Annotated in this window: 53 protein-coding genes and 1 tRNA gene (2 of these 54 running past the window's edge); 26 read left to right on the top strand and 28 right to left on the bottom strand. The window is 61.3% G+C overall.

Translation table 11 applies throughout. From position 1 onward, the window contains the following. Positions 1-1,231: the 3' portion of a polyhydroxyalkanoate depolymerase gene (locus NCS03_RS04995; protein WP_008350671.1), read on the top strand. 41 nt of this gene lie to the left of the window's left edge; the window shows 1,231 of its 1,272 coding nt (coding positions 42-1,272); its start codon lies off the left edge, out of view; its stop codon occupies positions 1,229-1,231. A 109-nt stretch (positions 1,232-1,340) separates the two neighbouring features. On the opposite strand, the gene NCS03_RS04990 is transcribed toward NCS03_RS04995, so the two are convergent. Next, positions 1,341-1,973 (bottom strand): TetR/AcrR family transcriptional regulator, encoded by a 633-nt coding sequence (locus NCS03_RS04990; protein ID WP_008350673.1) that lies wholly within the window; start codon positions 1,971-1,973, stop codon positions 1,341-1,343. Between the two features lie 379 nt (positions 1,974-2,352). On the opposite strand from NCS03_RS04990, the gene rsxB reads away from it, so the two are divergent. From rsxB to NCS03_RS04975, 3 genes are all read left to right on the top strand, one after another. Continuing rightward, positions 2,353-3,189, top strand: coding sequence for an electron transport complex subunit RsxB (gene rsxB / locus NCS03_RS04985; RefSeq protein ID WP_250456502.1), 837 nt, complete (start codon positions 2,353-2,355; stop codon positions 3,187-3,189). Positions 3,190-3,205: 16 nt separating this feature from the next. After that, positions 3,206-3,850 (top strand): endonuclease III, encoded by a 645-nt coding sequence (nth, locus tag NCS03_RS04980; protein WP_250528871.1) that lies wholly within the window; start codon positions 3,206-3,208, stop codon positions 3,848-3,850. 75 nt (positions 3,851-3,925) lie between these two features. Beyond that, positions 3,926-4,357: a DUF1841 family protein gene (locus NCS03_RS04975; RefSeq protein ID WP_008350683.1), complete on the top strand. Its 432-nt coding sequence runs from the start codon at positions 3,926-3,928 to the stop codon at positions 4,355-4,357. Between the two features lie 81 nt (positions 4,358-4,438). On the opposite strand, the gene NCS03_RS04970 is transcribed toward NCS03_RS04975, so the two are convergent. Both NCS03_RS04970 and NCS03_RS04965 read right to left on the bottom strand, forming a co-directional pair. Further along, entirely contained in the window at positions 4,439-4,819 is a 381-nt protein-coding gene (locus NCS03_RS04970; RefSeq protein WP_008350685.1) for a c-type cytochrome, read from the bottom strand. Between the two features lie 40 nt (positions 4,820-4,859). Continuing rightward, on the bottom strand, positions 4,860-5,225 hold the full coding sequence (locus NCS03_RS04965; protein WP_008350687.1) for a c-type cytochrome: 366 nt from the start codon (positions 5,223-5,225) through the stop codon (positions 4,860-4,862). A gap of 398 nt (positions 5,226-5,623) precedes the next feature. Between NCS03_RS04965 and NCS03_RS04960 the strand changes: the two genes are divergently transcribed. From NCS03_RS04960 to NCS03_RS04930, 7 genes are all read left to right on the top strand, one after another. Continuing rightward, positions 5,624-6,466, top strand: coding sequence for an AAA family ATPase (locus tag NCS03_RS04960; protein ID WP_008350690.1), 843 nt, complete (start codon positions 5,624-5,626; stop codon positions 6,464-6,466). A gap of 7 nt (positions 6,467-6,473) precedes the next feature. Then, on the top strand, positions 6,474-7,064 hold the full coding sequence (locus NCS03_RS04955; RefSeq protein ID WP_250528870.1) for a GNAT family N-acetyltransferase: 591 nt from the start codon (positions 6,474-6,476) through the stop codon (positions 7,062-7,064). 19 nt (positions 7,065-7,083) lie between these two features. Further along, complete coding sequence (locus NCS03_RS04950) at positions 7,084-8,259, top strand: vWA domain-containing protein (protein ID WP_250528869.1); 1,176 nt, start codon at positions 7,084-7,086, stop codon at positions 8,257-8,259. A gap of 13 nt (positions 8,260-8,272) precedes the next feature. Beyond that, positions 8,273-9,469, top strand: a complete 1,197-nt coding sequence (locus tag NCS03_RS04945) for a benzoate/H(+) symporter BenE family transporter (protein WP_175981862.1) — start codon at positions 8,273-8,275, stop codon at positions 9,467-9,469. A gap of 72 nt (positions 9,470-9,541) precedes the next feature. Further along, positions 9,542-9,790 carry an energy transducer TonB family protein gene (locus NCS03_RS04940; RefSeq protein ID WP_250480411.1) on the top strand — a complete coding sequence of 83 codons (249 nt, stop codon included), beginning with the start codon at positions 9,542-9,544 and terminating at the stop codon, positions 9,788-9,790. A gap of 238 nt (positions 9,791-10,028) precedes the next feature. Further along, positions 10,029-10,982, top strand: coding sequence for a transaldolase (gene tal, locus NCS03_RS04935; protein WP_008350701.1), 954 nt, complete (start codon positions 10,029-10,031; stop codon positions 10,980-10,982). A gap of 176 nt (positions 10,983-11,158) precedes the next feature. Then, positions 11,159-11,587 (top strand): VOC family protein, encoded by a 429-nt coding sequence (locus tag NCS03_RS04930; RefSeq protein ID WP_008350703.1) that lies wholly within the window; start codon positions 11,159-11,161, stop codon positions 11,585-11,587. A 12-nt stretch (positions 11,588-11,599) separates the two neighbouring features. On the opposite strand, the gene NCS03_RS04925 is transcribed toward NCS03_RS04930, so the two are convergent. The 6 genes from NCS03_RS04925 to NCS03_RS04900 all read right to left on the bottom strand — a co-directional run bounded on the left by NCS03_RS04925 (position 11,600) and on the right by NCS03_RS04900 (position 16,857). Beyond that, on the bottom strand, positions 11,600-12,706 hold the full coding sequence (locus NCS03_RS04925) for an FUSC family protein (RefSeq protein WP_250528868.1): 1,107 nt from the start codon (positions 12,704-12,706) through the stop codon (positions 11,600-11,602). Between the two features lie 113 nt (positions 12,707-12,819). Continuing rightward, positions 12,820-14,370 (bottom strand): monocarboxylate uptake permease MctP, encoded by a 1,551-nt coding sequence (mctP, locus tag NCS03_RS04920; RefSeq protein WP_008350706.1) that lies wholly within the window; start codon positions 14,368-14,370, stop codon positions 12,820-12,822. Further along, positions 14,370-14,618: a DUF3311 domain-containing protein gene (locus tag NCS03_RS04915; RefSeq protein WP_008350708.1), complete on the bottom strand. Its 249-nt coding sequence runs from the start codon at positions 14,616-14,618 to the stop codon at positions 14,370-14,372. Before NCS03_RS04915 ends, mctP begins: the two co-directional genes overlap by 1 nt. A gap of 228 nt (positions 14,619-14,846) precedes the next feature. Further along, positions 14,847-15,740 (bottom strand): class I SAM-dependent methyltransferase, encoded by an 894-nt coding sequence (locus tag NCS03_RS04910; RefSeq protein WP_250528867.1) that lies wholly within the window; start codon positions 15,738-15,740, stop codon positions 14,847-14,849. After that, on the bottom strand, positions 15,737-16,219 hold the full coding sequence (locus NCS03_RS04905; protein WP_244807838.1) for a DNA-deoxyinosine glycosylase: 483 nt from the start codon (positions 16,217-16,219) through the stop codon (positions 15,737-15,739). The genes NCS03_RS04910 and NCS03_RS04905 overlap by 4 nt, the downstream gene beginning before the upstream one ends. Beyond that, complete coding sequence (locus NCS03_RS04900) at positions 16,216-16,857, bottom strand: chorismate--pyruvate lyase family protein (RefSeq protein ID WP_034471268.1); 642 nt, start codon at positions 16,855-16,857, stop codon at positions 16,216-16,218. The genes NCS03_RS04905 and NCS03_RS04900 overlap by 4 nt, the downstream gene beginning before the upstream one ends. 137 nt (positions 16,858-16,994) lie before the next feature. Here NCS03_RS04900 and NCS03_RS04895 point away from each other — a divergent pair, with 137 nt between their 5' ends. Continuing rightward, positions 16,995-17,252, top strand: coding sequence for a hypothetical protein (locus NCS03_RS04895; protein ID WP_008350714.1), 258 nt, complete (start codon positions 16,995-16,997; stop codon positions 17,250-17,252). A gap of 54 nt (positions 17,253-17,306) precedes the next feature. On the opposite strand, the gene htpG is transcribed toward NCS03_RS04895, so the two are convergent. Beyond that, positions 17,307-19,211 (bottom strand): molecular chaperone HtpG, encoded by a 1,905-nt coding sequence (htpG, locus tag NCS03_RS04890; protein WP_250528866.1) that lies wholly within the window; start codon positions 19,209-19,211, stop codon positions 17,307-17,309. A gap of 118 nt (positions 19,212-19,329) precedes the next feature. Here htpG and NCS03_RS04885 point away from each other — a divergent pair, with 118 nt between their 5' ends. Beyond that, positions 19,330-19,875 carry a hypothetical protein gene (locus NCS03_RS04885; protein WP_034471272.1) on the top strand — a complete coding sequence of 182 codons (546 nt, stop codon included), beginning with the start codon at positions 19,330-19,332 and terminating at the stop codon, positions 19,873-19,875. Here NCS03_RS04885 and NCS03_RS04880 read toward each other — a convergent pair. Continuing rightward, the gene (locus NCS03_RS04880; protein WP_034471274.1) at positions 19,872-21,338 is read right to left on the bottom strand and encodes an aminotransferase-like domain-containing protein; all 1,467 of its coding nucleotides are present in this window, start codon (positions 21,336-21,338) and stop codon (positions 19,872-19,874) included. The genes NCS03_RS04885 and NCS03_RS04880 overlap by 4 nt on opposite strands. 177 nt (positions 21,339-21,515) lie before the next feature. Here NCS03_RS04880 and NCS03_RS04875 point away from each other — a divergent pair, with 177 nt between their 5' ends. From NCS03_RS04875 to NCS03_RS04850, 6 genes are all read left to right on the top strand, one after another. Continuing rightward, complete coding sequence (locus tag NCS03_RS04875; RefSeq protein ID WP_250528865.1) at positions 21,516-22,298, top strand: VOC family protein; 783 nt, start codon at positions 21,516-21,518, stop codon at positions 22,296-22,298. Continuing rightward, positions 22,295-23,236 carry a DMT family transporter gene (locus tag NCS03_RS04870; protein ID WP_008350719.1) on the top strand — a complete coding sequence of 314 codons (942 nt, stop codon included), beginning with the start codon at positions 22,295-22,297 and terminating at the stop codon, positions 23,234-23,236. Before NCS03_RS04875 ends, NCS03_RS04870 begins: the two co-directional genes overlap by 4 nt. A gap of 75 nt (positions 23,237-23,311) precedes the next feature. Then, a complete protein-coding gene (locus NCS03_RS04865; RefSeq protein WP_008350720.1) occupies positions 23,312-24,508 on the top strand; it encodes an aminotransferase-like domain-containing protein in 1,197 nt (398 codons plus the stop codon). 24 nt (positions 24,509-24,532) lie between these two features. Continuing rightward, complete coding sequence (locus NCS03_RS04860; RefSeq protein ID WP_008350722.1) at positions 24,533-24,994, top strand: RidA family protein; 462 nt, start codon at positions 24,533-24,535, stop codon at positions 24,992-24,994. A gap of 427 nt (positions 24,995-25,421) precedes the next feature. After that, a complete protein-coding gene (locus tag NCS03_RS04855; RefSeq protein ID WP_250528864.1) occupies positions 25,422-26,333 on the top strand; it encodes a PhzF family phenazine biosynthesis protein in 912 nt (303 codons plus the stop codon). Between the two features lie 453 nt (positions 26,334-26,786). Next, positions 26,787-29,228 (top strand): bifunctional diguanylate cyclase/phosphodiesterase, encoded by a 2,442-nt coding sequence (locus NCS03_RS04850; RefSeq protein WP_034471280.1) that lies wholly within the window; start codon positions 26,787-26,789, stop codon positions 29,226-29,228. 13 nt (positions 29,229-29,241) lie between these two features. On the opposite strand, the gene NCS03_RS04845 is transcribed toward NCS03_RS04850, so the two are convergent. From NCS03_RS04845 to NCS03_RS04820, 6 genes are all read right to left on the bottom strand, one after another. Further along, on the bottom strand, positions 29,242-29,700 hold the full coding sequence (locus NCS03_RS04845) for a CopD family protein (protein ID WP_008350729.1): 459 nt from the start codon (positions 29,698-29,700) through the stop codon (positions 29,242-29,244). Positions 29,701-29,904: 204 nt separating this feature from the next. Further along, positions 29,905-30,099, bottom strand: coding sequence for a helix-turn-helix domain-containing protein (locus tag NCS03_RS31135; RefSeq protein WP_277621788.1), 195 nt, complete (start codon positions 30,097-30,099; stop codon positions 29,905-29,907). A 97-nt stretch (positions 30,100-30,196) separates the two neighbouring features. Then, positions 30,197-32,515: a DNA topoisomerase IV subunit A gene (parC, locus tag NCS03_RS04835; RefSeq protein ID WP_250439413.1), complete on the bottom strand. Its 2,319-nt coding sequence runs from the start codon at positions 32,513-32,515 to the stop codon at positions 30,197-30,199. Positions 32,516-32,540: 25 nt separating this feature from the next. Further along, complete coding sequence (locus NCS03_RS04830) at positions 32,541-34,520, bottom strand: DNA topoisomerase IV subunit B (RefSeq protein ID WP_250528863.1); 1,980 nt, start codon at positions 34,518-34,520, stop codon at positions 32,541-32,543. Positions 34,521-34,821: 301 nt separating this feature from the next. Continuing rightward, the gene (locus NCS03_RS04825) at positions 34,822-36,756 is read right to left on the bottom strand and encodes an ATP-binding cassette domain-containing protein (RefSeq protein WP_250528862.1); all 1,935 of its coding nucleotides are present in this window, start codon (positions 36,754-36,756) and stop codon (positions 34,822-34,824) included. A gap of 202 nt (positions 36,757-36,958) precedes the next feature. Continuing rightward, a complete protein-coding gene (locus NCS03_RS04820; RefSeq protein WP_033536673.1) occupies positions 36,959-37,366 on the bottom strand; it encodes a DUF4399 domain-containing protein in 408 nt (135 codons plus the stop codon). A 217-nt stretch (positions 37,367-37,583) separates the two neighbouring features. On the opposite strand from NCS03_RS04820, the gene NCS03_RS04815 reads away from it, so the two are divergent. Beyond that, a complete protein-coding gene (locus NCS03_RS04815) occupies positions 37,584-37,766 on the top strand; it encodes a rubredoxin (RefSeq protein WP_008350739.1) in 183 nt (60 codons plus the stop codon). A gap of 464 nt (positions 37,767-38,230) precedes the next feature. On the opposite strand, the gene NCS03_RS04810 is transcribed toward NCS03_RS04815, so the two are convergent. The 4 genes from NCS03_RS04810 to NCS03_RS04795 all read right to left on the bottom strand — a co-directional run bounded on the left by NCS03_RS04810 (position 38,231) and on the right by NCS03_RS04795 (position 41,289). Continuing rightward, positions 38,231-38,707, bottom strand: coding sequence for a hypothetical protein (locus NCS03_RS04810; RefSeq protein WP_250528861.1), 477 nt, complete (start codon positions 38,705-38,707; stop codon positions 38,231-38,233). An 840-nt stretch (positions 38,708-39,547) separates the two neighbouring features. Then, complete coding sequence (locus NCS03_RS04805; RefSeq protein WP_250528860.1) at positions 39,548-40,294, bottom strand: class I SAM-dependent methyltransferase; 747 nt, start codon at positions 40,292-40,294, stop codon at positions 39,548-39,550. After that, the gene (locus NCS03_RS04800; RefSeq protein ID WP_008350748.1) at positions 40,294-41,091 is read right to left on the bottom strand and encodes a bestrophin-like domain; all 798 of its coding nucleotides are present in this window, start codon (positions 41,089-41,091) and stop codon (positions 40,294-40,296) included. The genes NCS03_RS04805 and NCS03_RS04800 overlap by 1 nt, the downstream gene beginning before the upstream one ends. A 123-nt stretch (positions 41,092-41,214) precedes the next feature. Continuing rightward, positions 41,215-41,289: transfer RNA gene (locus NCS03_RS04795), tRNA-Arg, on the bottom strand. A gap of 214 nt (positions 41,290-41,503) precedes the next feature. On the opposite strand from NCS03_RS04795, the gene NCS03_RS04790 reads away from it, so the two are divergent. Continuing rightward, on the top strand, positions 41,504-42,601 hold the full coding sequence (locus NCS03_RS04790; RefSeq protein ID WP_250528859.1) for a site-specific integrase: 1,098 nt from the start codon (positions 41,504-41,506) through the stop codon (positions 42,599-42,601). Between the two features lie 53 nt (positions 42,602-42,654). Here NCS03_RS04790 and NCS03_RS04785 read toward each other — a convergent pair whose 3' ends face one another. Both NCS03_RS04785 and NCS03_RS04780 read right to left on the bottom strand, forming a co-directional pair. Next, the gene (locus NCS03_RS04785; protein ID WP_250528858.1) at positions 42,655-43,092 is read right to left on the bottom strand and encodes a hypothetical protein; all 438 of its coding nucleotides are present in this window, start codon (positions 43,090-43,092) and stop codon (positions 42,655-42,657) included. 67 nt (positions 43,093-43,159) lie between these two features. Continuing rightward, positions 43,160-43,837 (bottom strand): LuxR C-terminal-related transcriptional regulator, encoded by a 678-nt coding sequence (locus NCS03_RS04780; protein ID WP_250528857.1) that lies wholly within the window; start codon positions 43,835-43,837, stop codon positions 43,160-43,162. 235 nt (positions 43,838-44,072) lie between these two features. Here NCS03_RS04780 and NCS03_RS31250 point away from each other — a divergent pair, with 235 nt between their 5' ends. The 5 genes from NCS03_RS31250 to NCS03_RS04765 all read left to right on the top strand — a co-directional run bounded on the left by NCS03_RS31250 (position 44,073) and on the right by NCS03_RS04765 (position 51,104). Then, a complete protein-coding gene (locus NCS03_RS31250; RefSeq protein ID WP_350029353.1) occupies positions 44,073-44,948 on the top strand; it encodes a fimbria/pilus periplasmic chaperone in 876 nt (291 codons plus the stop codon). A 393-nt stretch (positions 44,949-45,341) separates the two neighbouring features. After that, on the top strand, positions 45,342-45,647 hold the full coding sequence (locus NCS03_RS31245) for a helix-turn-helix domain-containing protein (RefSeq protein WP_350029352.1): 306 nt from the start codon (positions 45,342-45,344) through the stop codon (positions 45,645-45,647). Positions 45,648-46,800: 1,153 nt separating this feature from the next. After that, positions 46,801-47,712 carry a DMT family transporter gene (locus NCS03_RS04775; protein ID WP_350029351.1) on the top strand — a complete coding sequence of 304 codons (912 nt, stop codon included), beginning with the start codon at positions 46,801-46,803 and terminating at the stop codon, positions 47,710-47,712. Positions 47,713-48,274: 562 nt separating this feature from the next. Further along, on the top strand, positions 48,275-48,640 hold the full coding sequence (locus NCS03_RS04770) for a hypothetical protein (RefSeq protein WP_250528855.1): 366 nt from the start codon (positions 48,275-48,277) through the stop codon (positions 48,638-48,640). A 337-nt stretch (positions 48,641-48,977) separates the two neighbouring features. Beyond that, complete coding sequence (locus NCS03_RS04765) at positions 48,978-51,104, top strand: prolyl oligopeptidase family serine peptidase (RefSeq protein WP_250528854.1); 2,127 nt, start codon at positions 48,978-48,980, stop codon at positions 51,102-51,104. Positions 51,105-52,654: 1,550 nt separating this feature from the next. On the opposite strand, the gene NCS03_RS04760 is transcribed toward NCS03_RS04765, so the two are convergent. The 5 genes from NCS03_RS04760 to NCS03_RS04740 all read right to left on the bottom strand — a co-directional run. Further along, positions 52,655-53,224 carry a lysis system i-spanin subunit Rz gene (locus NCS03_RS04760; RefSeq protein ID WP_250528853.1) on the bottom strand — a complete coding sequence of 190 codons (570 nt, stop codon included), beginning with the start codon at positions 53,222-53,224 and terminating at the stop codon, positions 52,655-52,657. Next, the gene (locus NCS03_RS04755) at positions 53,221-53,718 is read right to left on the bottom strand and encodes a lysozyme (protein WP_250528852.1); all 498 of its coding nucleotides are present in this window, start codon (positions 53,716-53,718) and stop codon (positions 53,221-53,223) included. The genes NCS03_RS04760 and NCS03_RS04755 overlap by 4 nt, the downstream gene beginning before the upstream one ends. Before the next feature lie 70 nt (positions 53,719-53,788). Beyond that, the gene (locus tag NCS03_RS04750) at positions 53,789-53,989 is read right to left on the bottom strand and encodes a hypothetical protein (RefSeq protein WP_250528851.1); all 201 of its coding nucleotides are present in this window, start codon (positions 53,987-53,989) and stop codon (positions 53,789-53,791) included. A gap of 302 nt (positions 53,990-54,291) precedes the next feature. Then, positions 54,292-55,299: a pentapeptide repeat-containing protein gene (locus NCS03_RS04745; protein ID WP_250528850.1), complete on the bottom strand. Its 1,008-nt coding sequence runs from the start codon at positions 55,297-55,299 to the stop codon at positions 54,292-54,294. Continuing rightward, on the bottom strand, positions 55,296-56,574 hold the end of the coding sequence (locus NCS03_RS04740) for a phage tail protein (protein WP_250528849.1). The gene runs 1,844 nt beyond the window's last position; the window shows 1,279 of its 3,123 coding nt (coding positions 1,845-3,123); the start codon falls outside the window, past its right edge; the stop codon is at positions 55,296-55,298. Before NCS03_RS04740 ends, NCS03_RS04745 begins: the two co-directional genes overlap by 4 nt.

The following is a 56,574-nucleotide window of genomic DNA, read 5'->3' as shown; positions in this document are numbered from 1 at the left end:
TCCCCTCACAGCATGGGCCCAGGCAGCATCGAAATCCTTCGTCAACCCGGCCAGTCCGCTCGCCTATGTGCCGGGTTCGAGCCGTCTCGCCGCAGGCTACGAACTGCTCTACCGGCTGGGCAAGGACTATGAGAAGCCGGAGTTCAATCTTCATCAGATCGTCAAGGACGGTCACAACATTCCGATCGTCGAGCAGACGGTGATCGAGAAGCCGTTCTGCCGCCTGCTGCGCTTCAAGCGCTTCGCGGACGACAGCGCAACCGTCACCAAGCTGAAGAACGAGCCGATCGTGCTCGTGTGCGCACCGCTCTCGGGCCACCATTCGACGCTTTTGCGTGATACGGTCAAAACGCTCTTGCAGGACCACAAGGTGTACATCACCGACTGGATCGACGCGCGCATGGTCCCGACCGAGAACGGCCCGTTCCATCTGGACGATTATGTCGAGTACATCCAGGAGTTCATCCGTCATATCGGCGCGAAGGACCTGCACGTCATTTCGGTGTGCCAGCCGACCGTGCCGGTGCTCGCCGCCATTTCGCTGATGGCGAGCCGCGGCGAAGACACGCCGCGCACGATGACGATGATGGGCGGCCCGATCGACGCGCGCCGCAGCCCGACCTCCGTCAATTCGCTCGCGAACGAGCACTCGTATGAGTGGTTCGAGAACAACGTCATCTACACGGTGCCGGCGAACTATCCCGGCGTCGGGCGCAAGGTCTATCCGGGCTTCCTGCAGCACGCGGGCTTCGTCGCGATGAATCCCGAGCGCCATCTCACGGCCCATTGGGACTTCTATCAAAATCTGCTGCGCGGCGACGATGAGGACGCCGAGCAACATCGCCGTTTCTACGACGAATACAACGCCGTGCTCGACATGGCCGCCGAGTACTACCTCGAAACGATCCGCATCGTGTTCCAGGAATTCCGGCTCGCCGAAGGCACATGGGAAGTCAACGACGAGCTCGTGCGTCCGCAGGACATCAAGCACACGGCGCTTTTCACGATCGAAGGCGAACTCGACGACATCTCCGGCAGCGGCCAGACGCGCGCCGCCCACGATCTGTGCACCGGCATTCCGGAGAAGCACAAGCGCCATTTCACGGCGGAAAAGGCCGGCCACTACGGCATTTTTTCGGGCCGCCGCTGGCGCACGATGGTGTATCCGCAATTGCGCGAGTTCATTCTCGAGCACGACAAGACGCCGAAGACCGAAGCCGTGCCGGCCTAAGGTACGAGCGGTACGAACGCACGAACGCGCCGGTACCGATTCCATCGCGGCAAACAAAAACGTCGCGCCTTGCAAAAGGCGCGACGTTTTTTCTTCCGACCGCGTCGATTCAGCGGCGCGTCAAAAAGGCCAGCAGCAACTCGGTATTCATCCGCACGATCTGCTCGCGCTGCGCCTGCTCGCTGAAATCGAGCCCGAAAGTCGCTTCCAGCGTGAAGCGATTCGAAACGATGTAATAACCGAGTCCCGACAGGATGATGTAGAACTTGAGCGGATCGACGTCGGTGCGAAACAGTCCGGCTTTCTGACCGCGATCGAGAATGGCCGTGAGCGTCGCGACGATCGGCGAAATGAGCTCGCGTATTCGATTCGATCCTTTGATATATCTCGCCTCGTGCAAATTCTCGTTGTTGATGAGGCGCAGCAACTCCGGATGATCCCGGTAGTAATCCCAGACGAAATGCGCGAGACGCGTCATCGCTTCGATAGGCGCAATGCCGTCGAGTTCGAGCGTGCGTTCCGCTTCGACGAGCGCCGATAGCGCATGTTCGAGCACGGCGGTGAATAACTGCTCTTTGCTACCGAAGTAGTAATAGAGCATGCGCTCATTGGTCTCCGCCCGACGCGCAATCTGATCGACACGGGCGCCGAACAAGCCACCGGCCGCGAACTCTTCTGCGGCGGCAAGCAAAATACGGCGCCGGGTGCCTTCAGGATCTCTTTTGATTTTCGGCTGATTCATGGTGGCATGACTCGGGAGCCGCGTTGCCGGATTAGCGTCACGCGGCCCGCATTGGGTACATGACGTGAACGGGCGCTGCCCAGGGTTATTGGGAAACACCGTCCTGCGGTCAAACGGAAAAGCGCTTCGATTATGCGCACATCGAAAGGACGTTGGCAATTGGGAGTAGAAGCCATTCGGCACGACTGTTGACGACTTCGGCGATAATGTCGATCAAAGCCGAGCGTGCGCCCGCGAAACGGGACGCGCGCCGAACAGGCAGCGTGCCCGTCGTCGTGGACGCCGAAGCGTTCTCTTCGCATCCGAAGCGCACCGCGCGATTCCCAACGCGATCTTCGCCCACGCTGCGCCAGTCCCCAAGGCATCATCGCAATTCCTCGTGACCGCAACCTTTTCCAAGACGCTCGCCGAGCGCATCGAAGACCTGCTGCCGCAGACGCAATGCACCAAGTGCGGCTACCCGGCCTGCCGGCCCTACGCCGACGCCATCGCCGCGGGCGAGGCGAGCTATAACCGGTGCCCGCCGGGTGGCGCCGAAGGTGTCGCTCGTCTCGCCGCGCTGCTGGGCGCGCCCGATATACCGCTCGATACGACGCATGGCGTCGAGCGCGCACGGCCCGTCGCGGTGATCGACGAGAACGTGTGCATCGGCTGCACGCTGTGCATGCAGGCGTGTCCGGTCGATGCGATCGTCGGCGCCGCGAAGCAGATGCACACGGTCATCGCCGAACTGTGCACGGGTTGCGATCTGTGCGTGCCGCCCTGCCCCGTCGATTGCATCGCGATGGTGCCCGTGACCGGCGATCGCACCGGCTGGGACGCGTGGAGTCAGGAACAAGCCGATGCCGCGCGCGCCCGGCACGACCGCCGCGTGGCACGTCTGGAGCGCGAGCGCGCCGAGGCGCAGGCACGCGTGAGCGCGCGTCAGGCCGCGCGGGCGGCGCAAACAGCGCAAGCGACGCAGGCCACGCACGAAGCGCAGCCCGCGAGCGACGATCCGGAAGCGAAGAAACGCGCGATCATCCAGGCCGCGCTGGAGCGCGCGCGCAAGAAGAAAGAAGAGATGGCGAAGCTCGGCGCCGGTCCCAAGAACACGGCTCACGTGAGCGCGGCCGTGCAGGCGCAGATCGACGAAGCGGAAGCGCGCCGCCGCCGTCTTGGCATTACGGACGACGCAAACGCGTCCCATCCCGATAAAGGCGATAAACCCGCGTAAGAACGGACATCGAATCATGAACGCCACGAAGCGCCGCGCGATCTACGAGACCTTGCAGAGCCTGAATCCGCACCCGGTGACCGAGCTCGAATACACGACGCCGTTCGAACTGCTGATCGCCGTAATGCTCTCCGCGCAGGCCACCGACGTCTCCGTGAACAAGGCGATGCGCAAGATGTTTCCCGTCGCCAACACGCCGGCAACGGTGCTCGCGCTCGGCGAGGAAGGCGTAGCGGAATACATCCGCACGATCGGGCTGTATCGCACGAAGGCGAAGAACGTGATCGCGACGTGCCGCATGCTCGTCGAGCAGCACGGCGGCGAGGTGCCGGACAATCGCGAGGCGCTGGAAGCGCTGCCGGGCGTCGGCCGCAAGACCGCGAACGTCGTGCTGAACATCGCGTTCGGGCAGCCGTCTATCGCCGTCGATACGCACATCTTTCGCGTCGCGAATCGCACCGGGCTCGCGCCGGGCAAGGACGTGCGCGCCGTCGAAACCGCGCTCGAGAAATTCACGCCGAAGGAATTTCTGCACGACGCGCATCACTGGCTGATCCTGCATGGACGCTATGTCTGCAAGGCGCGCGTGCCGGAATGCTGGCATTGCGCGATCGAGCCGCTCTGCGAGTATCGGCCGAAGACGCCCGCGCTCGTCGAATGAAGAGGGCTTGGGCAGAACCTGCGCATCGCGGTCTACAATAGCGGATTCAGAAACCCGCAATCGAATCAATACGTTATGTTCAACCCCAGCCGCGACGAAGTTCGCCAGTTCTTCACCGAAACGTGGCGCAAGGAGCGCGCCGGCGAGATTCTGACGCCGCTCGAAAGCATGGCCGCCGACTGGATCGGCGAGCATCCGGAATATCACGACGCGCTCGTGAACCCCGAATCGCGCGAAGCCGATTACTCGCCCGATCGCGGTCAGACGAACCCGTTCCTGCATCTGTCGATGCATCTCGCGATCAGCGAGCAGCTTTCGATCGATCAGCCGCCGGGCATCCGCCGCGCGCACGACAGGCTCGTCGCACGCCTCGGCTCGCCGCACGACGCGCAGCACGCGATCATGGATTGCCTCGGCCAGATCATCTGGGAAGCGCAGCGCTCCGGCACCCCGCCCGACACCGACGCCTATCTCGCGCTGATCGAGCGCCGTGCTTCGCGCGACTAAGCATCGAAACCGGACGCATCAAGCAAAACACCCCGCTTCGAGCGGGGTGTTTCGTTGTGCGGATTGCGGGAGAAATCGCGCTTACTTCTTCAGCACGAGACTGCCATCGAGCGATTCGATGTATGCCGCGAGATCCTTCAGATCGCTCTGCGACAGGTTCTGCACCTGCGCCGCCATGATGGCGTTGTTGCGTCCGAAGTTCGGGTTGTTGCCGCCGATCTGATACTGCCGCAGCGCCCAGTAGATGTACGTCGCGTGCTGACCCGCGAGACGCGGATACTCGCCGCTCACCGGCTTGTTCAGACCGGGACCGTGACAGGCCGCGCAGTTGTGGCTGTCGGAAAGCGCCTTGCCGTTCGCGACATCGGCTGCGTGCGCGCTGCCGAACGCCGTCATGCCGATGAGCGCCGCTGCGGCGCTCGCTGCCTTGAAGCTTGAGTGAAGTGCCTTGGACGGCTTCATGAATTCTCCTTCCCGTTGTCGCTTTGCGTTCACGCGCGGATCACTTGTCGGGATTGTTCTTCGATTGGGGAGTCTGCGCAGCGTAGTACGCGGCGATATCGGCGATATCCTGATCCGACAGCGTCGTCGCGATGGCGCGCATCGTGTCGAAATGACGGTCGCCCTTCTTGTAGGCATGCAGCGCATTGGCGATGTACTGCGCGTTCTGGCCGCCCAGCATCGGCACTTCGTACACCTCGGGGTACGCGGTGCGATAGCCGGGGATGCCGTGGCAGCCGATGCACATCGCAACCTTGCCCTCTGCGGCCTTCGCGTTGCCGACGACGTCGGCCGACGCCTCACTCGCGAAGCCGGCGAGACCGGACAGCGCTGCAATCACGGCACATTTGCCGACGAAATTGTTCATAGCTCTTCTAACCTGGCTTGAGGGGAAATCCGGCGCTCACAAGGCCGCGGCCCGCGCCGAGCGCAATACAACCTTCTCGGGACTGTTTGCTGTTGCAGGGTCTGTCGCCACGCAGGCCAAAAAAATCGCGCTAATTGTACCGCGCGACCTACCCTCCGTCCACACGCGAACCGCGCCGAAGCCCTGCTGACAAGGGGAATCGGCTGAAAAGCAGCCGTTTGCCCTGCGACAATTCGTCCCTGTACACGCGATGAACCCGCTTGCGCGCTCGCTTCACCCGCGCGCGGGCATGCAGCGTCGACCTGCCGATAAAGCGGCTCAAACGATACCGGGCGCGCCTCAATGCGGAAAGGTCTTCTGACTTATACTGGGATTTTTTTGCCAACCGGATCTTCGTCATGCGTTTCGAAGGCTCATCGCAATACGTCGCAACCGACGATCTCAAGCTCGCGGTGAACGCCGCGATGACGCTGCAACGGCCGCTGCTCATCAAGGGCGAACCGGGAACCGGCAAGACCATGCTCGCCGAGGAAGTTGCGGGAGCACTCGGCATGCCGCTTCTGCAGTGGCACATCAAATCGACGACGAAAGCCCAGCAAGGCCTGTACGAATACGACGCCGTCTCGCGCCTGCGCGATTCGCAGCTCGGCGACGAGCGCGTGAAGGACATCCGCAATTACATCGTCAAGGGCGTGCTGTGGCAGGCGTTCGAGTCGGACCAGCAGAGCGTGCTGCTCATCGACGAGATCGACAAGGCGGACATCGAATTTCCGAACGACTTGCTGCGCGAACTCGACCGCATGGAGTTCTACGTCTACGAGACGCGCGAGCTCGTGAAAGCGAAGCACAGGCCGCTCGTCATCATCACGTCGAATAACGAGAAGGAGTTGCCCGACGCGTTCCTGCGCCGCTGCTTCTTCCACTACATCAAGTTCCCGGACGCGGAGACGATGAAGGCCATCGTCGAGGTGCATTTTCCGAACATCAAGCAGGATCTGCTCGCCGCGGCGATGCAGAGCTTCTTCGAGCTGCGCCAGGTCTCGGGCCTGAAGAAGAAGCCGTCGACGTCCGAACTGCTCGACTGGCTCAAGCTGCTCCTGGCCGAAGACATTCCGCCCGAGGCGCTGCGCTCGTCGGATCAGAAACAGATCGTGCCGCCGCTGCACGGCGCGTTGCTCAAGAACGAACAGGACGTCGCGCTCTTCGAGCGGCTGCTGTTCATGAACCGCAACCATCGCTGATAACGACATGAGCCGCTGGATCGAACCCGTCACGCTGCAAGGCGAACACGTCAGGCTCGTGCCGCTCACGCCCGAGCACGAGCAGGCCCTCACGGCCGCCGCGAGCGATGGCCAATTGTGGAAGCTCTGGTACACCTTCGTGCCGCCGCCCGACAAGACGCGCGCCTATATCGACACCGCGCTCGACATGCGCGACCGCTCGGGCGCGCATCCGTTCGCGGTGATCGATGCGAAGAGCGGCGACATCGTCCGATCGACGCGTTACTTCAACGTCGACGAAGCGAATCGTCGGCTGGAGATCGGGCATACGTGGTATGCGAAGCGCGTGCAGAAGACCGCGCTCAACACCGAAGCCAAACTGCTGCTGCTCGCGCACGCCTTCGACAGGCTCGATGCCATCGCCGTCGAATTCCGGACGCATTTCATGAACCACGCGTCGCGCACGGCGATCGCGCGGCTCGGCGCGAAGCAGGACGGCATTCTGCGCAATCATCAGGTCGGCAAGGACGGCGTGTTGCGCGACACCGTCGTGTTTTCGATCATCCGCTCGGAATGGCCGGCGGTGCGCGCCAATCTGAATTTCCGGCTCGAACGTTAAGCACGATGGAGCGCGCGCCATGCTGATCGACTTCTTCTACTCGCTGCGCGACGCGAAGCTGCCCGTTTCGGTGAAGGAATATCTGACCTTGCTCGAAGGGCTGAAGGCGCAGGTCATTTCGCCGTCGCTCGACGAGTTCTATTTCCTCGCCCGCATGACGCTCGTGAAGGACGAGAAGTACTTCGACAAGTTCGATCGCGCGTTCGGCGCGTATTTCCACGGCCTGACGCAGCTTCCCGACGAAGTCTTCGACATTCCGCTCGACTGGCTCAGGAAGCGGCTCGAACGCGAATTCACGGCGGAAGAAAAGAAGCGCATCGAGGCGCTGGGCGGCCTCGACAAGCTCATGGAACGCCTGAAGGAACTGATGGACGAGCAGAAGGAGCGTCACGAAGGCGGCAACAAATGGATCGGCACGGGCGGCACGTCGCCCTTCGGGCATGGCGGCTACAACCCGGAAGGCATTCGCATCGGCGGGGAATCGGCGGGGAACCGCACCGCCGTGAAAGTGTGGGACGAGCGCGCGTACAAGGATTACGACGATCAGGTCGAAATCGGCACGCGCAACATCAAGGTCGCGCTGCGGCGCTTGCGGCGCTTCGCGCGCGAAGGCGCGAACGAAGAGCTCGATCTGCCCGGCACAATCCGCAGCACCGCCGCCAACGCCGGCTGGCTCGATCTCAAGATGGTGCCCGAGCGCCACAACAACGTGAAAGTGCTGATGCTGCTCGACGTCGGCGGCTCGATGGACGATCACATCAAGCGCGTCGAAGAGTTGTTCTCGGCGGCGAAGGCCGAGTTCAAGCATCTCGAGTTCTACTACTTCCACAACTGCGTGTACGACTATCTGTGGAAGAACAACCGCCGCCGTCACACCGAGCGCACGCCGACCTTCGACGTGCTGCACAAGTTCACGCCGGACTACAAGCTGATCTTCGTCGGCGACGCCACCATGAGTCCCTACGAAGTGCTGCAGCCGGGCGGCTCCGTCGAATACAACAATGCCGAGGCCGGCGCGGTGTGGTTGCGCCGTCTCGCGGATCAATTCCCGCATCACGCATGGCTCAATCCCGAGCCCGAGCGGCTATGGGAATATCGCCAGTCGATCTCCGCGATCCGCAACGTGCTCGGCAATCGCATGTATCCGCTGACGATGGCCGGCCTCGAAACCGCCATGCGCGCCCTGTCGAAGTAATCGAGACACCCGAATGAAAGCTTCCGCTCCGGCGCCCGCCGCGCCGCGTTTCCTCTTTGATACGTCGCTCTCCACGATCGTCGCCGGTTTCGTCGCGATGATGACCGGCTACACCAGTTCACTCGTCCTGATGTTCCAGGCGGGCCAGGCCGCGCATTTGTCCGATGCGCAGATTTCCTCGTGGATCTGGGCGCTCTCGATGGGCATGGCGGTCTGCACGATCGGCCTGTCGCTGCGCTATCGCGCGCCGATCGTCGTCGCATGGTCGACGCCGGGCGCGGCGCTGCTCGTCTCGTCGCTGCCGAACGTCGCCTACGCCGATGCGATCGGCGCGTTCATCGTCTGCGCGGTGCTCTTGACCGCCGTCGGCCTGACCGGCTGGTTCGACACGCTGATGAAGCGCATTCCGTCGGGCATCGCCGCCGCGCTGCTCGCGGGCATCCTGTTCGAGATCGGCATCGAGATTTTTCGCGCCGCCGAGCATCGCACCTCGCTCGTCATCGTGATGTTTTTCACGTATCTCACCGGCAAGCGCTTCCTGCCGCGCTACGCGATCCCGGCGACGCTCGTCGTCGGCATCGCGGTCGCGGGCGCGCTCGGGCTGCTCGACTTTTCGCGCTTTCATGTGGCGCTCGCGCATCCCGTCTTCACGATGCCCGCGTTCTCGATCGCCTCGGCGATCAGCATCGGCATTCCGCTTTTCGTCGTCGCGATGGCCTCGCAAAACGTGCCAGGCATCGCCGTGTTGCGCGCCGATGGCTACACGACGCCTTCCGCCCCGCTCATCTCGACGACCGGCCTCGCGTCGCTCGTGCTCGCGCCGTTCGGCTCGCACGGCGTGAATCTCGCCGCCATCACCGCCGCGATCTGCACCGGCCGCGAGGCGCACGAGAATCGCGACAAGCGCTACACGGCGGCCGTCTGGTGCGGCGTGTTCTATCTGCTCGCGGGCACGTTCGGCGCGACCATCGCGGCGCTGTTCGCGGCGTTTCCGAAGGAGCTCGTCGTGTCGGTGGCGGCGCTCGCCCTCTTCGGCTCGATCATGAGCGGCCTCGCCAACGCGATGCAGGACGCGCGTCAACGCGAGCCCGCGCTCGTCACGTTCATGGTGACGGCGTCGGGCCTCACGCTGCTGTCGATCGGCTCCGCGTTCTGGGGCTTGATCGCGGGCGTTGTGACGCATGTCGTGCTCAATGCCAGACGCGCCTGACGCAGCCTACAATGGCGGAATCGGCCCCGATTTCCGGCCGATGCTTCCGCAATCGTTTTTGGCATTTCCGTCATGGCTTTGATCGACAGACTGTTGGCGCGCTCCACGCCGCCTGGCACCGCACCGAAGCGCAAGACGATCGTGCGCGTGCTGCTCGACGACGCCGGGCACGTCCAGGACGTCGTCATGAAGATGAGCTGCGGCGATCCGGCGAAAGACGCGCACGCGCTCGACGAAGTCCGCAAGATGCGCTTCGCGCGCGGCCAGTTGGACTCGGGCACGGTGCGGCGCTGGCACGAGCTCGCTTACGCGGCCGATTGAACGCGACTGAACGCGCTTGAACGCGATTGAACGCGCGAGGCGGCGCGCCGGTCGAATTCCGGCACGCCGCGTGCGTGCGCGCACGGTATCAGCGCGTTCGCCGCGCTCGGGACTAGAATGGGAAAATGAATTCAGGGGCGCGCCGCGCGAACGAAGTCGCCGCGCGGCGTCGCAATCATGGGCAATCCGCGGGTTGTTTTCCGCAATTTGACAAGACGCCACGCGTCTGAGACTCGACATGACATCCGCTCTCGACCAGCTCAAGCAATACACGACCGTCGTCGCCGACACGGGCGACTTCCAGCAATTCATCGCATTCAAGCCGCAGGACGCGACGACCAATCCGTCGCTGATCCTGAAGGCCGTCCAGAAGGACGACTACAAGCCGCTGCTCGAAAAGACCGTCAAGGAGCACGCGAAGAAGCCGATGCCGCAGATCATCGACAATCTGCTCGTCGCGTTCGGCACCGAGATTCTCAAGATCATTCCGGGCCGCGTGTCCACCGAAGTCGACGCGCGCCTGTCGTTCGACACGAAAGCGTCCATCGACAAGGCGCACGACATCATCAAGCTGTACGAGAACGCGGGCATCAGTCGCGATCGCGTGCTGATCAAGCTGGCGTCGACGTGGGAAGGCATCCGCGCGGCAGAAGTGCTGCAGAAGGAAGGCATTCACTGCAACATGACGCTGCTCTTCTCGCTCGCGCAAGCGGTCGCGTGCGCCGAAGCGGGCGCGCAGCTTATTTCGCCGTTCGTCGGCCGCATCTACGACTGGTACAAGAAGTCGGCCGGCGCGGAATGGGACGAAGTGAAAAACGGCGGCGCGAACGATCCGGGCGTGCAGTCGGTGCGCCGCATCTACTCGTACTACAAGAAGTTCGGCTACAAGACGGAAGTCATGGGCGCGAGCTTCCGCACGGTGAGTCAGATCACCGAACTGGCGGGCTGCGACCTGCTCACGATCAGCCCCGATCTGCTGAAGAAACTCGCCGACAGCAACGAAAAGGTCGAGCGCAAGCTCTCGCCGGAGAGCGTGAAGAACGAGAACGTGGAGAAGATCGCCGTCGACGAGCCGACGTTCCGCTTCCTCGTCAACGACGACGCAATGGCGACCGAAAAGCTCGCGGAAGGCATCCGCGCTTTCGCCGCCGATGCGATCAAGCTCGAAAAGCTGATCACCGCGCTGCAATAAGCGCGCTGAAAACAGAACCGCGAATCGCGCCGGATCACTGGTGCGATTTGCGGTTTTTTCCATTTCGCTGCTTCTTGACGTAATTTGACCGTTTCCGAGTCGACGTAGGACGCCGTTGCAATAGACTTTCGGGCTCTGGCGGCATGTCCGCTTTATATGCACGGAGTCATTCGGTCATGCAACTGGATACCTATATCTTCTACAACGGCGACTGCGCCGAGGCGCTCGAACTCTATCAGGCCGCGTTCGGCGCGCAGATCGCCGCGCTGGTGCGCTTCCGCGATGCGCCGGACGGCGGCAACGCCCCGCCCGACTGGGCAGACAAGATCATGCATGCGGTATTCTGCGTCGGCCCGAACGCGATTCTGGTGTCCGACGGCCGCTATGGTCAGCCGCGCAAGGACTATTCGGGCTTCACGCTGTCGATCGCCGCGGACGACGCGCAATCCGGCGAGCGCATCTTCAACATGCTCGCCGAAGGCGGCAACGTGCTCACGCCGTGGCAATCCACGTTCTGGACACAAGGCTTCGGCATGCTGACGGATCGTTTCGGCGTGCCCTGGCTCATCAACGTGGTGCACGAAGCCGAAGTGCAGGCAGCCTGAGCATTCACTGCTTCATGGATTGAGCGGCCGCGCCCCTTCGATATTCCACTGCCGCTCGATTTCCGACAGCCGCATCCGCAAGCGATCCACCTGCTCGACGAAACGCATCGCGAGCCAGTGCATGCCCTGCGTCGTCGCGTTCTCGTCGTCGGCGGCGATCGATTGCGGCGCGCCCGACGCATCCATCGCGCGATACAGCAAACCGACGCGCCCGAAGCGCAGCGCGCGCGCCATCTGCAGGAGCTGTCCGCGCACCGCGTGTTCGCCCGGCGAGCACGCAATCGCAAAACGGCTGGGCGTTGCGCCCGAGACTTCCGGCATCGACGTCACGAGCATTTCCAGCGCCGCGAGAATCGAGCGATGCAGGCGCTGGATCTCTTCCAGCCGCGCCATCGGCACATCGGTTTCCTTCGCGACCGACTCCATCAGCGCGCGCGCCTGCACGAGCCGCTGGCTCATCGCATACATGCGGCGCGCCGTGTCCTCGGCGACGAGCGGCGTGCCATCCAATAAAGCGCCGTAGATCCTCGCGCATTCGCGCAGATTGTCCGCGAGACGGTAGCGCCACGAATACGTCGCGTATTGCGGCAGCACGAACGAGAACGCGAGCGCGATCACGACGCCGATCATCACATTGGCCGTGCGCCACAAACCCGTGGAAAGCGGCAAGTCGCCGTGCCCGGAAACGATGACCATCGTGATCGCCGTGAGCAGCGCGACATAGCCCGGCTTGCCGATGGCGTAATACGCGCAGCCGCCCGCGACCAGGCACATCAGCACGAAGAACACCATCTGCGAGCCGGTCAGCGTCTCCGCGAGAATCAGCACGAGGCCGAAGCCCGCGCCGAGCGTCGTGCCGATGGCGCGTTCGGCGGCCTTCTTGCGGATGTTGCCGTAGTGCTGCAGCCCGCCGATCACGACGAGCACCGACACCGTCGCCCAGATGCCGTGCGGCACGTCGACGCCCGTCGTGACGGCGATCGACATCGCCACGGCAAGGCCGACGCGCAGCCCGTGGATCAGGTTCGCGTGCCGGTATCGGAAGTACGGCGACGTGACCCAGTGAACGAGGCGTGAGAGACGGCCGCGCCTGATTGACGCCGATGTCGGAGAAAGCATGGTTCGCTCACACGAAGGCTGTCCAAAAAAACGCCCGCAAAGGCGAGAAGCCTGTTACGGGCGTTTTACCAGCTTTTCGCGCGCCGCGCCGGGCAGGTGCGCGACGGCCGGAATCAGCCTTCCACGATGTCCAGATAATCTTCCGGACGCGTGCGGTCGTCGGAGCGCTTGAGGCCGAGAACGCGCACGAGCACGCTCACGACGATCGAAACGATGAGGTTCGCGATCAGCGCCCACACCGCCGCGTAGCCCGGCACGACGTAGCCGAACAGATGCAGCGGATAGATCGAGCCCTTCAGTTGCAGCGACACGGCCATCCACGTACCGACGCCGATGCCCGTCGCCCAGCCGATCAGCAAGCCGCGATGATCGAGCACGCGCGTATAGAGGCCGAGCACGAGCGCGGGCAGCGTCTGGATGATCCAGATGCCGCCGAGCAGTTGCAGCTGGATCGCGTACGTGAGCGGCAGCGCGAGAATGAACACCACCGCGCCGACCTTCACGATCAGCGACACGAGCTTGGCGACGTTGGTCTCCTGCTCCGGCGTCATGTTCGTGTTGACGAACTCGCGATGCACGTTGCGTGTGTACAGGTTCGCCGCCGCGATCGACATGATCGCCGCCGGCACCAGCGCGCCGATGCCGATCGCCGCGAACGCCACGCCCACGAACCACGACGGGAAGTAGTGCAGGAACAGCGCCGGCACGGCGAAGTTCGCGCCGTAGGCCTTGAAGTACTGCGCGTATTCCGGCATGTCCTTCACGCCCGAGGCGAGCGCCATGTAGCCGAGCAGCGCGAGCAGGCCGAGCACGAGCGAGTACGCCGGCAGCAGCGACATGTTGCGGCGGATCGTGTTGCCCGAATTCGACGACAGAATCGCCGTCACCGAGTGCGGGTACAGGAAGAGCGCGAGCGCCGAGCCGACCGCGAGCGTCGCGTACGCGCTGTAGCCGTTCAGGCTCGCGGCATCGGGCGCTTTCAGCAGCAGCTTTTCAGGCGGCACGGTGCTGAAAATATGGCCGAAGCCGCCGAGCTGCGCCGGAATCACGATCATCGCGGCGATGATGGTGACGTAGATCAGCACGTCCTTCACCACGGCGATCATCGCGGGTGCGCGCAGGCCCGACGTGTACGTGTACGCGGCGAGAATCGCGAACGCAATGATGAGCGGCAGATCGCCGACGAAGCCCTGCGTCGAGAAGCCGAGCGCGCCGATCACCACTTCGATGCCGACGAGTTGCAGCGCGATGTACGGCATCGTCGCGACGATGCCCGTCAGCGCGACGGCGAGCGCGAGCATGCGGCTGTTGTAGCGCGCGTGCACGAAGTCGGCGGCGGTCACATAGCCGTGACGCTTCGCGATGCTCCAGAGCTTCGGAAACACGACGAACGCGAATGGATAAATGAGGATCGTGTACGGCAGCGCGAAGAAGCCCGTCGCGCCCGCGCCGAACACGAGCGCCGGCACCGCGACGAACGTGTAGGCGGTATAGAGATCGCCGCCGAGCAGGAACCACGTGACGATGGTGCCGAAGCGGCGTCCGCCGAGGCCCCATTCGTCGAGCTGGGCGAGATCGCCCTTGCGCCAGTGCGCGGCGATGAAGCCGAGAATCGTGACGCCGACGAAGAAGAGGACGAAGACGAAGGTTGCGGTGGTGTTCATCATCGCGCGCCTCCGTTCTTTCGTCCCGAGGGCAGCGCCTTCGTCTTCTTATAGACGACGGCGGTGATGACGGCGCTGATCAGCACCCACAGCAGCTGATACCAGTAGAAGTACGGAAAGCCCCACAGAACGGGCTCGATCTTGTTGTAGAAAGGCACCCAGACCACACCGATCCACGGAAGGATCAGAAGCCACAGCCAATGCTTGTTGCGCGGTTGTCCGGTGCCGGTCGTAGCTTCGTGAGCCATGAACGGTCTCCTCTTGTTTTGTCGTTATTGCGAGCCCGGCGGGATGCCGGTCGTCGGGTAGACATGCCGCTTGAAGCGCCCCGAAATAACAGAGGGAGTATATGGACCGATAAATAGCGCTCAAATCAGGGAGAATCCCGACTATTCAGATTCCGCTGATTTCTCTGCTTGCTTCTGTGATGGCCGCGAAAGGGCCAGAACGCACGTTCCGGCCCGATGCATGTTCGGTCAGATGGAGAACGAACCCGTCGTCGGGATGCCCGCGCTTTCGGCGAGACCCTTCACCCACTTGCGCGCGGGCAGGCCGAGTTGGGCTTCGATGAGCTTCGCGCGCGTTTCGAGCGCGGCGAATGGCACGTCGAGCGCGGGACCGGCGAAGGCGAGCGCGACGCGATTGCCGTCGTGCACTTCGGGCAGCGCGATCACGCGATGATCGAACGCTTCGTTCAGATGCCGCATGTTGCGCACGAAGCTCGGATGATCGCCGAACAGATTGATCGTGACGACGCCCGCCTCGGGCGTGAGACACGCGCGGCACGCACGATAGAACGACACGCTGTCGAGGACGGGGCCGCGCGCGGTGGCGTCGTAGAGATCGATCTGCAATGCGCCGATCGTGCCGTGGTTCGCGCGATCGTTGATGAACTCCCACGCGTCGCGCTCGGTGACGGTGAGGCGCGCGTCGTCATAGGGCAGTTCGAACATCGCGCGCGCGGCGATCACGACCGCGGGGTTCAGTTCGACGGCTTCGACCTTCGCGCGCTTGAGAAAACGGTAACAGAACTTCGTGAGCGCGGCCGCGCCGAGCCCGAGCTGCACAATGCGCTCGGGAGTTTCGATGAAGAGCAGCCACGCCATCATCTGCTGCGCGTATTCGAGCTCGATGTGATCGGGCTTCTTCAAACGCATCGCGCCTTGCACCCATTCGGTGCCGAAATGCAGATAGCGCACGCCGCCCTCTTCCGAGAACGTCACGGGCGCGAAGCGCGGCTTGCGCGGCGCCTCGATGCGCGGGGCGTTCGCGAGCTCGTCATCGTCGCGATTGCGCTTCGATTTGGCGTTGTCTTTCTTGCGGCCGAACGCGCGGGCTTCGGCCGACGCGCGCTTGATGAGATTCGTCATTGTGTGGTGAGGATGTCGCGCCAGATGCGCAATTTTCGATCGAACGAGAGGATAGCATTGGCCGCGCTCGACGACGGCAGCACGAGCGTCGCGTAGCCTGCCGCTGCAAGGACGGGCGCGAACTTGCCCGAGGTCTTGCCGTTGAAGCAGACCTTGCGCAAGTTCGGGAAGCGCGTGCGGAACACGGCAAAGTCGTTGGGCGATGCGTTGCGGATCGCGGCATCGAGACTGCCTTCGCGTTCGCACGCGGCGAGCACGTCCCATAAACCGATGCCGTGCTGCTTCAGGCGCGCCAGACGTTCGTCGTAGCTCAGTTCGTGCAGCGATTCCCCGATCGCCGCGCCGACGAGCCGCCAGAACTGATTGCGCGGATGCGCGTAATACTGCGTCGCCGCCAGCGATGCGACGCCCGGAAAGCTGCCGAGGATGAGGGTGTGCGTGGCGTCATCGCCGACCGGTTCGAATCCCGCGAGCTTCATTTCGCCTCGCCGTGCGCGACGCGCTTCGCATGCGAGCTCAGATGTTCGAGCGAACGCGCGTGTTCCCAATGGTGCTTTTTCGCGGCTGATACGTCGAGGCGCGTCCAGAGCGCATCGAGCATGCATTCGGTGACCATCAGCGGCGCGCCGTGACGCTTGAACACGGATCGCCTCGCGACGAGCGCATGCGCGCTTTCCCTATGCGCCGATGCCAGCCGATGCAGCGGATGCCGCGCGGTGATCCTTCTGCTGACGAGCGCCGAGCGCGACACGCTGCTATCGCTATAAAGCAGTTCGGCGAGCGGACGCGTGCGCAGACGGCGCATCGATTGCCAGATGCCCGTGCTGTGCGAAAGCGGCACGACGCTATGCGCGACGACGAACGGCGCGCCATCGACCTTGAGCGTGACTTCGCGCGTCCAGACGGGCGTGCGCGGCGTGACATCGAGCGCGCGCCATTCGTCGCGCCACGGCATAGCGACGGCTTCGCGCGTCACTTCGACCGTCACCGCGCCGAGCGTGCGCAGATGCGCGGTCAGCGAGCCGCCGCGCGTGAGCCAGTCCTTTTGAGCGTCGGTGAGCGAGGCAAGCGGGACGACGCGCCAGTGTGCGTCGATGGGATCGTTGGGCGTGAGCATGCGGCGGATTATAGAGGCACCCGCTATTCGGACGTTTCGGCTGGAATTGCTCGCCATCCACGGATATAAGGGGATTGGCCGCGAACACTGCATCACCGAGGCGCGGCGTCCAGACGAAGAATCAATGAAACAAGACTATGACAATCAACAAGAAACAGTCGTCGAAAGCAGTCACCGAGATCGCCGAAAAGACATTGCATGATCCGCACGCATCGAAGATTGCGAAGAGCTTCGCGGGATCGGTTCTCGCGCAGCGCCACACGAACAAACAGACCGGCGCGGCAATGGAACACAAGGCATCGGAAGCATTGAGAAGCCCGAAGTATTCGGAAGAGACCCGAAGGATGGCGGCATCGCTCATCGCTCAGTCGAACAAGGAACGCAAGAGCAAGTAAAAAACGCGCCGCCGGTTCCCCGGCGGCGCGTTCATTCAAATCACCTGCAAAGACTTACCGCGCAAGCAACAACGCGTTCGTGCGCTTCACGAAGCTCGCCGGGTCCTCCAGCGCGCCGCCTTCGGCCAGCAACGCCTGATCGAACAGCAGATGACACCAGTCGACGAAATTGGCGTTATCCGCATTCAACGACTTCACCAGCGGATGATCAGGATTCACTTCGAGAATCGGTTCCGCTTGCGGCGCGTTCTGCCCCGCTGCCTTCAGCATGCGTTGCAGATAACCGCTCATATCGCCTTCATCCGCGACGAGACAGCTCGGCGAATCGGTGAGACGGAACGTGAGGCGCACGTCCTTCGCCTTGCCTTCGAGCGCTTCCTTCATCTTCTCGACGAGCGGCTTCATTTCCTCGCCGACCTTCTCTTGCTGCTGCTTTTCCTCGTCGTCGAGCGCGCCGAGATCGAGGTCGCCGCGCGCGACGCTCTGCAGCGGCTTGCCATCGAACTCATTGAGGAACGACAGCATCCACTCGTCGACGCGGTCCGTCAGCAGCAGCACTTCGACGCCCTTCTTGCGGAACACTTCGAGATGCGGGCTGTTCTTCGCGGCCTGCCAGCTATCGGCGGTGACGTAATAGATCTTCGTCTGCTCGGGCTTCATGCGCGCAACGTAGTCCGCGAGCGACACGTTCTGCTCGTTGCTGTCGTTGTGCGTCGATGCGAAACGCACCAGCTTCGCGATGCGCTCGCGATTGCTGAAGTCCTCGCCGATGCCTTCCTTCAGCACTTGCCCGAACTCGTTCCAGAACGTGGCGTACTTCTGCTTGTCGGCGCCTTCGGTGGCTTCGGCCGAAGACGTCGCGAGCTCTTCGAGCATCGACAGCACGCGCTTGGTCACGCCTTCGCGAATCGCCCTCACGTCGCGGCTTTCCTGCAGGATTTCGCGCGATACGTTGAGCGGCAGATCGGCGGAATCGACGACGCCCTTCACGAAACGCAGATACGCGGGCAGCAGTTGCTCGGCGTCATCCATGATGAACACGCGCTTCACGTAGAGCTTCAGTCCGCCGCGATGCTCGCGGTTCCACAGATCGAACGGCGCGTGCTTCGGTACGTACAGCAGTTGCGTGTACTCGCTGCGGCCTTCGACGCGGTTATGCGTCCACGCGAGCGGCTCGTCGTGATCGTGCGAAACGTGCTGATAAAACTGCTTGTACTGCTCGTCCGTGATGTCGTTCTTCGGACGCGTCCAGAGCGCGCTCGCCTGGTTGACGGTCTCGTCCTCGTCCTTCGTGACCATCTCGCTCTTTTCGGCGTCCCACTCTTCCTTCTTCATCAGGATGGGCAGCGCGACGTGATCCGAATACTTCTGGATGATCGACTTCAGACGATGCGTCGACAGGAACTCGTCCTCGTCCGCGCGCAGATGCAGCGTGATGGTCGTGCCGCGTTGCGCGCGCTCGATGTCCTCGACTTCGAAATCGCCCTCGCCCGCGCTCGTCCAGCGTACGCCTTCGTTCGCCGCGAGACCGGCGCGGCGCGTCTCGACCGTGATCTTGTCCGCGACGATGAAACCCGAATAGAAGCCGACGCCGAACTGCCCGATGAGCGCCGCGTCCTTCTGCTGGTCGCCGGAGAGCTTCGAGAAGAATTCCTTGGTGCCCGAACGTGCGATCGTGCCGAGGTGCGAAATCGCTTCGTCGCGGCTCATGCCGATGCCGTTGTCGTCGATGGTGACCGTGCGCGCGGCTTTATCGAACGACACGCGGATGCGCAGATCCGGATCGTTCTCGTAGAGCGCGCTGTTCTCGATGGCTTCGAAGCGCAGCTTGTCCGCGGCATCGGATGCGTTGGAAATCAGCTCGCGCAGGAAAATTTCCTTGTTGCTGTAGAGCGAATGGATCATCAGATGCAGAAGCTGCTTCACTTCTGCCTGAAAGCTCATGGTTTCTTGCGCCATGTCGGTTCCTCTTTGATTTCGTTGATGCGGATGCGTTGGCCGTGTTGGCCGAATTCGTCCGATATAAGGGCGCGCCGCTCGATTTCAAGAGCGACGTGCACGCCGTTATGATGCCTGCATGCACCGCACCGCCCGCGCACTCACACCCGGCGAGATCGACATCGCCCGTTCGATCTTCCGCGACGCCATCGACTATTCGCGGGTGCGCGTGCACGCGCGCGCCTATCTGCCGTTCGGCCTGCAGCCGCGCCGCACGGCGATGGCGCCGAACGGCAACCTCTATTTTCCGCGCGGATGTTTTCAGGACGACTTCTCCGCCTGCGACATCGCCGACCGCATGTGGTTCATCCACGAGATGACGCATGTCTGGCAATTCCAGCTCGGCTATCCGGTGCGGCTGCGCGGCGCGATTCGCATCGGCCTGCGGTATGCGTACACGCTCGCCGATGACAAGCGCCTCTGCGATTACAACATGGAAGCGCAAGGCAACCTGCTCGCGGATTATTTCGCGCTCAAGTTCTGCGACGGGCAAAACCGCCTTTACGAGCATCGCTACCGGCATACGCCCGGCGCGCTCGCGCTCTATGAGACCGTGCTCGCGGAGTTCATCCGCGCGCCCGCCGCGCGCCGCAATCTGCCAAGGCTTGCCGGACGGCGCCGCTAGGCGCTGCGCCGCGCGGCCTTTTCCAGATAGTTCGACAGCAAGGCGGGCAAGGCCGGATCGCCGCAATTGGCGATGTTGAAGCGCATCCACGTCGTCGGAGACTGATGCGGCGAAAACAGGCTGCCGGGCGTCAGCAGAAAGCCGGCTTCGTGTCCGGCTGCCGCGAGTCCATCGGAATCGATGCCCGCGTCCGCCCACAGGAACATGCCCGCCGCAGCGGGCGGCGCGAAAAGTCTGAGGCCGGTTTTTTCCAGCATGCGCGCGGTCTTGTCGCGCACGCCGTCGAGCCGGGCCCGCAGCCGCTCGACGTGACGCCGGTAATGCCCTTCCGTCAACACCTTGTAGACGACGCGCTCGTTGAGCTCGGGACTCGTCATGCCGACGAGCATCTTCTGATCCGCGAGCGCTTTCGCGACTTCCGGCGCCGCCGCGATATACCCGACGCGCAGATTCGCCGCGAGCGTCTTCGAAAAGCTGCCGAGGAAGATCACGCGCTTCAACTGATCGAGCGATGCGAGGCGCGTCGCGGGAAAGCCAGCGGGACACAGATCGCCGTAGACATCGTCCTCGACGACGATGAAGTCGTATTCCTGCGCGAGTTGCAGGATGCGGTACGCCTGCGCCGCCGTCAGCGACGTGCCGGTCGGATTCTGCAGCACCGAATTGATGATGAGCATCTTGGGCCGCCAGGTCGCGACAAGCGTCTCCAGCGCATCGAGATCGGGGCCGTCGGGCGTGTACGGCATGCCGACGAGCCGCGCGCCTTGCGAAGCGAAGCGGCCGAACATCTGAAACCACGCCGGATCGCCGACGATCACGGCATCGCCCGGCTTCACATAAAGACGAGAAATGAGATCGATCGCCTGCGTGATGCCCGACACGAGCACGATCTGCCGCGCCGCCGACGCGCCGATCTCCAGTTCCTCGAGCCGCGTCTGCAACTGCTGGCGCAGCGGCAAAAAGCCTTGCGGCGTGCCGAAGCCCAGCATCTGCGCCCCGCTCTGGCGCGACAGCGAGCGCAGCGCGTTGGTGATCAATTCGCCGTCGAGCCAGCGGCCCGGCAAATAGCCGAGCCCCGGCCCTTTTTCAGGACTGGACGTATGCAGCATGTTGCGCAGCAGCCAGACCACGTCGATGGTGTTCTGCACCGGCTCGCGATCCGCCGCGACGGCGGGCGTCTCGCCCTTCGCGACGAGCGTCGGCGCGATGCGCTCGCGCACGTAAAAACCGGAGCCGCGCCGCGAATCGAGATAGCCGTGCGCGACGAGCCGCTCGTACGCCTCGACCACGGTAAAGCGCGACACGCCTTTATCCAGCGCGAGTTTGCGGATCGACGGCATCCGCATGCCCGGACGAAATACGCGCTCGTCGATGCGCCTGCGCCCCCATTGCACCAGTTGATCGACGAGCGTGAGCTGCGCGGCGTCGTGCGGGGCGGGAATCTGATCGAGCGGAACGGACATGCGGGCCTCCGGTCTGCGGCGCGCAGCGTGACTGGGCCGTCAAAAAGTGTACCGAATAGTATGGGGCCGATTGTACCGTTACTGTTCCAGTGCAAGCGGCTACATTTTGCTTTCGGGCTGCGCGTCGCGTGCGAACGAAGCGCTATGCTATCGGCCCTTTTTATCGCTTTGCCCGTCATGACCGACCATCGACTGAAACTCGATCACCTCGTGATCGCCGCACGCACGCTGGAAGAAGGCGCGCAGTTCGTCGCCGCAAAATTCGGCGTGGAAACCGCGCCCGGCGGCGCACATCCGCTGATGGGCACGCATAACCGGCTGCTGAATCTGTGGGGCGGCGCGTATCTCGAAGTGATCGCGATCGATCCGGCGGCGAATGCGGAAGCAGCGCGGCCACGCCTTTTCGCACTCGACGATCCGTCGATGCAGCGCCGCCTCGACGAGCACGGACCGCAGCTCGTGCACTGGGTCGCGCGCGTGGACCGGCCGAAGTCGCTCGCGCGCTGGCGCGAGCAGTATCCGGAGCGCATCGCGCCCGTCGCGGCGATGTCGCGCGCAGGCAATACCTGGGGCCTGACCGTACCCGACGACGGCGCGTTCCCCGCCTGGCAGGGCGCCGGCGATGGCGTGCTGCCGTCCCTGATTCAGTGGGACACGCCGCGTCATCCGAGCGGCGCGCTGCCGGAAACCGGCATCGCGCTGCGTTCGCTGACGGGGCTTCATCCGCGCGCGCGGGCCGTGGCGGAGCAGCTCGCGTGGCTCGGCGCGGCGCATCTGATGCGCGTCGAGGAGACGGCGGGCGCGCCGGTGCTCGTCGCGCAGTTCGATCTGCCCGATGGCACGACGCTCACGCTCGGCGAATCGGCGGAACAGGCCGAGGCGCGGGCGGCATCGAAGCCACGTCGCCCGAAGAAAACGGAATCACCCGACATGACCGACCACGGAGACACCGCACAATGAAGACCCGCGAAACCGAAGGCATGCTGCTCGGCCTGATCGGCGTCGTCATTTTCAGCCTGACGCTGCCGATGACGCGCATCGTCGTCGCGGAAGTCAATCCGATCCTGAACGGCCTCGGACGCGCGCTCGTCGCGGCCATTCCCGCCGCCGCGCTGCTTTTGTGGCGTCGCGAAAAGCTGCCGACGTGGCCGCAGGTCAAGAGCCTCGCGGTGGTCGCGCTGGGCGTCATCATCGCGTTTCCGGTGTTTTCCGCGTGGGCGATGAAAACCGTGCCCGCGTCGCACGGCGCGGTCGTGAACGGCCTGCAGCCGCTGTGCGTCGCCATCTATGCCGCGTGGCTCTCGCACGAGCGGCCGTCGAAGGCGTTCTGGGCGAGCGCGATCGCGGGCAGCGGGATCGTCGTCGCGTTCGCGTTGCAGGCGGGCGGCGGCGGGCTGCAGGCCGGCGACCTGCTGATGCTCGTCGCGGTCGGCATCGGCGCGCTCGGTTATGCGGAAGGCGCGCGGCTCGCGCGTCAGATGGGCGGCTGGCAGGTCATCTGCTGGGCGCTCGTGCTCTCGGCGCCGTTCCTGCTGCTGCCGGTCGGCTGGCTCGCGTGGGCGCAACTGTTCGGCAGCCACGCGACGCATCCCGAACCGCTCGCTCTCAAGACCTGGCTCGCGTTCGGCTACGTGACGCTGTTCTCGCAGTTCATCGGCTTCTTCGCGTGGTACGCCGGACTCGCGATGGGCGGCATCGCGCGCGTCGGGCAAGTGCAACTGCTGCAGATCTTCTTCACGATGGCGTTTTCCGCGCTCTTCTTCGGCGAGCACGTAAGCGGGTCGACGTGGCTGTACGCGGCCGCCGTCATCGTGACGGTCGTGCTCGGGCGCAAGTCCGCCGTGCGCGCCGCGCCGCAGCCGGCCGTGGTCGCTGCCGGCACGACGCACGCAAGATGACGCCTTCGCGCGATAATCGACGTTTGCGGTACGTTCCGCGATAAGAAATCACCCCAGAGACAATCGAGGCATTTCATGAATCAAGCCGATCTCCGCGCCACGCCGTGGCAACTCTCCGAACGTGCTCGCAAGCTCACCAGTTCGGCGATTCGCGAAATCCTGAAGGTCACGGAGCGGCCGGAAGTCATTTCGTTCGCGGGCGGCCTGCCCTCGCCGGCGACGTTCCCCGTCGAGGAAATGCGACACGCCTCCGAACGCATCCTGCGCGACCAGCCCGCCGCCGCGCTCCAGTACAGCGCGACCGAAGGCTACATGCCGCTGCGCGAGTGGATCGCGAAGCGGTATTCGGTGAACGGCGCGCATATCCGTCCGACGCAGGTGCTCATCACGACGGGCTCGCAGCAGGCGCTCGACCTGCTCGGCAAGACGCTCGTCGATCCGGGCAGCCGCGTGCTCGTCGAGACGCCGACGTATCTCGGCGCGCTGCAGTCGTTCTCGCTATTCGAGCCGCACTACGTGCAGGTGCCGACCGATGAATCGGGCCTGATCCCCGAAGCGCTTGACGCCACGCTCACCGCGAACGCGCGCCTGCTCTACGCGCAGCCGAATTTCCAGAACCCGACCGGCCGCCGCCTGCCGCTCGAACGCCGCCGCGCGCTCGCCGCGCTGGCTCAAAAAGCGTCGTTCCCGGTGATCGAGGACGATCCCTACGGCGCGCTGGACTACGCGGGCGCGCCGCTGCCCACGATGCTGTCGATGGCGCCCGATCACATCGTGCATCTCGGCTCGTTCTCGAAAGTGCTGGCGCCGGGCCTGCGCGTGGGCTACATCATCGCGCCCGAGGAGTTGCACTTCAAACTCGTGCAGGCCAAGCAGGCGACCGACCTGCACACGCCGAGCCTCACGCAGCGCATCGTTTATGAAGTGGTGAAAGACGGCTTCCTCGACACGCACGTTCCCAAGATCCGCGCGCTCTATCGCGATCAATGCAACGCGATGCTCGACGCACTGGAACGCCACATGCCCGCGGGCGTCGAATGGAACCGGCCGGAAGGCGGCATGTTCGTGTGGGTGAAGCTGCCGCAACACATCGATTCGATGAAGCTGCTCGAACAGGCGATCGCGCAGAATGTGGCCTTCGTGCCGGGCGGCCCGTTCTTCGCCAACGAAGCCGAACACAACACCATGCGTCTTTCGTTCGTGACGGTGCCGCCCGCCACGATCGACGAAGGCGTCGCGAAGCTCGGCGCGCTGATCCGCGCGAGCATCTGATTTCAACGTTTAGAGGAGCAACCGATGGCATCGAACGTGTACGACAAGCTGAAGGAACTCGGCATCGACCTGCCCGTCGCGGGCGCGCCCGCCGCCGCTTACGTGATGAGCGCGCAGAGCGGCAACACGGTGTATCTCTCCGGACACATCGCGAAGAAGGACGGCAAGGTCCACGTCGGCAAGCTCGGCGACAACATCACGACGGAAGAAGGCAAGGCGGCGGCGCGCAGCGTCGCCATCGACCTGATCGCGACGCTGCACGCGCACGTCGGCGATCTGAACAAGGTCAAGCGCATCGTCAAGGTGATGAGCCTCGTCAACTCGACCTTCGATTTCACCGAGCAGCACATCGTCACGAACGGCGCGTCCGAGCTGATCGCGGAAATCTTCGGCGATGCCGGCAAGCACGCGCGCTCGGCGTTCGGCGTCGCGCAGATTCCGCTCGGCGCGTGCGTCGAGATCGAGCTGATCGCGGAAGTCGCGTAAGGCGCGCTTTCGCTTCTGCATGGAGGCGAACCAAACACCTGCTCCAATGACAACGCCCCGTCCTCAGACCGCGAGAACGGGGCGTGCGTCACGTCACTTCATGTGAGTCTTACTTTGCCGGACGGCCGAAGCTCTGGAACTCGAGGTCCAGCCCCATCGGGCGCACCACGGCGACGCGGAAGGTCAGCGAATCGTATGCCGCGGCGGAGACGCCCTTCAGATCGGTGATAGTCGATCGCCAGCGAGATCGCGTACTTCGCATTGTCGACCGTCGAAGGTGAAACGCCGACGAAGCGGCTTGCCGCCGCATTGGTCGCTCGCGCCCGGCGCCAGACCGCAACGTGAAGCGCGGACCGCGGCCTTTCACAGACCGCGCCGGAGTGTATTGGGGGCAGAATGGCCCTTCCATCGAACTCATTCGAAAATCATGTCCTCACGCACCGTCCAGTTCAAGCAGGTCGATGTCTTCACAGCCGTTCCATTCAAGGGCAATCCGCTCGCGGTGATCTTCGACGCCGAAGGCCTCACGGCCGAGCGCATGCAGGAAATCGCCCGCTGGACGAATTTGTCGGAGACGGCGTTTCTCCTGCCGCCGACCGATCCGCGCGCCGACTACCGCGTACGCATCTTCACGACGGCAGTCGAACTGCCGTTCGCCGGACATCCGACGCTCGGCAGCGCTCACGCGCTCATCGATGCCGGTTACACGCCGAAGACGCCCGGCCGGCTCGTGCAGGAATGCGGCGTCGGACTCGTGGAGCTCGCGCAGCGCGGCGATACCAATGGCGATGCCGATGGCGGCGAGTGGGCGTTCGCCGCGCCGCCCGCCACCATCGCGCCGCTTTCAGATGCGCAGTGCGAGCGCCTCGCCGCCGCACTCGCGCCCGCCGTAATCGATTTCAGTTCGTCGCCCGCCGCCTTGGACAACGGCGTGCCGTGGCTCGTCGTGCGCGTGAAGGACGCGGCGCAGTGTTTCGCGACGTCGCTGCAAGGCGCGGCGCGCGAATCGCTCGCGGCGCTCGTCGCCGAGGTCGGCACACACGGCATCGCCATGTATGGGCCGCACGAAGCCGGCGGACCCGCGACGTTCGAATTGCGCGTGATTCTGCTCGGCGCGGAGAACATCGAAGATCCGGTGACGGGCAGCGCGAACGCGGCACTCGCGACGCTGCTGCGCGCGCGGGACCAGCGGCCCGGCCAGCGTTTCACGGTGAGACAGGGCACGGCGCTCGGCCGCGATGGCCGCGTCAGCATCGAATACGACGATGCGGCGGACGGCGCACCGATCTGGATCGGCGGCGCCTCGGTAACTGTGATCGACGGCACATTCCGCATCTGAAACAATGACCTACGCGCTGCCCGACGCCGCGCGTATACCCCCAAGCGCGGCCCCTTTCTTAATCCCGGCGGCTTCGTTAATATCTGAACAATCGGGGATCGGAACGCAATGGCGGTTCACATCGGCGGGCGACAGGCGTCGTGAGGGTGAGCCGCTCGCGCCGCAGCGCAAACGTATGCACGCGACGACACCGGATGCTCGCCGTCTCGCTCATGCCGGGCTTCGGGCGCTGCAGCGGCAAACGGCTCGCCGAACGGCCGTCGCGCGCGGACCTGAGGTGGATCGAGATGTGGATCGGGTCTCGGAGAAAATATCCGCCGATCATCCGCTGCGCGCCGCGCGCGGTATATTCACTCGTTTCGGTCGAACGCCTCAGAACATGCATCGCTTCATCCACCTCGCGCAGTCCGCAGCACGCAAGGCGCCACGCGACAGAGCGCCGACGGACACCCCATGAAGCGCACGCGCTCCCACGCCTTTTCCGACACCGTCCTCGGCGCGCCGTCGGCGCGGCGTCGGCGCGCGCTTCTCGCGATTCCCGTGCTCGGCACCTTCGTGCTCGTGCTGCTGTGGGCGGTGATCTTCGCCCGGCTGTCGGTCGAGCGCGAAGCGACCACGCATGAGTCGATGTCGTCCGCCGCCATTCTTTCGTCGGCGCTCGAACAGCACACCATCAAGGCGATTCACCAGGTCGACCAGATCACGCGCTTCGTCAAATACGAGTACGAGAAGTCGCCCGACAACTTCGATCTGATCGCCACCGTCGAAAAAGGCGTCGTGCAAAGCGACACGCTCGTGCAGGTTTCGCTGATCGACGAATACGGGACGCTGATCGCCAATACATCCGATCCGCATCCGAAACCGATCGATCTCTCCGACCGCGAACACTTCAAGGTCCACGCGCATTCGAACGACGATCTGCTCTACATCAGCCGCCCGGTGCGCGGGCGGGTATCCGGGCTCTGGACGCTGCAGATCACGCGGCGGCTCAATCATCCGGACGGCTCGTTCGCGGGCGTCGTGGTCGTGTCGGAAGACCCGGCGTATTTCACGAACGACTTCTACAACGTCGCGTCGATCGGGCACGAAGGCGTGATCGCGGTCGTGTCGGACAACGGCTCCGTGCTCGCGCGCAGCACGGGCGGCAGCCTGGCCGAGAGCGCCGCCGCGAATGCCGCCGCGAGCGCCCCGGCGAAAGGCAGCGCGCGCAGCGGCCCGGCCGATCGCTCGCACGCCGCGTTCAGCGCGACCGGCGTGTATCCGACGACCGATCACGCGTCGGGCATCTACGTCGATCCGATCGATCACGTGAAGCGCATCGTGTCGTACCGGCATATCGACGGCTATCCGCTCGGCGTGCTCGTCGGCCTGTCCGAGCGCGAGGAGATGGTCGACTACAACCACACGCGCAATGTCTATCTGCTGATGGCGAGCTTCATTTCGCTCGCGATGCTCGGCTTCTTCGCGGTCGCGACGGGCCTCATCGGCAAGCTGCTCGGGCGCGAGCGCGAGATGACGCATCTCGTCGAATACGACCTGCTCACCGGCCTGCGCAACCGGTATTCGACGCTGCGCGCGCTCAGGCTCGACGTGGCGCAGCCGGAAAACATCGGGCGCCTGGCGCTGCTCTTCATCGATCTCGACAACTTCAAGACCGTCAACGACACGCTCGGCCACAACGCCGGCGACATCGTCCTGCAGATGACCGCGTCGCGGCTCGCCGAAACGGTCGGGCAAAGCGGCACGCTGTCGCGCATCGGCGGCGACGAGTTCGTGGTCGTCGTGAAGGGCGACGACGTCGAGCAACGCGCCGTCACGCTCGCCGACGACATCTCGACGATGTTCGCCACGCCCTTCGACGTGCGCGGCAGCGCGTTCGTGCTGCATGCGAGCATCGGCATCGCGCTCTTTTCCGTGTCGAACGAGAGCGAAATCGATCTGCTGAAGAAGGCCGATCTCGCGATGTACAGCGCGAAGGACGCGGGCCGGAACTGCTATCAGTTCTATTCGCCGCAGTTGTCGCATCGCGCGGACCATTTGATGAAGTGGGAACAGCAACTGCGCGTCGCGTTGACGGAGCAGCAGCTTTTCCTCGTCTATCAGCCGAAGATCGATCTGACGCGCCGCTGCATCACCGGTTTCGAGGCGCTCGTGCGCTGGAATCATCCGCAGCACGGGCTCATTCCGGCGAACGAGTTCATTCCGGTGGCGGAATCGACAGGACTGATCGTCGCGGTCGGCGATTTCGTGATTCACACCGCGTGCATGGAGCTCGCGCAATGGCAGCGCGACGGCTATACGGGACTGTCGCTCGCCGTGAACATTTCGGCCGTGCAGTTCTGGCGCGGCGATTTGCTGGAGACGGTCGCGCGCGCGATCGAGGCGAGCGGCATTCCGCCCGACAAGCTGGAGCTCGAAATCACCGAGACCGTGATGGTCGAGTATCCGGAGCTCGTGCAGGAGAAGATCGTCGCGCTGAAGCGGCTGGGCGTGCGTATCGCGCTCGACGACTTCGGCACGGGATATTCGTCGCTGTCGTATCTGAACCGCTTTTCGGTCGATACGCTGAAGGTGGATCGCTCGTTCATCCAGGCGATTCCGGAAGATCGCAGCGTCTGCGTGATGGTGTCGGCGATCGTCAATCTGGCGCGCTCGCTCGGGTTGACGGTGATTGTCGAAGGCACGGAGCGCGAGGAGCAGATTGCGTGGCTCGCCGCGCTCGGGCCGGTGGAAGCGCAAGGCTTCCTGTTCTCTCGCCCGGTGCCGGCGGATGGCGTGCAGGCGCTGCTCGACCGTTTCGGCGTATGCGGATGGCCGCGCGGACACGCCCCGCGATCGCGCAAGGACGCCGGCCACGAATCGAGCACCGCGCTCAGCGACGAGCGCGGCGTTTAAGCGACGGGTCGAATCAGAAGCCGCGCGAAAGAACCGCCGTGCCGATCGTCACGACGCCCAGCACGAGATTGATCACGACGAGCCTTCTCACGGTGCCGACCGCCCTCGCGCCATCGGGCCAGTTCTGCGCCTGCACCGCGCGGCGGATGCGCGGAAAAACGGCGAAGCGGATGTGACCGAAGATCAGCATCATTACGATGCCGAGACCGGCCATCGCGTGCAGCGGCCACGCCGCATGACCGCCGCCGAATTGCATGAGCAGGAAACCGCCGGTGAGCAGGATGACGATCACCGAGGCGCCCACCCAGTTGAAGAAGCGCGCGAATACCGACTCCCAAAGCGGAAGACGCAGTTGCGGCGTGAGATCGCCGAGCGCGGGACGCAGGCAGAAATGCGCGAAGATCATTCCGCCTATCCAAACGGCGACGCCGAGCAAATGCAGAAAGAGCGCCGCTTCGATGGCTTTGTTCATTGTGAATTCCGGGGCTGATTTGAGTTGTTGAGTACGTGCAGGCACAAGGCATAGGAATACGCGCGGAGTGTGGAGTTCCCCGCCCGGCCGATTTTGTTCGACGATGACAGCGTGGCACGCGAAAGAACCGGATTATTCGTGACCCTAAGGATCGCGCGAATGGGATATGTTTTGCCGATGCCCCATGCCAGTCCGAGGCTTGCCTTAGTGACGGATATCGGCCGCCGGGCAGCTTTCCCGCCCCGGCTTCGCCGAGCGCCGCGGTGGACCGACGACGATCTGCACATTGCGACCAAGGCGCGCGAGCAGTTCGAGCATCTTCGCCTCGCCGAGCCCGCGAAACTGGCCACGCATCAGCTGCGAGAGCTTGGGTTGACTGATGCCAAGAAGCGTTGAAATGATTGATGTCTGAATCTCGCGAACGACAGACGATAAAAAGCCCGCACTGAGCGGGCTTCATGCTGTCATGGAGCGCGCGCGGCGCCCCATTGAAACATCACCCCTCGAACACCGGCCGCAGCTCCGTCACCTTCAACGACGAATCCGGCGCCCTTCCCTTTCTCGATCGCTTGCCGAGATGCAGTTGCAACTGCGATCCGCTGAGCTTCTCGTCCCTCACCTTCCCGCCGCGCCCGGTGCCGATCATCATCACGCCGCGCGCATCGATGGCGAGCGCCTGGCGCAGCGTTTCCTTCGGATCGAGGCCCATCAGAATGACGCCGCGACCGCCGCCCGACAACGTCTTCATCTCGTCCATGCCGAAGACGAGCAGTTTGCCCGCGCTCGACAAGCACGCGACATAGATCGCGCCCGGAATGACGGGCATCGGCGCGAGCGGTGCCGCGCCTTCGTCGATCGTCATGAACGCCTTGCCGGCCTTCTGGCGGCTCACCATGTCGCCGAGCTTCGCGATGAAGCCGAAGCCGTTACTCGATGCCAGCAGCAGTTGTTGTTCAGCATTCGCCGCGAAGTAATGCAGCAGATGCGTGCCCGATTCGAGCTCGATCAGCGACGTCACCGGCACGCCATCGCCGCGTCCGCCCGGCAACGCCGAAACCGGCACCGAATACACGCGACCCTTGCTGCCCCACGCGACGAGCGAATCCGGCGTGCGCGCCTGGAACGCGGCGTACAGCCCGTCGCCCTGCTTGAACGTGAAGCCCGCCGGATCGAGCCCGTGGCCCTTCAGCGCGCGCACCCAGCCCTTCTGCGACACGACCACCGTCACCGGTTCGTCGACGACACGCGCCTCGAACGTCGCGCGCTTCTCCTGCTGAATCAGCGTGCGGCGCTCGTCGCCGTACTGCTTCGCGTCCGCTTCGATTTCCTTGATCAGCACGCGCTTCATCGCGGCGTCGCTGTTGAGCAGTTCTTCGAGCTTCGTCTTTTCGTCGCGCAAGTCGGACAACTCTTGTTCGATCTTGATCGCCTCCAGCCGCGCCAACTGACGCAGACGAATCTCGAGAATGTCTTCGGCCTGCCGGTCGGAGAGATTGAAGCGCGCGATCAGCGCCTGCTTCGGTTCCTCCGACTCGCGGATGATGCGGATGACTTCATCGATGTTCAGGAAGACGATCATTCGTCCTTCGAGAATATGGATGCGGTCGTTGACCTTGCCCAAACGATGCTGCGTGCGCCGCGTCACCGTGACGAAGCGAAAGCCGATCCACTCGTGCAGGATCTCAACGATGCCCTTCTGACGCGGCCGGCCATCCGAGCCGATCATCACGAGGTTGATCGACGCGTTCGATTCGAGGCTCGTGTACGCGAGCAGCGTGTTGACGAACTCGGTCTGATCGATACGGCTCGACTTCGGCTCGAACACGAGCCGCACGGGCGCGTCCTTGCCCGACTCGTCGCGCACGGCGTCGAGCAGCGCGAGCATCGACTGCTTGGTCTGCACCTGCTCGGGCGTGAGCGTCTTCTTGCCGAGCTTGATCTTCGGATTCGTGAGTTCCTCGATTTCCTCGAGCACTTTCTGGCTCGACACGCCCGGCGGCAATTCCGTGATGACGACCTGCCACTGGCCGCGCGCGAGATCCTCGATCTTCCAGCGCGCACGCACCTTCAGGCTGCCGCGTCCGGTTTCGTAGGCCGTCGAGATTTCCGTCGGCGATGAAATGATTTGCCCGCCGCCGGGGAAATCCGGTCCGGGCAGTTTCTCCATCAAGCCCGCGTGGCCGATCTTCGGATCGCGGATCATCGCGACAGCGGCTTGCGCGACTTCGCGCAGATTGTGCGACGGAATTTCCGTCGCCAGCCCGACCGCGATGCCCGATGCGCCGTTCAGCAACAGGAACGGCAAGCGCGCGGGCAATAGCTTCGGCTCTTCGAACGAGCCGTCGTAGTTCGGCATGAAATCGACCGTGCCCTGATCGATTTCATCGAGCAGCAAGCGCGCGATCGGCGTCAGACGCGCTTCGGTGTATCGCATGGCCGCCGCGCCGTCGCCGTCGCGCGAGCCGAAATTGCCCTGGCCGTCGATGAGCGGATAGCGCATCGAAAAGTCCTGCGCGAGACGCACGAGCGCGTCGTACGCCGATTGATCGCCGTGCGGGTGATATTTACCCAGCACGTCGCCGACCACGCGCGCCGACTTCACCGGCTTGGCGTTGGCCGCGAGGCCCATCTCGCTCATCGCGTAGAGAATGCGGCGCTGCACGGGCTTCTGTCCATCGCACACGTCGGGCAGCGCGCGGCCCTTCACCACGCTCACCGCGTAGTCGAGATAAGCACGTTCGGCGTAATCGCCGAGCGTCAGTTGTTCGCCGTCCGGTGCAGTCTGTTCGGCGAAGAGATCGTCTGTGATTCCCATCGAATGTCCGTGTTAATGCGTTCCGTCAGATGTCCGCTTCGACTTCGTTGCCCTTTTCTTCGAGCCAGCTTCGGCGCGAGGCCGCTTCGCCCTTGCCCATCAGCATCGTCATGCGCGAAACGGTGAGATCGAAGCCGAGATCGCCGAGCGCGACCGGCAGAAGACGGCGCGTGTCCGGGTTCATCGTCGTGTCCCAGAGCTGTTCGGCGCTCATTTCGCCGAGGCCCTTGAAGCGGCTGATGGTCCACGCCGTTTCGCGCACGCCGTCCTTGCGCAGCTTGTCGAGGATCGCTTCGAGTTCGCCTTCGTCGAGCGCGTAGAGCTTCTGCGCGGGCTTCTTGCCGCGCGCGGGCGCATCGACGCGGAACAACGGCGGACGCGCGACGCACACATGGCCGCGCTCGATCAGTTGCGGGAAATGCTTGAAGAAGAGCGTGAGCAGCAGAACCTGAATGTGCGCGCCGTCGACGTCCGCATCGGAGAGAATGCAGATCTTGCCGTAGCGCAGATTCGACAGATCGATCTGATCGTCGGGACCGTGCGGATCGACGCCGATCGCCACCGCGATGTCATGCACTTCGTTGTTCGCGAAGAGCCGGTCGCGTTCCGTTTCCCACGTATTCAGCACCTTGCCGCGCAACGGGAGAATCGCCTGGAACTCCTTGTCGCGGCCCATTTTCGCGGAGCCGCCCGCCGAATCGCCCTCGACGAGAAAGAGTTCGTTGCGGGAGATATCCGTCGATTCGCAATCGGTGAGCTTGCCCGGCAACACGGCGACGCCCGAACTCTTCTTCTTCTCGATCTTCTGGCCCGCGCGCGTGCGCGCCTGCGCCTGGCGAATCACGAGCTCCGCGAGCTTCTTGCCGTATTCGACGTGCTGATTGAGCCACAACTCCAGCGCCGGCCGCGAGAACGACGACACGAGCTTCACGGCATCGCGGCTATTGAGGCGTTCCTTGATCTGCCCCTGGAACTGCGGATCGAGCACCTTCGCCGACAGCACGAACGACACGCGCGCGAACACGTCTTCCGCGAGCAGCTTGACGCCCTTCGGCTGGAGATTGTGAATCTCGACGAAGTTCTTCACCGCCTGAAAGAGACCGTCGCGCAGACCGGATTCATGCGTGCCGCCCGCGGGCGTCGGAATGAGGTTGACATACGATTCGCGCAGCAGCGGCCCTTCCTCGGTCCACGCGACGACCCACGACGCGCCCTCGCCTTCCGCGAACGTTTCCTCGGTGTTCTTCGAGCTTTCCGCGTAGCGTTCGCCTTCGAACAACGGAATCAGCAGTTCGCTGCCGCCCATGCCTTCGAGCAGATAACCGCGCAGACCGTCTTCGTATTTCCACGTCTGACGCTCGCCCGTTTTCTCGATGACGAGCACCACTTCGACACCCGGCAACAGCACGGCTTTCGAACGCAGGAGGCGCTGCAATTCGCCGAGCGGCAGATTCGGCGAGTCGAAATACTTCGGATTCGGCCATGTACGCACGCGCGTGCCGCTCTTCTTCGCGCCGCGTTCGGCTGGGCGCGTCGTCAGTTCTTCGATGACGTCGCCATTGGAAAACGCAAGCTGCGCGACCTTGTTGTCGCGCCAGACGGTGACTTCGAGACGGGTTGCGAGCGCGTTCGTCACCGAGACGCCGACGCCGTGCAGACCGCCCGAGAACGTATAGGCGCCGCCCGCGGCCTTATCGAACTTGCCGCCCGCATGCAGCCGCGTATAGACGATCTCGACTACCGGCACGCCTTCTTCCGGATGCAGGCCGAAAGGAATGCCGCGGCCGTCGTCCTCGACGGTCACGGAGTTGTCCTGATGCACGGTGACGGTGATTTGCTTGCCGAAGCCGCCGAGCGCTTCGTCGGAGGCGTTGTCGATCACCTCCTGAATGATGTGCAGCGGATTCTCGGTCCGCGTGTACATGCCGGGCCGCTGCTTGACCGGCTCCAGGCCCTTGAGCACCTTGATCGATGCTTCGCTGTAGCCGGCTGCCTTGGCGTTCATGACCTGGCGCTTGCCTCGTTCAGTGCCTGTCGCCATTGCGCTGGATTTTTTCGTGGACATAGTTGAACGTTGATCCGGCTCTCGAACGCCTGACGGAATGTCACGACATGACGCCCGATCTGCCGGCAAATGCTTGATGTTGTGCCTGGCCGGATGCGTTGAAAGCGAGGCAAAAAAACGCCCGCCGATCCGAGCCGCGCTAGGAGAATAGCGGTTTTCGCCCGCCGCGCCCACCTCGGCGCGATAAAACGCGCTTCGTTCGCGTACATGCGTTCGGCACACGCACAGCGGGCGCGAGCCGCTATTTGCGCTTCGCTTCGAGCTCTTCCCAGCGCTCGAGGGCGACGAGCAACTCCTCTTCGATCGCCGCGTGTCGCTCGGAAAGACGCGCGCCTTCCTTCGCGTCCTTCGCGAAGATCGAGCCGTCTTCGAGTTGCGCGCCGATAACCTTCTGCTCGTCTTCGAGTTCGGCGATGCGCCCCGGCAGCGCTTCGAGTTCGCGCTGTTCCTTGAACGACAGCTTCACCGTGCGCTGCGCATTGCGGCCGGCGGCGCTGTCTTTCGGCGCATCGTCTTTCGGCGTGTCCTTCGCGGTCTGACGCGCCGCTTCTTCAGCAATGCGCTCCGAACGTTCGCGCTGAACCTGCCAGTCGGAGAAACCGCCGACATATTCGCGCCACTTGCCGCCGCCTTCCGCGGCGAACACCGACGTCACGACGTTGTCGAGGAACGCGCGGTCGTGGCTCACGAGCAACACGGTGCCGTCGTAATCCGCCAGCAGTTCTTCGAGCAGTTCGAGCGTCGGGATGTCGAGATCGTTGGTCGGCTCGTCGAGCACCAGCACGTTCGCCGGCCGCGCGAAAAGGCGCGCGAGCAGCAGGCGATTGCGCTCGCCGCCGGACAGCGACTGCACCGGCGAGCGCGCGCGTTCGGGCGCGAACAGGAAGTCGCCGAGATAGCTCATGACATGCTTCTTCACGCCGTTCACTTCGACCCATTCGCTGCCGGGACTGATGGTGTCGGCAAGCGATTTGTCGAGATCGAGCTGCGCGCGCATCTGATCGAAATACGCGACCTGAATGTTGGTGCCGGTCCGCACGCGGCCTTCGTCGGGCTGCAGTTCGCCGAGGATGAGCTTGAGCAGCGTGGTCTTGCCCGCGCCGTTCGGGCCGACGAGACCGATCTTGTCGCCGCGCATGACAGTTGCCGTGAACCGGTCGACGATCGTGCGTTCGCCGTAGCGCTTGGTCACATCGGTCAGTTCGGCGACGATCTTGCCGGACTTCTCGCCCTGCCCGACATCGAGCCTGACATTGCCCTGCACGTTGCGGCGCTCGGCGCGTTCCTTGCGCATTTCGACGAGCCGCGCGATGCGTCCGACGCTGCGCGTGCGCCGCGCCTCGACGCCTTTGCGGATCCACACTTCTTCCTGCGCGAGCAGCTTGTCGAACTTCGCCTGTTCGATCTGCTCGACTTCGAGCTGTTGCGCCTTCCTCGTCTGATACGCGCTGAAATTGCCGGGATACGACAGCAACCGACCGCGATCCAGTTCGACGATGCGCGTCGCCACGCGATCCAGAAACGCGCGATCGTGCGTGATGAAGAGCAGGCCCGTGCGCAACGTGACGAGCAGTTCCTCCAGCCAGCGGATGCCGTCGAAGTCGAGGTGGTTGGTCGGCTCGTCGAGTAGCAGCACGTCGGGCTGAACGACGAGCGCGCGCGCCAGCGCCACGCGCTTTTTCATGCCGCCGGACAGATCGCCTGCGCGGGCATCGCCATCGAGACCGATCTGCGCGAGTGTCGTCGCGACGCGCGTGCGCCAGTTCCACGCGTCGCGGGTATCGAGCGCCGACTGCAGCGCGTTCATGCGCACGAGCAGCTCGTCGTGCTTCGCGCCTTCGGGCGTATCGGCGAGCGCGTGCGCGACGGCGTCGTACTCGTCGAGCAACGCGCGCGCTTCGGTGAGGCCGGACGCGACGACATCGAACACGGATGCGTCGAGATCGAACTCGGGTTCCTGCGGCACGTAGACGGTCGTGAGCTCGCTCTGACGCGTGACGAGCCCGTCGTCGGGCGCGGCGAGCCCCGCGACGATCTTGAGAAGCGACGACTTGCCCGCGCCGTTGCGGCCGATCAGCCCGACACGCTCGCCCGCTTCGAGCGAGAAGTCGGCGTGGTCGAGCAATGCGACGTGGCCGAACGCGAGCTGCGCGTCCGAGATGGAATAAAGCGACATGGGAAAACCGGATGAATGGCGAAGAATCGGCGCCGAACACGCGAGCAACCGATGGAAGCGGCCATTGTACCGGGCGCGGCGCGCGATCACGCACGCTGCATCCGCCATTGGCCGAACGGACGAGGCGCGCGGCGCCAGCAAGCGCGAAAGGCCGCCCGGATGCGCTCCGTGGCGGCCTTTCCTCGCGTCGTGCCGAAACAACTTACTGCACGTGCACCTTGATCGTCTGGCTCATTTCGGGGCCGTACGAGCGGTGCGCGCCGTCGCCGAACTGCATTGTCAGCGTGTGATCGCCGGGCGGCAGCTTCACGTCGGCTTCGGTCTGGCCCTTGCCGAAGTGCAGCGACGTGTCGTTCGCGGGAATCACGGTGCCTTTGGGCAGCGGCTTGCTATCGATCAGCAGGTGGTGATGGCCGGTTCCATCGGTCATCGTGCCCGCCGGAGCGACCGACATGCCGTCGACGCCGAATCTGACGTGCACGGGGCTCGTGACGGTCGCGCCATCCTTCGGTTCGACGAAATAGACGCGCGCCTGCGCATGCGCCGCGCCGGCGTACTGGGTGAGCAGGACCGCGCCCGTCAGCATCGCGCCCAAGAGCTTTTTCTTCATCGTTTTCTCCACGTTGTGAAACCGGTCGATGGCGCGAGTCGGCGCCGGAGCCTCGAAAAGCATACACCGGGCTTTCGGCACGCCGGAATCGGGACCATCCTGCCTACGGCGATCGGGGAACGATCGCGCCGATTACGGTAAGATGCCGGCTCGCTGCACCGCGCATCGTCTTCGAACGCACGCGGTCCGTTTATTTCTTTCGAATCAAGAGTCTGTCGTGAGCGAAGTCATCGAATTCAAAAGCTGGGTCTGCCTGATTTGCGGCTGGATCTACAACGAGGAAGAAGGTCTGCCGGACGATGGCATCGCTGCCGGAACCCGTTTCGACGACATCCCCGCCGACTGGCGCTGCCCGCTGTGCGACGTGGGCAAGGCCGATTTCGTCGTCGTCGAGTTTTGATGCTGGCGCCGCGCCTAATTGGCGGCGCGGCGCAGGCCCTGTCAATCGCAAAGTTTTAGCATCGCGACAAGGTGGCGGGTGCGCCATCTGGTTGTGACCAATCTACTTTGCAGATATGACGCTACGATGCGCGCGGCATGAAGCAGTCGGTCATGGCGCAATTCTAGCGCCGCCAGCCTGCTACTCAACATCACCGCATCGCTTTCTGCTTTCTCGCGCAACGCGACTTCCGTTGCTTTCTGCGCGTTGATGTTTGCAAATTCCTCCCTTAAACGCTCGTGTTCTTTTACAATTAACAGCCCTGAGAACTTATCGCCACAACTTTTTAGCCGATTTCCAACGCCGCGCGGCGCCGTTCGCTTGAGAATGAGCCTGATAGCTTATTCATAAAGTAGGCGTGAGCACGGTCTCCAGTGACCAAGGAGACTTGATTCAGCAAGCTCCCATACCTAATCAGACCACTTTTATTTAGCACCTATGTCCCTAAAATCTTCTCGCGGTAAGACTTCGTAGCCCCTTTGTCGTACTGACGCGTCATTGTCGCACCGTCGGTCGAATACCTTTCGACCTTTTCTAAATGCGATCACTCCAGCGCTGGAATCGCTTTCATCCCTCGCCAGCACCATTCTGTCGAACAAATAATAAACGTATCCGTCGTTCTCGAAACGCACATGCACCTCGCCGCCACCAACCAGTGGCCTAGACGATAAATAGAACTTCGTCTTGCTGTCTTTGCTTGATAATTCCATACGAACTTTCCCTCGCAGTCCTGCTCGATAGATGACAGAACCATCACTCGACTCGCATAGCGAGCTCGTCGACCGAGAAAATTCACAATTAAAAATTACCGCCTCTTTAGTTGAACACAACCCTTCGGCACGAGCCGTATCACCACATAAAAGTTCGAATATGCCTGCGGCAAGTAACGCAAATTTTTTCATTATCGCTCCGCTGGCAGATTCAGTAAATGTGCGATTCGATTGAATCTTGCCAATCGATCAGCAAGCCCCTTTTGCCCGCCGTTGACTCTTCTCGTAACATTGACCACGGTACCGCTGTCAGCGATCGCGTTAAGCGAATTTCTAGACCAAAAGACGTAGGCAGATTCGACTGCATAGTTTAGATCTGACAATAACTCTGGGAACTGAACGAAATCCCTCACGTCCTCGGGCGAACGACGATTATGCTCTTCCATGAATGATCTGTAGTTCGCGCGACCAGTGGTTTGGATGAATCCCCGTCCGCCATACTTATAGCCATCCCCACTCTCTTCGTGGCCATTTCCATTTCGATTTGCGTAAACGTAGTTCGCAAGATGTTCTGAATTGTACGCATAGTACTCAGATTGCGTCCAAAGCTTATCCCCGATAATTGCCGAAAATCAACAGACGCTTGCCCTTCAGCAGACCTTCGGAATTAACCTTCGCATCTTCCGCTAAGGCCTGAACACTATAAGTGTAATCGCCGATGCTCACAGGTCGATCATGATGCGCTGAATACAACGATGATTTAGGAAATTTCGGCGTTTATTCTGTGATAAATTGTTTTCCGATGTACAGGTTTAGATGCGCAACTGCTATTTGTATAAAGCCTATTATCAGGATAATATCGCGAATTAGATTGCAAACGTCCGAGGTTTTCGGCGCGTCAACTTATCGATCCCGGCGAAAGGCATAGGGTTCGCGCATGACACCGCGCGCCGAGGTTCAAACAATGCGAAGAACATTGATCCGCTGGACAGAATGCCAACGCGTTAAGTCAGGGGATTGAACTTGATCCAGTCAGCGCGCCACCGCGATCAACTCGCGGCTCACTTCATCGACCGGCGCGCGGTTCCAGTCTCCGAACCAGTCGATTTTTGCGAAACCCGCATCGGTCAGCAAGCGCGCAAGTTCGTCACGCGTGCGAAAGCGCAGCTCGCTCACGGCGCTCAGCGTTTGCTCCGGCGCGTCGGGCGTCGGCATGAAGCGGTAATGCGTCGTGAACGCGACGCGTCCCGTCGAAAGCGGATCGGGCTCGGCGTGCCGCTCCTGCCACACTTCCACCGCGCGTCCATCGGGCGCGCTCACGCATCTCGACGAACGCTCGCGCGTCCAGTTGTCCCACGCGCGCGCCGCCGGATGGCGGCTCTCGAACGCGATCGCGCCGCCCGGCCGGATCGCCCGGCGCGCGGCTTTGAGCGTCGCGAGAAACGCGTCATCGTCGAGAAAGACTTGCGCGACGTGGCCCGTCATCACGAGCAGATCGGCCGCGCCGACGAACGGCAGCGCGCTCGCGTCGCCTTCGATCCACGTCACCTCGTTGCCGTCGGGACGCGAGCGCGCGACGCGCAGCATCTGCGGCGACGGATCGATGCCCGTCACGCGATGGCCGCGCTTGGCCAGCTCGCAAGCCAGCAACCCCGTGCCGCAACCCAGATCGACGACGTGCCGCGCCGATTGCGCCAGCGCGAGATAAAACGCCGTGTCGGCGGCGAACGGATTGAGGACGTCGTAGAGCGCGACGAGGCGCGGATCGTCGTAGAGCATCAGCGGGATTCGTAGGAGAGCGCGTCGCGCATCGGCTGGCTGCCGACCATGATCGGCCCGGTGAACGGCGTATCGAGATCGAGGATCACGAGCACCGCCGACGCGATCGACAGCGCGCCGAGCATGATCGTCACGAGCGAGAGCGCGTTGCGCGGCGCGATCAGCCCGAAGCACAGAAAGATGATGAGCAGCCAGCCGACGAGAATCCGGTCGAACGGATACGAAATCGATCCGTGCGCCTCCTCGATCAGCTTCCAGCGCAGCGCGATCAGCTGCTCGAAGCGCGCGGCGGCTTCGACCGCGAGCTGGCGATGATAGTCATCGCGCGGAACCAGCAAGCGCACTTCGCGCTGCGCCTCGCTCAGCATGGCGCCGAGCGTGCTGCTCGCGAGACTGTCGTTCTTGTTCGGTGCCTCGACCGCCGGATATTCGCCGGGCGGCCGCGGCTCGCTCGGCCACGTGCTCGCCACCGCCGCCGCCGTGTATTTGCGCAGGAGTTGCCGCGCGTGACCGAGTTCGGCGCCGTAGTCGCGCATCGTGCGATCGAGTTCGATGATCGAGGACGCGTAGCTGCGCATGTCGTTGTTGGTCGTGTCGAAAACCGTTTTCGCCGATGCGGTCAGAAGGCCGAGCACGAGCGCCGCGAACGTGACCAGCATGCCGACGAGCAACTGGACCAGTTGCACCGTCTCCTGCGCCTTGTGTTCCTCGGGCAGAAGCGGCCGCACGATCGCGCCGATGCCCGTGCTGGCCAGAAGGAGAACGAAGACGAGCACCGCGGATTGAATTTCCGTCATGAGCGCGCGAGCCGTGATGGCGTGACCGGAGTGGACGCATTATCGACGGGAAAGCGCGCGCGGTCCAATGCGGACCGGATACGGCGAAGAAAAAGAAGGGGGAAAAACGGCGTGCGGGAATCGTGGTCCCCCCGGCAGGAATCGAACCTGCATCTAGCGCTTAGGAGGCACTCGTTCTATCCATTGAACTACGGGGAGATAGACTCTTCTATGGGGAAGACGCTGACCTAGATAAATCCCGGTCAAAGCCTTATCCAGCTTGCGTTTCCGGCCGATTCCGCCTCATCCTAAGTGAAGCGCCGTGACACGCAATGAAACCCAATTTACCGCCGTCCTTGCTACAATTTTGCTACAGAACCGCTATTCTCACCCCTTAGCTGATCTGGCACTGCTACAAAATTGAGGACATCAAGTGGCATCGATTCTGCAAATCGGTGGCCGCTGGCGCGCCCAAGTGCGTCGCCGGGGCCAGAGTATAACAAAGACCTTCAAAACGAAAAGCGCCGCCCTGGCCTGGGCTCGCGACCAAGAGACGGCGATTGACAAGGGCAACAACCCTGTCGACGCGCATCACCTTACCGTCGGGCTACTGATCACGAAGTACCGCGAAGCTCGGTCGGACTCTGGACGTGCCATACCGGCCAAGTCGAATGAAGACTACATCCTCAAGCGCCTCTGCGATGCATTTGGCGACGAGCTTGCTGCACGACTCAACACCCAGCGAATCGTGAAATTCGCCCAGATGCGCAGAGCCGCGGGAGCCGGCGAGTATACAGTTGACATGGATCTGTCGAAGCTCGGCACCGTCATGCGGCACACGGCATCCCTTCTCGATGTCGTGCTCCCCGACGCAGTTGGTACAGCACGGCCTGCGTTACACCACTTGCATTTGATTGGTCCTGGAAAAAAGCGCGAGCGCCGCCCCACGAGTGACGAGATCGAGAAGATTTTTGCCTGGTTCGCCGAACACCCAGAGCGGGAACAGGCGATGCCTGACTTGCTGCGTGTGGCCATGCAATGCGCATTTCGCCGCGGCGAGCTATTTTCATTACGCTGGGACGACATAGACAAAGAACAGCATCTCGCACTAGTGCGCGATCGGAAGCATCCGCGTCAGAAAATTGGGAACGACGAATGGGTGCCCCTAATCGGTGATTCGTTTGAGGTGCTAATGCGCCAGCCGCGTCATCCGGTCCCGGCTTCATATCTCGCTCGTCGACAAACGGAGCCGAACTTGCCACCACATAAGAATGAATTCATCTTTCGGTTCGACAAGGGAACCGCGAGCAAGTATTTCAAGCAAGCGTGCGACGAAAAGGGAATCGTCGACCTTCGATTGCATGATCTGCGGCATGAAGCGACGAGCGCCCTTTTCGAAGCGGGTTGGGAGATTCCCGAGGTTGCAGCCGTCACTGGTCACAAGGACTGGCGAAACCTCAAACGCTACACAAACTTGAAGCCGGCGGAGGTAGCAAAGAAGGGCCGGTTACGCATCGTCAAGTCGGCCTAACGTAGAAATCCCAAAACAAAATTGCAGCGTAAGGCGTAGCGGTTCGTCGCCCGCTACCGCTCGCTTTCAGAGGCTCGAGCCATTGCAATGCCAAAATAAGCTCGGGCGGGCAACGGAACAGTTGTCGCCCCGCACGGGTATGAGGCGAACTTACAAAAGTTCGGAGGCAGGCCGGAAGGCACGTTAAGAGAGCCTGAAATCACTGGTGCGTCCCATAAGACGACTATGTCTGCATCTTTCTGCCTTCCAAATTCAAATGCCTCTTGATAGTTGCGACCGACGTCATTGTTCACAAAGGCCGACACTCCCAGGATCACGTATCCTTTTGCCAGCAACTTATCGACGCGCTCTGATAGATTCCCGGCCACATAGACGGCGATATCCGCGCCCCTTTGCCCAATGCCCGTAGCGGCGGGCATAACGAACGACTGATAGTGCTCAGTGTATGAATTGGCGCATCCTGAGATGAAAATCACGGCGATGAGATGCATCGAAAGCCGGATTCGACGCCACGATTTGTACTGCCGATAAAAAGACTTAAACACCTTCACGGCTGCCTCACGAAGGCCATGATGACGAGCAAGCGGATCCGATCTCGATCAGCGTGAAGTCTGGAGCCGAAAAAACGCGAAACAACTCTGCGTCTGAGTTCACCTGTAACTTCCGCATCGCGTTCTTTTTGTGTGTACTGATCGTCTGTTTCGATCGGAATAGGGTCAGGGAAATTTCCTTTACGGACAATCCTGCTAATACGGATTTCATCACATTTACTTCGCAGCGAGATAGAGGCTTAGCGTCTGCGCCGCCCCGCAAATTAGGGGCAGTCGAGTCTGCAAGAGTGGGAGAGATATAGCTCGCCTTCGCGTGTGCAGCTGAAATTGCAGCCGGCAGAAAATCGATAATGTCTTCTTTATCAAGAATGGCGTGCACCCCCAACTGCGCCAAAGTCGACACGTACGCGGCATTTCGGATGCAAGAGTGCAAAACCACACCCACTTCCGGGTGATCGTCCAAGATAATTTTTACGAGCGGCCTGAATGCGTTTCCGTTCGCTTCACACGCTGCCTCACGTCCTGTGACAACAACGTTGAAATTATTCGTTGAGACGATTTCTGGAAGTTCTCCAATTTGTCGTACCGTTGCAACCAAGTTGACACCTTCGCAGCCACGAAGAAGTGATTCGATACCGAGCGCTGTCAGTGGATGACTTTCAGCGGACAGAACGTTAATTGACATTATTTTTTACCAATTGACTCGACAAAAGCGCAAAAAGGTGACACACCTGAAGCGAATGACGCTAGTCGCCAAGACTAAACGACTAAACAAGGCATCTCAATCGGACATGTACGAAAATGCCGATCGCAGCACCGCGATTGCATTAGCGAGATCGCGGACTACTAGCAACAATGGCGAACAAATATCGGACCAATCAGATGAAGATGAATTAACCGTCTGATTGCAGATTATTCAGATGGTCTCCAAAATCAGCACGCTCCGCATTCGCCTGCCTGGAGATCTAAGATATTTGCAACTACTTAAGGGAGGTCCCATGTCGACACCACTGCGAAAGATGAGAACTCGATCGCTAGTCGCGAAGCTCCAATATGGAAGCAAACGACTTGTCAGTAGACTCAGAGCAGAGTCACCGAGGACCACCACTTTCGAGTCCTGCCCAACGACGCTGCCCAAGCTGCTTACACAAGCCCTCTTGATTGAGGCCCGTGCGATCACGCTCGAAACGGAAACGCGACGAGCGAGCGTCGCGGTTCGAAATGTTAGCGATGCACCGATCGTGCTCTTTCCCTCGATTCATCGCCTTCCGGAAAGCCAAGCTACTTCTATTATGGTAATGCCCTTAATGGCTGAACTGCGGGCGGGTGAGGCGACAAGGATCGACTACATTTTGGTCGCCGGTCATGCGGATACAGAGCAATTGTTTCGAGCCCGGTTCGCATGGCTAGAATCCTCCCGGTCTGCCGACTGTCAGGAAGCGGAAGCATCAATACCTCTGCTTGTACGCCCGTCCGAGCTCAGGAGCCTGGATGACCCACAACATGCTTTGTCGGCGTCTTTAACTCCCCACGGCGACGTCATCATACAAAACGAGGGCGAGCATCTGGTTTTTGTCTCCCCAATCATCGCCCTATTGCCATCTAATAGAACCTTCGTAATTGCACAGCGTTACATCGCACCGCGCTCTTGGCAGCTTTGTCGTGAAGTAGACCCAGAGGCCCGTTCGTTGGCAATCCGAGTCACCGCTGAGCGGATTTGCGGGACGCCAACATTCACCGTTGATATCCCGCTGCAAACGTCGAGCCCGCCAGACCCATACCGTACTCTATATTAGACCCGCATAACGCGCGAAACATTGTCACTTTCCTCCGGGATTGACGGTGCTCAACTGTCTGCGCCACGTTCCCGTGGCGACGCCACTATATGCTTTATGGTCTCCAACTTGGTTGCTCGGCGCGTCGGGCTCAAAGGGATCGAACGTTGGATGAGTTCTCGCACCGTACGTCTCTGGGCCGCCAATTCCGTCCGCGGCCGTCGCAGCAGACGCAAACAGCAGTTTTGTCCTCAAATGCACCGTTCGGTTTGTTCGAGGCGCTCGATCCTCACCGTTCGGGGAGCCGGTCCATCTCACCATTTGGCAGTTACCGCTACGATTCCATCTTAGGTAGTAGCTTGGCAACGGACCTTCGGTCACGCTCCGATTAACGACTAGATTCTGCGATCACGAATGAGAAAGATGCCTTCGCGTCTGCGAGCTGAGCGAAAGAAACTAGGGTTATCGCAAAAGGAATTTGCCGTGAAGGCAGGTGTAAGTGCGAAGACACAAACGCTCTACGAAAATGGTCGTCGGTTACCCGATGCACGGTATCTGAATCTGATCGCAAAAGAAGGAGTCGACATCCTTTACGTTGTCACCGGCACTCGATCCGAACTGTTTTTATCCACAGCGGAAGCAGATTTACTTTTTTGTCTACGAAGGTTGGACGATCACGTACCTCGGGCTTTGACTGAATTCATGAGTAGGCTGCGGTGAAGCTACACAGCTCGTCAAAGTCATTTGCACGGACCGCTTCCGTTCCACACACTGGCGCAATACGCGTGCGCTTTTTGAAGGCGTTTTCGAGTCAGCCGCAGTTGTAGAGCCAATTAATGCGTCGCAGGGCGACTCGCCGCCCCCCCAGCAGTAAGTTGATGTTGCGTTTGATGCAGGAGGACGTTGTGAACCATTAATCCATAAATCATACCGGCTTTTTGTTTAATCAACTGAGGTTATGCGTCCTTCACCGCTTCGGCCGCCATCGGACGCAATCTACGTCGAGGTTTTTTATGAACAACGTTTCTCTAAGTCGAATTGCAGATTTTGGGTATTCACCCCTTATCTATGGAAAAGCTGACATTCCTCCTTCCGAACATTCGTACACGATCGACGTTTCAGAAAGCGGTCCGCTCGGTATTGAGGGCGCCCTTTTTAGCGATGTGGGATCGGCAACGCTGCCATACAGTTATACGGAGTCTGGCGGAAAAGTAACTGTCTACGCCCACCTTTTGTCATAGACCAAACTGGCAAGGTGGTGCCACGTACAAATAAGGCGACGTTCCAATATTTGATAGTCGGTAAGCGTTAAGTCGCATCACACGCCTCGGGCTTGTCTCGGGGCGCTTATACCTTCACACCGTTTAGGCCCGCCAAACAGGTGCTGACACCGCAACCCTAACTCGGATTATCTTTCAGAGTTCAGCAGTTCTTGCTGTTCGCTACGATAGTCCTGTGCCAGCAGACAAGAGCGCTTGGAGTCCTAGGCGGCTTTCGCCTCTTCGATCGGCCTCTCACCTGTTGCAACGGACGACACCCCTCATAAGGTCATCTTGCACGAACCGCTGGTTTGTTCACTCGCTGAAGCCGGCGAAAGCGAAAAATAAATCGTTGGCTAATGTGGACTCTATCGCCCGACGGCGATGCCGAGTAGTGCACGACAGATACAGAGCACACGGACACCGGGGTAAGCCGAAGGGCTCTTAAATGTCCTATCGGATCCCTTCCCGCGTCTTATTGCTAGTGATTATCGAATAGTTAAAACTAACGGCATTCGTCAACTCGCTCCCTGAAGCGCAACCCCGATAGCACCGCTCTAGGCGTCATCAGATCAACTCAACGCAAGCGGAAGCGCAGGTAGCGCAACCTTAGGATGCCTACTTATATGAAAAGAATAAGCACTGTACTGCTCTTTATCGTTGTTGTCCTTATTTGGAGCTCTACATGGACTGCGATGAGCATCGCGGTCGAGACAATTCCACCCGTTACCGCGACAGCGTTGCGATTTTTGGTTGCTTCACCGCTCTTGCTAATCTTACTTTCATTAAGACGGGCTCCACTCCTCTTCCCTCGAGGGCAGCGTTGGCTTCAGTTTCTGATCACCGCCGGATATTTCATTATCCCATTTAGCTTGTTAATGTGGGGCGAACAGAGACTGAGTCCCAGACACGCCGCGTTATTGGCAGCGAATATGCCTGTAATTGTCTTATTCCTGTCGGTCTTTTTGCTTAACGAAAGGCTATGTTACAGGAAGATATCGGGCCTAGCCTTGTCGAGCGCTTCACTGTTCTTCATACTTCATCGCGAGCTCGATATTCCTAACGCCGAAACTCTCGTTGCACTGCTTGCGTTCCTCGTTGCATTGGTACTTCATGGATTCTTCAATGTGCAGCTCAAGAAGCACGCTTGTTACGTCCCTGCACTCACCTTTAATGCCTTACCGTGTACCCTTGCAGGGCTAGTGCTGCTGGCCGCAGCGCTCATCTTCGAGCACCCATCGGTCGACGTATTCTCGACTGAGTCGATTGGCGCCGTCGTCTACCTGGCTGTATTCGCGAATGTCGTCGCAATCTTGTCGTTCTTCAAAATACAACAAAGCACATCACCGTCCAAAGCATCGATCGTATTCGCAGTATTTCCATTGGTCGCAATTGCTATTGATGGTTTGCGGTACGGACAAACATTCGCCGCGACGTCGATCGCTTTAACGTTACCTCTCATCACAGGATTACTTATCTTGGCTTACTCCCCTACAAAATCTGTGGACGAGAACGCCGAAGCATGAACGCTATCAAGGCTGGCTTACCAGCGCTGAATGTCTTGGCGCCAGCATAACCGTCCAATCCAAAATTCGTCACAGCTGCCCGATTCCACAGACAAATTAGCTATCAGGAAACTCCGCACAATCCAAAATCCCAATATTTGGGTAAACACCTATAAAAGCACGATCGTTCTGTCTGCAGAATTGGGGTTGCCTATCGTCGCAGGCAAGCTCGGTCGGGATCAATTTTCGAGTCTCGAAGATCATCCCCGGCCATCTTCTTGGAGATGGATATGAAACGAATTTCGGCAATGCTGCTTTTCGGCGTCACTTGCGGCGCCCTGGGTATCGCTCCTGTCACTGCCACGGGGGCCTCGAATAGCCCTGGGCAACTGCAAGCAACAGTCCCCACGATCAGCGATGCGCAGTCGGACTTGGAGGGCACGAATGTGCCAACCTATCGCTGTCAGCAGTGCGGCGCACCTCATGGCGGCTGCTTCCACCCGTTGTGCCCGGACTGTCACGCCAAGCTGTGTCCGCCCAAGCCAACCCCCTCGATCGAATAACACGAATTTAGGCGACGAAAATGAGACCAAAATTGGACCCTGCAGAGATTCCCGCGGGCGTCGGCCCTCACAGCGAGATCGAATATCAACTCATGTGTCAAGGCAAGAAGAAATTAGCGATGTTCTCGGATTTGATACCCAACGACTTTATTGCCAACCCGGCGGGTCTCGATATGGAGGTGATCGCTGATCCACAAAAGACGTGCACCGTCTTCTACATGCAAGGGCACAACGCGGAAGCAACGAGGCTCATGGAGCTTAACCTCAGTGTCCGAGGCCGTGGGTTCATCCCTGAAGTGGAACGAGAGATAGGTCGATTGCTCGGATACGAGGAGTGGGAAATTAATGCCTACCTTATGCACATAGGCGCGGTGAAGCGGTCGTAGCCGCGAGTAGTAGTGAGTACGTCGCTCGAACAATTGGCCGATCACTGCGTCTTCTAACGATGTGTTGGTCCGCGGGAGCGCTCTGCGAGATCAGAGTATGTAAACATCGCATCACGGCGACAACTTCGTTCGCGGGTAGCCCATCAATGCGTAATTTGCATCGTCGTTGCTAGCGATGCTGCGCCACCGCAATCCCTGCAGCCTCCGCGTCGAGCGCTCGCCATTCCCAGATCTAAGCTTGCACAAGACCCCCAGCGATGCATTATCGGACGGGTACGCAGTGACACGACGATGCGTGCACGGGAGAATCAGGTTCTTGTTTATCTCGCTTGCGCCTATGGAATCACTAACTCAACACCACTGCTTCACGTGGCCCCTGTCCGATGGAGCCGATCCGTTCGTCGGGCTTGAATCGTCCAATGATCCGCGGGTTAAAACTTGGGTTGACGCACAAAACCGTCGCAGTCTAGCCGAGTTCGAGAGCACGCCCGAGGCAGAGGCACTCGCCGCACGGCTCAAAAAGGTCAAAACCTCAAAGGAACGGATAGTCTGCTGCTCGCGTCACGGCGACTGGGCCTACAACACCTGGAAGGACGAGGACCATCAGTTAGGCATCGTGCGACGCACCGCGTGGGCCGCGTGGCTCGATGGTGAGCCCGACTGGGAGATCATTCTCGACATCGATGCAATGGATCTCAACAACTCCGGGAACGCAGACGTAAGCTGGGCGTTGGCCGGATTCAAAATGCTGTATCCCGACTACAAGCGCGCGCTAGTGGTACTGTCGCCAGGTGGCTCGGACGCCTGCATCGTGCGTGAGTTCGACGTTGAAGGTAAGCATTTCATCGAGGACGGCTTCAATGTTCGCGAAATAGGGAAGCACGTCATTTCGTGGGTAGATCGCGACACGGTGTACATCGGCTGGGACGACAGCAAAACAAACGCAGAAACCACCATGACTACCTCGGGTCTGCCATGCCATTCGCGCCTTTGGAAGCGTGGCACGCCGCTCCGAGATGCGCCCGTTATATTTGAGGGAGCGCGCGACGACGTGTGGGCAGGTGTTTATTTCGATCCTATCGAAAAAATACACCTCGCGTCACGGGCAACGACTCTTTCCGACACCTTGTTGTTTTGGCTGGATCAATCTTCGAACGAATGGCGCCGATATGACCTCCCGGCGCACGTTGAAATCGATCATTGGAACGGCTGGCTCATCGCAACAACCCGCAAAGCCTGGACGACGGGCGGCAAACGCTACATGGCCGGTTCGCTGCTGGTCATCCGGCGCGGCGCGTTTATCGATGGCGCGCGCAACTTCAGAGTGCTCTTTAAGCCAACAAGCCGCTGCGTTCTCACGGGCGTCGACTTCACAAAGAACTGGTTGATCGCATCGCAGATGAACAACGGCACGCCCCGCGTGACCCTTTGGCTCCCACCCGCCGATGTCGATGCAAACGCCGCTTGGGAAGCCCGCGAAGTCGCATTGCCACATGCTAGTCACACATCTTTCCAATCGATCGACGCTCAACGCGACGATACGGTACTCATCCACGTCGAGCATTTTCTAATACCGCCGTCGCTCTACCACGCCGACCTCGCTAGCGACTTGCCATGGAAGTTACTCGCAAGCCTACCCGCCCAATTCGACGCGACCGGACTTACCGTCGCGCGCCGTCACGCGGTGGCCCCCGATGGCGAAAACATCCCGTATTGGCTGATCGGTAGCCAGTTGGCCTCTGACCCTCCTCCATTAGCACGTCCCTGTCTACTATATGGCTATGGCGGCTTCGAAGTCACGCTGGACCCGATCTACGACGCAACGACGGGAGTCGCGTGGCTGGAACGCGGCGGTCTGTACGCGGTGGCCAATATCCGTGGCGGCGGCGAGTTCGGCCCGCGATGGCATCAAGCGGCGCTGCGGGAGCACCGGCAAACCGCGTTCGACGACTTCGTCGCGGTGGCACAAGCACTCGTCGAAAGCGGCATGACGAGCGTGAAACAACTCGCCATCCGCGGCGCGAGTAACGGCGGCCTGCTCACCGCGACGTGCATGGTGCAACGCCCCGATCTGTTCGGGGCAGTCCTTTCAGAGATGCCACTTACGGACATGACGCGGTTCCACTTGTTGCTCCAAGGCGCGGCATGGATAGACGAATATGGCGACCCGAGAGACGCCAATGCCCTGCGTCATTTGCTGGCGTACTCGCCATATCAGAACTTGCAAGGAGGCGTCGTTTATCCGCCCGCGCTTTTTACTTCATCAACCAACGACGATCGAGTACATCCAGGACACGCGCGGAAAATGGTCGCGAAAATGCAGGCTCTAGGGCACAAAGACGTTTGGTATCGGGAAACGGTCGACGGCGGCCACGGTGTGGGCGTCGAGCCAGGCGCCGTCGCGCAAGCGGAGGCTGCGTCTTTCGTCTTCCTCGCAAGGAAGACCGGACTAACTCCTGCATGACCGGTTTGCACCTGCAGTTGCCTGCGTTTTCACCACGTGCCTCTTTCACCACCTGTCTTGTCTGCCTGCGCTTGCCTCCACCGACGTTACCACGTTCGCTATTGCGGGCCGGCGCAAGCGAGGCTTTTCTCTATCTAACGTGATCCTTATCAATGTATGTGTGTCGTTCGCGTCTGATTCTTGAGCGTGTTTCTTGACACCTTTTCTGTAGACAGTTAGGATCCGACCGTCTAATCACGCCAAAGCCCAATATCTTGGATTCTTTCTGTAGTCAACCTAACAAACGTTTGGCTGCCTGATAGCAGGACGCACGCCTCAATGAGCCGCCGTCCTGTTAGCCAGCAGGGCGGTGCGCTTCGCAGTCTTCAAAATACTTCGTCCCGCACCCATCTTATCGGCGCATTCAAGGATACGTATATCGCGTCCGCAGATGCCGCCGCTACCACTCGCTTAGAGTAAAGCAAGTGGATCCGTTCGCCCACAGGCTTGTAGCGCGAGGTTTGACTAAGAACCGCCTACCAGCCACCAAGGGAGGCTCGATGTCTGACCCCGAACCCAGCCAAATTTCCTTTGCTACGCCCGAACAGAAGCTTCGTCGTCGCGTAATCCCGGACTAAGTCCCGACGTCGTTGACAAAGCCGCTGCAGGACACCCATGAAGAAATGTCGAGCTATTGCTCGAGCGAGGAAACTCATGTATTTCGCCCTCCTCCTTCAGCAACGTCACCGTTGGTGGGGCATGGACGCGTTCCACTTTCGTTCGTATAGGCGACTCAAAAAACGACCAGGAGATGCCGTCGATCGGGTTCAGCAACTAAGACGTCAATGCTACGTTCCAACTGACGCCCTCACTTTGTCTGGCCAGCTCATACACATACACGAAGAGCTCTAATCAGTATTGGCATCTTGGCGGACTGCAGGCAGTACACCTTCTTTCGAAGCGGACCGATGCTTATGCTGAACTTATCTATCAACGCGCTTCGGCAGCCGCGCCTGCACTCATCAATAGTTCGGATCCTTCAACGAGCCGAACTCAGTTGCTTGTTGGCGCCGGCGTCCGGCATCGATTCGAACTCGCGCGAAAACGCCGACGCTCGTGAGAAGGTAGGCGCCCCTTGGTTGGCGAGCCGGGCTCAGGGCACCGAGTCACTGCTTCTTGTGGCGATTCAGCCTGCCAGGTCGATATACGCGCAAAGGAGAAACAGCATGAACAATGCACACCAACCAAAGCACATCGATATTGTCATCACGCATGCATGCACAATGCATGATTTGTCTCGATTGCGCGTCGCACTCGCCCTCATACACGACATAGCGCAAGGACCGCCTCGGCCCAACGGACTCAGCGAAATCGCTCGTCTCGCACGATGCGCGTTAATTGCATCGGCGGCACCCGATTTTCCGGACGGTTGCGTTTGATAGGGGCAGGCATATGGCTCCGCTTTCATCCTTTGCCAACAATCGTTTGGGCCTCTTCGCTTAAGTCCGTACGACGTTCTCTCCGAGTGACGGCAGTATGTTCGCCACGCCCCTCGTAGGAGATATTTGCCGTTATTGGGGCCCTTCGCCTAAGTCTTTGCTTCTTGCGACAATTCCTTGTTTCTGCAGCATGATGACATACTGCTGCAAATAGTCAGCTTTTGCGCGAGCATCACCGTCAGCGTTGTCGACTATCTCGAAAAGAGCTCTTCCAACCTCTGGTGATAGCTCGGCGTAGCGACGGGGTCCATCGCCCATGCCGCCGGCGGTGGCGCCTTGATTCGCGGGACCGCTGTGGTCTCGAGAAGTGGCGTCCGCGATTGCAACCCGCAGCCGACGAGTGCCGCCAGCAATAGCGGCGCGGTTCTTTGCAGTGTCAGCTTCATGGATCTTCCTTTCATGGTGATATCGATCGTCGAGCGCTGCAATACGAGCAGCGGCCGCATTGTGAGCAGCGACCGCATCGCTTGCTGCCTTCGCTGCGCCCTCCGAGAGGGACGTGAGCTTTTGCGTGTTCGCCTCGTTGTCGCGCGCATGAGCCACCTGCTCCTTGCCGAGTTCCGTGCCGTCGAAAACGTGCATCGTCGCGCCGCCGAGCGCCATGCCGATCGCACATGCAACGAGGTGCGGGGCGTAACTCATAGGCCTCGCTCACAAAGCGCACGCTCCTCTACACGACGCTTTACAAGCCCCGGGAGCACCCTACCGCGCGAGGTCACCCACTGCGCGCGCCCATCGTCTGACTCGTTCATCGCTCGACATGCACCGCTCCAGTCGCGCGCGTTGAATCGCTTCGCGGTCGCGCTGCTGCAATAGGCCTCGCCGCCAATGTTGTATGCGAAGCTCACGGCTGCGGCGAGTTGATTCGGGTGGTCCCTCAAGACTGGCGTGCACTTGAGCACATCATCGGCGTGCGCCATGAGCTGTCGGTTCAACGACTCCCAGCATTCGGCCTGACTGTATTGCTGCCCGACAACAACGTCGTTCGTGTCGCCGCTGCACTTCGTCGCAATGCCGACGGCGTCGAAATAGCCGCGGTGCACGACACCTTCGAATCGCGGCACGACGCAGTACAGCAACGCGGCGGCCGCCGTGCCGACCACGCCCGCAAGCGCGCCTTTCGCTAAATTTGCCATCAGAAGTCTCCACAAACAACAAAGCCCCGACTGTCGACGACAGACGGGGCTTCATTACTGTTCGATCGAATCAGGCGTGAGCCGACTCGTGCTCGCGCGCGCGTTGGTCGCGCCGGTCTTTTCTCCAGGCGAAGACGAAGCTCGCACCAATGTAAGCGAGCGTGGCGACCGCCACCCACCAATTGATGTCGTGGTTGCTCAACCACAGCCAAAAATTGCCGCCTACCACAGGCGTGTTCTTCGCCATACTTGCCGCAAACTCATCTTTCATCGCTTCTCCCAAAGATTTCGTGTGAGCAAGCGCACGCGTGGTGACCGTCTGTGATGTAAAAAAAAAGCCGCCCGAAGGCGGCTTAAGTCCCAGACACGCATAGACTTCACCGCACATCGTTCAGCCAAGCTACCGAGCGACACGTATCCCCGATGAAGTCAGATCCGATTTTGAGGTTCTCGCTTCCATCGCGCAAGCGCATACACGTGCACAATCAGCACAGACGGACGCTATCGACCACCGTGCATGACCGCTCGTTCCGTTTCGAGCTCATCGCTCGGTCTTTCTCGGCAAACGCACCCCTACCGCTCCATGCCCGCCACCTTCGCTTCGTGCAGATTGGCGCCCGCGAGATCAGCCCCGCGCAGCTTGGCGCTTTCGAGGCGCGCACCGTCCAGATCGCTCCCGCTAAGATCCGCACCAGCGAGCTGTGCGCCTGTCAGATCTGCACACCGCAGACACGCGCCGCTCAGGTTCGCTCCTTGCAGCCATGCGCGAGCCAAAATCGCTCCGCGTAAGTCCGCGCCGCTCAAGTTAGCGCACCTTAGATCAGCACCCGTCAAATCTGCATCGACCAGTGACGCTCCGGCGATCGATGCGTTCGAGAGCGGCGCGGCACCGCGCTGCGAGTCGCTTAGATCGACATGCCTCAAGCTCTGCTGTGCGATCAACGCCTTTTGCAGCTCAGCGGCAAGATTATCGCTCTGCATCGTAAGCACTACCGCGCCCGTGTGGCGGTTCTTGATCGCGCTTCCGCTCGACCAGCCGTTATCGTTTCGAATCGCACCGTCCAGATTCGCGCCGTCTAGAATCGCCCCCTTCAGGTTGCAATCTCTCAAATCCGCGTTTTTCAAATCCGCTCCATATAAATTTGCGCCGGCAATATCGGCCCCTTTCAATACGGCATTGGTCAGCGTCGCTTTGACGAGGCTAGCACCAGACAGATTCGCGCCGTCAAGCTGTGCCGCTTGAAGATTCGCCTCCTCGAGAATGGCAGCACGAAGGTCCGCCGCTCTAAGCGTCGCCCTCGACAGATCGGCTGCGTATAGCGTAGCGTCCGCAAACCTTACGCCGTCGAGCTGAGCGTTGCTCAACGGTGCGCGGCTGCTGATGATTCCGTTCAAGTCGATATGACATAGATCGCGGCCTTGCCTTGCGGCCTCGCGCAGCGTCTCCCGAATGTCGTCGGTCGTCTGCTCGATGAGCACAACACCGGTATGGCGATGCTTGTATTCATGCCCCTTCTTCCAGGGCAGTGCGTACCAACTCCCGCTATCGAGGAGCTCGATCAGTTGGCTTCTTAACTTCATGCCGCACCGAAAGGAATGCCAGGTCCGTGCTCACTTGGATACCAGGCGCTTGCCGCGAAGTGCGTGCGACTGCCTTCCTGGCTTGGAATACCGTAACGCACTCTCGCCCACACGTATCCGGACCCCTTCCGTCCAAACCGAACCTGAGACTGATTTAACTCCCCGGGCACCGAAAGACCGTCTTCGAATTTTTCCGTTTTGCTGATGCGAACCTCGACATACCACTCGAACCCTCGGATGAGGGACTCCAGATGACAGTCGAGCGTCAATACTCGACGATCGCGATGGGGTGTCATGCCTTTGATGTAGACAAGGCCCTGCAGAAGGATTTCGGTTTCGACTCGTTCGGACCGCCGCCCGTCCCATACCTCTGCCTGCACGCGTGCGACGTACTTGCCGGGCTTGAGCTCGCCAGTCCGCCATTCCAGCTTATTGCTTGGCAGCGTCATTGTGCTCGCCTGGCCGCCAGGTGCGATCCATTCCAAAACGTATTGTTTCGCGTTCTCGGCCTGCGCCCACGAGACTATCACCGACATGCCGCTACCCCAGCCCCTCGCGGGCACGATCTTCAGATTGGACGGCGGCGTAACAGGAATGTGCGCATGATCGATTTCGTTCGTGGTCGCCGAGTGGTCCACGGCCGCATACTTTTCTGGCGAGTGCTGAGTCGCAGTAATGGTGAAACTTGCGCCGTCATCATTCTCCGACACACTGACCACGCGATACAACCTCGAGTTCGTGCTGGCGGGCTGCACTGTCCACGCAGCGCCCGACACTGGAGCTTGGACCAGGCTTCGTTCAAGTTCGACACTCGCGCCCCGCACCTGCTTAAGCTTAGCCTGCTGCGCTCGAGCGTCAGGCAGCACGACCGTTAGAGCATCGCCCTCCTGCGCGTTCACTTCCCGGTCTAGCAACAACCGATCATTGCTCGCTTCACTTATGCGACCACCCGCGCAAATCTCGGTTCGCAAAGGGTCCGCGATCTCGATGACCTGACCAGGTAGTGCCAGCGCACCGTCGAGGCCGACACTGAACGTGACCGTTTCCGTCTCCAGACGCGCCGTCTGCAGCAACCAGTGTCCGGCACGCTGAGCCTGCGAGCGGCTCGTGCAACCGAATGCGGTGATCTCCGCCACGTTGTAGCCGTATAGCGCGATGCTGTCCGCATCCTCGACGCTTTCGACCGCCTGCTTATACCCGTTATTCGGATCACACCAGGTCACCATGGCTGCGGTGTGGCGCGACTTTAGCGAGCTGCCCGTGTACCTGAAGACC

It is taken from the genome of Caballeronia sp. ATUFL_F1_KS4A, assembly GCF_023630905.1.
In the GTDB taxonomy this organism is placed as follows: domain Bacteria; phylum Pseudomonadota; class Gammaproteobacteria; order Burkholderiales; family Burkholderiaceae; genus Caballeronia; species Caballeronia zhejiangensis.
Note: the sequence above shows the minus strand (reverse complement) of the source record. Positions and strands in the feature narration are given on the sequence as shown.

What these genes read in the sequence shown, in the direction of transcription:
- NCS03_RS04915 (WP_008350708.1), bottom strand. Translation starts at nt 14,618, where the DNA reads ATGGCTCACGAAGCTACGACCGGCACCGGACAACCGCGCAACAAGCAT.
- NCS03_RS04975 (WP_008350683.1), top strand. Translation starts at nt 3,926, where the DNA reads ATGTTCAACCCCAGCCGCGACGAAGTTCGCCAGTTCTTCACCGAAACG.
- NCS03_RS04750 (WP_250528851.1), bottom strand. Translation starts at nt 53,989, where the DNA reads ATGAAAGATGAGTTTGCGGCAAGTATGGCGAAGAACACGCCTGTGGTA.
- NCS03_RS04830 (WP_250528863.1), bottom strand. Translation starts at nt 34,520, where the DNA reads ATGAACGCCAAGGCAGCCGGCTACAGCGAAGCATCGATCAAGGTGCTC.
- NCS03_RS04950 (WP_250528869.1), top strand. Translation starts at nt 7,084, where the DNA reads ATGCTGATCGACTTCTTCTACTCGCTGCGCGACGCGAAGCTGCCCGTT.
- nth (WP_250528871.1), top strand. Translation starts at nt 3,206, where the DNA reads ATGAACGCCACGAAGCGCCGCGCGATCTACGAGACCTTGCAGAGCCTG.
- mctP (WP_008350706.1), bottom strand. Translation starts at nt 14,370, where the DNA reads ATGAACACCACCGCAACCTTCGTCTTCGTCCTCTTCTTCGTCGGCGTC.
- NCS03_RS04765 (WP_250528854.1), top strand. Translation starts at nt 48,978, where the DNA reads ATGGAATCACTAACTCAACACCACTGCTTCACGTGGCCCCTGTCCGAT.
- NCS03_RS04925 (WP_250528868.1), bottom strand. Translation starts at nt 12,706, where the DNA reads ATGCTTTCTCCGACATCGGCGTCAATCAGGCGCGGCCGTCTCTCACGC.
- NCS03_RS04960 (WP_008350690.1), top strand. Translation starts at nt 5,624, where the DNA reads ATGCGTTTCGAAGGCTCATCGCAATACGTCGCAACCGACGATCTCAAG.
- NCS03_RS04810 (WP_250528861.1), bottom strand. Translation starts at nt 38,707, where the DNA reads ATGAAAAAATTTGCGTTACTTGCCGCAGGCATATTCGAACTTTTATGT.
- NCS03_RS04860 (WP_008350722.1), top strand. Translation starts at nt 24,533, where the DNA reads ATGGCATCGAACGTGTACGACAAGCTGAAGGAACTCGGCATCGACCTG.
- NCS03_RS04820 (WP_033536673.1), bottom strand. Translation starts at nt 37,366, where the DNA reads ATGAAGAAAAAGCTCTTGGGCGCGATGCTGACGGGCGCGGTCCTGCTC.
- NCS03_RS04930 (WP_008350703.1), top strand. Translation starts at nt 11,159, where the DNA reads ATGCAACTGGATACCTATATCTTCTACAACGGCGACTGCGCCGAGGCG.
- NCS03_RS04855 (WP_250528864.1), top strand. Translation starts at nt 25,422, where the DNA reads ATGTCCTCACGCACCGTCCAGTTCAAGCAGGTCGATGTCTTCACAGCC.
- NCS03_RS04875 (WP_250528865.1), top strand. Translation starts at nt 21,516, where the DNA reads ATGACCGACCATCGACTGAAACTCGATCACCTCGTGATCGCCGCACGC.
- NCS03_RS04865 (WP_008350720.1), top strand. Translation starts at nt 23,312, where the DNA reads ATGAATCAAGCCGATCTCCGCGCCACGCCGTGGCAACTCTCCGAACGT.
- NCS03_RS04895 (WP_008350714.1), top strand. Translation starts at nt 16,995, where the DNA reads ATGACAATCAACAAGAAACAGTCGTCGAAAGCAGTCACCGAGATCGCC.
- NCS03_RS04945 (WP_175981862.1), top strand. Translation starts at nt 8,273, where the DNA reads ATGAAAGCTTCCGCTCCGGCGCCCGCCGCGCCGCGTTTCCTCTTTGAT.
- NCS03_RS04780 (WP_250528857.1), bottom strand. Translation starts at nt 43,837, where the DNA reads ATGTCAATTAACGTTCTGTCCGCTGAAAGTCATCCACTGACAGCGCTC.
- tal (WP_008350701.1), top strand. Translation starts at nt 10,029, where the DNA reads ATGACATCCGCTCTCGACCAGCTCAAGCAATACACGACCGTCGTCGCC.
- NCS03_RS04760 (WP_250528853.1), bottom strand. Translation starts at nt 53,224, where the DNA reads ATGAGTTACGCCCCGCACCTCGTTGCATGTGCGATCGGCATGGCGCTC.
- NCS03_RS04870 (WP_008350719.1), top strand. Translation starts at nt 22,295, where the DNA reads ATGAAGACCCGCGAAACCGAAGGCATGCTGCTCGGCCTGATCGGCGTC.
- NCS03_RS04785 (WP_250528858.1), bottom strand. Translation starts at nt 43,092, where the DNA reads ATGCATCTCATCGCCGTGATTTTCATCTCAGGATGCGCCAATTCATAC.
- NCS03_RS04755 (WP_250528852.1), bottom strand. Translation starts at nt 53,718, where the DNA reads ATGGCAAATTTAGCGAAAGGCGCGCTTGCGGGCGTGGTCGGCACGGCG.
- NCS03_RS04825 (WP_250528862.1), bottom strand. Translation starts at nt 36,756, where the DNA reads ATGTCGCTTTATTCCATCTCGGACGCGCAGCTCGCGTTCGGCCACGTC.
- NCS03_RS04970 (WP_008350685.1), bottom strand. Translation starts at nt 4,819, where the DNA reads ATGAAGCCGTCCAAGGCACTTCACTCAAGCTTCAAGGCAGCGAGCGCC.
- NCS03_RS04900 (WP_034471268.1), bottom strand. Translation starts at nt 16,857, where the DNA reads ATGCTCACGCCCAACGATCCCATCGACGCACACTGGCGCGTCGTCCCG.
- NCS03_RS04965 (WP_008350687.1), bottom strand. Translation starts at nt 5,225, where the DNA reads ATGAACAATTTCGTCGGCAAATGTGCCGTGATTGCAGCGCTGTCCGGT.
- NCS03_RS04990 (WP_008350673.1), bottom strand. Translation starts at nt 1,973, where the DNA reads ATGAATCAGCCGAAAATCAAAAGAGATCCTGAAGGCACCCGGCGCCGT.
- NCS03_RS04845 (WP_008350729.1), bottom strand. Translation starts at nt 29,700, where the DNA reads ATGAACAAAGCCATCGAAGCGGCGCTCTTTCTGCATTTGCTCGGCGTC.
- NCS03_RS04745 (WP_250528850.1), bottom strand. Translation starts at nt 55,299, where the DNA reads ATGAAGTTAAGAAGCCAACTGATCGAGCTCCTCGATAGCGGGAGTTGG.
- NCS03_RS04885 (WP_034471272.1), top strand. Translation starts at nt 19,330, where the DNA reads ATGCACCGCACCGCCCGCGCACTCACACCCGGCGAGATCGACATCGCC.
- NCS03_RS31245 (WP_350029352.1), top strand. Translation starts at nt 45,342, where the DNA reads ATGAGAAAGATGCCTTCGCGTCTGCGAGCTGAGCGAAAGAAACTAGGG.
- NCS03_RS04940 (WP_250480411.1), top strand. Translation starts at nt 9,542, where the DNA reads ATGGCTTTGATCGACAGACTGTTGGCGCGCTCCACGCCGCCTGGCACC.
- htpG (WP_250528866.1), bottom strand. Translation starts at nt 19,211, where the DNA reads ATGGCGCAAGAAACCATGAGCTTTCAGGCAGAAGTGAAGCAGCTTCTG.
- NCS03_RS04850 (WP_034471280.1), top strand. Translation starts at nt 26,787, where the DNA reads ATGAAGCGCACGCGCTCCCACGCCTTTTCCGACACCGTCCTCGGCGCG.
- NCS03_RS04770 (WP_250528855.1), top strand. Translation starts at nt 48,275, where the DNA reads ATGAGACCAAAATTGGACCCTGCAGAGATTCCCGCGGGCGTCGGCCCT.
- NCS03_RS04905 (WP_244807838.1), bottom strand. Translation starts at nt 16,219, where the DNA reads ATGAAGCTCGCGGGATTCGAACCGGTCGGCGATGACGCCACGCACACC.
- NCS03_RS04800 (WP_008350748.1), bottom strand. Translation starts at nt 41,091, where the DNA reads ATGACGGAAATTCAATCCGCGGTGCTCGTCTTCGTTCTCCTTCTGGCC.
- NCS03_RS04805 (WP_250528860.1), bottom strand. Translation starts at nt 40,294, where the DNA reads ATGCTCTACGACGATCCGCGCCTCGTCGCGCTCTACGACGTCCTCAAT.
- NCS03_RS04775 (WP_350029351.1), top strand. Translation starts at nt 46,801, where the DNA reads ATGCCTACTTATATGAAAAGAATAAGCACTGTACTGCTCTTTATCGTT.
- parC (WP_250439413.1), bottom strand. Translation starts at nt 32,515, where the DNA reads ATGGGAATCACAGACGATCTCTTCGCCGAACAGACTGCACCGGACGGC.
- NCS03_RS04955 (WP_250528870.1), top strand. Translation starts at nt 6,474, where the DNA reads ATGAGCCGCTGGATCGAACCCGTCACGCTGCAAGGCGAACACGTCAGG.
- NCS03_RS31250 (WP_350029353.1), top strand. Translation starts at nt 44,073, where the DNA reads ATGGTCTCCAAAATCAGCACGCTCCGCATTCGCCTGCCTGGAGATCTA.
- NCS03_RS04880 (WP_034471274.1), bottom strand. Translation starts at nt 21,338, where the DNA reads ATGTCCGTTCCGCTCGATCAGATTCCCGCCCCGCACGACGCCGCGCAG.
- NCS03_RS04910 (WP_250528867.1), bottom strand. Translation starts at nt 15,740, where the DNA reads ATGACGAATCTCATCAAGCGCGCGTCGGCCGAAGCCCGCGCGTTCGGC.